The organism is Actinobacillus porcinus, assembly GCF_901764995.1.
Classification (GTDB): Bacteria; Pseudomonadota; Gammaproteobacteria; order Enterobacterales; family Pasteurellaceae; genus Exercitatus; species Exercitatus porcinus.
Map to the genome: position 1 here is coordinate 1 of NZ_CABFKI010000014.1, position 54,273 is coordinate 54,273.

General features: G+C 41.8%; 48 protein-coding genes and 1 other RNA gene. 17 read left to right on the plus strand and 32 right to left on the minus strand.

Annotation, left to right across the window (positions count from 1 at the left end; all coding sequences use genetic code 11):
* Nucleotides 1-176: 176 nt before the first annotated feature.
* The 3 genes from aceF to E7T07_RS09440 all read left to right on the plus strand — a co-directional run bounded on the left by aceF (nt 177) and on the right by E7T07_RS09440 (nt 4,327).
* Nucleotides 177-2,060, plus strand: a complete 1,884-nt coding sequence (aceF, locus tag E7T07_RS09430; protein ID WP_135710896.1) for a pyruvate dehydrogenase complex dihydrolipoyllysine-residue acetyltransferase — start codon at nt 177-179, stop codon at nt 2,058-2,060.
* 53 nt (nt 2,061-2,113) lie between these two features.
* Nucleotides 2,114-3,538, plus strand: coding sequence for a dihydrolipoyl dehydrogenase (gene lpdA, locus E7T07_RS09435; RefSeq protein ID WP_115638438.1), 1,425 nt, complete (start codon nt 2,114-2,116; stop codon nt 3,536-3,538).
* Between the two features lie 246 nt (nt 3,539-3,784).
* A complete protein-coding gene (locus tag E7T07_RS09440; protein WP_135710897.1) occupies nt 3,785-4,327 on the plus strand; it encodes an NlpC/P60 family protein in 543 nt (180 codons plus the stop codon).
* Nucleotides 4,328-4,478: 151 nt separating this feature from the next.
* On the opposite strand, the gene pmbA is transcribed toward E7T07_RS09440, so the two are convergent.
* On the minus strand, nt 4,479-5,837 hold the full coding sequence (gene pmbA, locus E7T07_RS09445) for a metalloprotease PmbA (protein ID WP_135710898.1): 1,359 nt from the start codon (nt 5,835-5,837) through the stop codon (nt 4,479-4,481).
* A gap of 118 nt (nt 5,838-5,955) precedes the next feature.
* On the opposite strand from pmbA, the gene yjgA reads away from it, so the two are divergent.
* Nucleotides 5,956-6,501, plus strand: a complete 546-nt coding sequence (gene yjgA, locus E7T07_RS09450; RefSeq protein WP_135710899.1) for a ribosome biogenesis factor YjgA — start codon at nt 5,956-5,958, stop codon at nt 6,499-6,501.
* A gap of 218 nt (nt 6,502-6,719) precedes the next feature.
* Here yjgA and E7T07_RS09455 read toward each other — a convergent pair whose 3' ends face one another.
* From E7T07_RS09455 to sodC, 8 genes are all read right to left on the minus strand, one after another.
* Nucleotides 6,720-7,400 (minus strand): M15 family metallopeptidase, encoded by a 681-nt coding sequence (locus E7T07_RS09455; protein ID WP_135710900.1) that lies wholly within the window; start codon nt 7,398-7,400, stop codon nt 6,720-6,722.
* Between the two features lies 1 nt (nt 7,401).
* A complete protein-coding gene (gene dapE, locus E7T07_RS09460; protein ID WP_135710901.1) occupies nt 7,402-8,532 on the minus strand; it encodes a succinyl-diaminopimelate desuccinylase in 1,131 nt (376 codons plus the stop codon).
* Complete coding sequence (locus tag E7T07_RS09465; protein ID WP_135710902.1) at nt 8,529-8,858, minus strand: hypothetical protein; 330 nt, start codon at nt 8,856-8,858, stop codon at nt 8,529-8,531. Before E7T07_RS09465 ends, dapE begins: the two co-directional genes overlap by 4 nt.
* Nucleotides 8,836-9,183 (minus strand): ArsC family reductase, encoded by a 348-nt coding sequence (locus tag E7T07_RS09470; protein ID WP_115637434.1) that lies wholly within the window; start codon nt 9,181-9,183, stop codon nt 8,836-8,838. The genes E7T07_RS09465 and E7T07_RS09470 overlap by 23 nt, the downstream gene beginning before the upstream one ends.
* Before the next feature lie 49 nt (nt 9,184-9,232).
* Nucleotides 9,233-10,507: a threonine synthase gene (gene thrC, locus E7T07_RS09475; protein ID WP_135710903.1), complete on the minus strand. Its 1,275-nt coding sequence runs from the start codon at nt 10,505-10,507 to the stop codon at nt 9,233-9,235.
* A 70-nt stretch (nt 10,508-10,577) separates the two neighbouring features.
* Nucleotides 10,578-11,525 (minus strand): homoserine kinase, encoded by a 948-nt coding sequence (gene thrB / locus E7T07_RS09480; protein ID WP_135710904.1) that lies wholly within the window; start codon nt 11,523-11,525, stop codon nt 10,578-10,580.
* The gene (gene thrA, locus E7T07_RS09485) at nt 11,525-13,981 is read right to left on the minus strand and encodes a bifunctional aspartate kinase/homoserine dehydrogenase I (RefSeq protein WP_135710905.1); all 2,457 of its coding nucleotides are present in this window, start codon (nt 13,979-13,981) and stop codon (nt 11,525-11,527) included. Before thrA ends, thrB begins: the two co-directional genes overlap by 1 nt.
* 291 nt (nt 13,982-14,272) lie before the next feature.
* A complete protein-coding gene (gene sodC / locus E7T07_RS09490; RefSeq protein ID WP_135710906.1) occupies nt 14,273-14,821 on the minus strand; it encodes a superoxide dismutase family protein in 549 nt (182 codons plus the stop codon).
* A 94-nt stretch (nt 14,822-14,915) separates the two neighbouring features.
* Here sodC and E7T07_RS09495 point away from each other — a divergent pair, with 94 nt between their 5' ends.
* On the plus strand, nt 14,916-15,614 hold the full coding sequence (locus tag E7T07_RS09495) for a YggS family pyridoxal phosphate-dependent enzyme (protein ID WP_135710907.1): 699 nt from the start codon (nt 14,916-14,918) through the stop codon (nt 15,612-15,614).
* 150 nt (nt 15,615-15,764) lie between these two features.
* Here the strand turns inward: E7T07_RS09495 and murA are convergent, their stop codons facing one another.
* From murA to E7T07_RS09540, 9 genes are all read right to left on the minus strand, one after another.
* On the minus strand, nt 15,765-17,042 hold the full coding sequence (gene murA / locus E7T07_RS09500) for a UDP-N-acetylglucosamine 1-carboxyvinyltransferase (RefSeq protein ID WP_135710908.1): 1,278 nt from the start codon (nt 17,040-17,042) through the stop codon (nt 15,765-15,767).
* A gap of 23 nt (nt 17,043-17,065) precedes the next feature.
* Nucleotides 17,066-17,323 carry a BolA family protein gene (locus E7T07_RS09505; RefSeq protein WP_135710909.1) on the minus strand — a complete coding sequence of 86 codons (258 nt, stop codon included), beginning with the start codon at nt 17,321-17,323 and terminating at the stop codon, nt 17,066-17,068.
* Between the two features lie 11 nt (nt 17,324-17,334).
* The gene (locus E7T07_RS09510; protein ID WP_135710910.1) at nt 17,335-17,703 is read right to left on the minus strand and encodes an STAS domain-containing protein; all 369 of its coding nucleotides are present in this window, start codon (nt 17,701-17,703) and stop codon (nt 17,335-17,337) included.
* A 6-nt stretch (nt 17,704-17,709) separates the two neighbouring features.
* Nucleotides 17,710-18,345, minus strand: coding sequence for a phospholipid-binding protein MlaC (mlaC, locus tag E7T07_RS09515; RefSeq protein WP_135710911.1), 636 nt, complete (start codon nt 18,343-18,345; stop codon nt 17,710-17,712).
* Between the two features lie 27 nt (nt 18,346-18,372).
* Nucleotides 18,373-18,864, minus strand: coding sequence for an outer membrane lipid asymmetry maintenance protein MlaD (gene mlaD, locus E7T07_RS09520; protein ID WP_135710912.1), 492 nt, complete (start codon nt 18,862-18,864; stop codon nt 18,373-18,375).
* A 35-nt stretch (nt 18,865-18,899) separates the two neighbouring features.
* Entirely contained in the window at nt 18,900-19,679 is a 780-nt protein-coding gene (mlaE, locus tag E7T07_RS09525) for a lipid asymmetry maintenance ABC transporter permease subunit MlaE (RefSeq protein WP_135710913.1), read from the minus strand.
* Nucleotides 19,676-20,473 (minus strand): phospholipid ABC transporter ATP-binding protein MlaF, encoded by a 798-nt coding sequence (mlaF, locus tag E7T07_RS09530; RefSeq protein ID WP_135710940.1) that lies wholly within the window; start codon nt 20,471-20,473, stop codon nt 19,676-19,678. Before mlaF ends, mlaE begins: the two co-directional genes overlap by 4 nt.
* A gap of 81 nt (nt 20,474-20,554) precedes the next feature.
* Nucleotides 20,555-22,261 (minus strand): 2-succinyl-5-enolpyruvyl-6-hydroxy-3-cyclohexene-1-carboxylic-acid synthase, encoded by a 1,707-nt coding sequence (gene menD / locus E7T07_RS09535; protein WP_135710914.1) that lies wholly within the window; start codon nt 22,259-22,261, stop codon nt 20,555-20,557.
* A 58-nt stretch (nt 22,262-22,319) separates the two neighbouring features.
* Nucleotides 22,320-23,591 carry an isochorismate synthase gene (locus E7T07_RS09540; protein ID WP_246046219.1) on the minus strand — a complete coding sequence of 424 codons (1,272 nt, stop codon included), beginning with the start codon at nt 23,589-23,591 and terminating at the stop codon, nt 22,320-22,322.
* A 165-nt stretch (nt 23,592-23,756) separates the two neighbouring features.
* Between E7T07_RS09540 and E7T07_RS09545 the strand changes: the two genes are divergently transcribed.
* The 4 genes from E7T07_RS09545 to E7T07_RS09560 are packed head-to-tail and all read left to right on the plus strand — an operon-like array spanning nt 23,757 to nt 26,728.
* A complete protein-coding gene (locus tag E7T07_RS09545) occupies nt 23,757-24,974 on the plus strand; it encodes a pyridoxal phosphate-dependent aminotransferase (RefSeq protein ID WP_135710915.1) in 1,218 nt (405 codons plus the stop codon).
* A gap of 52 nt (nt 24,975-25,026) precedes the next feature.
* Nucleotides 25,027-25,701, plus strand: a complete 675-nt coding sequence (locus E7T07_RS09550) for a CsgG/HfaB family protein (protein ID WP_135710916.1) — start codon at nt 25,027-25,029, stop codon at nt 25,699-25,701.
* A gap of 9 nt (nt 25,702-25,710) precedes the next feature.
* On the plus strand, nt 25,711-26,055 hold the full coding sequence (locus E7T07_RS09555) for a DUF4810 domain-containing protein (RefSeq protein ID WP_135710917.1): 345 nt from the start codon (nt 25,711-25,713) through the stop codon (nt 26,053-26,055).
* A gap of 10 nt (nt 26,056-26,065) precedes the next feature.
* Nucleotides 26,066-26,728, plus strand: a complete 663-nt coding sequence (locus tag E7T07_RS09560; protein WP_135710918.1) for a DUF799 domain-containing protein — start codon at nt 26,066-26,068, stop codon at nt 26,726-26,728.
* A gap of 80 nt (nt 26,729-26,808) precedes the next feature.
* On the opposite strand, the gene proC is transcribed toward E7T07_RS09560, so the two are convergent.
* Nucleotides 26,809-27,624 carry a pyrroline-5-carboxylate reductase gene (proC, locus tag E7T07_RS09565; protein ID WP_135710919.1) on the minus strand — a complete coding sequence of 272 codons (816 nt, stop codon included), beginning with the start codon at nt 27,622-27,624 and terminating at the stop codon, nt 26,809-26,811.
* Nucleotides 27,625-27,686: 62 nt separating this feature from the next.
* Here proC and rdgC point away from each other — a divergent pair, with 62 nt between their 5' ends.
* Together rdgC and E7T07_RS09575 are read left to right on the plus strand one after the other, a co-directional pair.
* A complete protein-coding gene (gene rdgC, locus E7T07_RS09570) occupies nt 27,687-28,589 on the plus strand; it encodes a recombination-associated protein RdgC (RefSeq protein WP_135710920.1) in 903 nt (300 codons plus the stop codon).
* Between the two features lie 178 nt (nt 28,590-28,767).
* Nucleotides 28,768-29,088, plus strand: a complete 321-nt coding sequence (locus E7T07_RS09575) for a helix-turn-helix domain-containing protein (RefSeq protein WP_135710921.1) — start codon at nt 28,768-28,770, stop codon at nt 29,086-29,088.
* A gap of 47 nt (nt 29,089-29,135) precedes the next feature.
* Here the strand turns inward: E7T07_RS09575 and hda are convergent, their stop codons facing one another.
* The 5 genes from hda to E7T07_RS09600 form a co-directional block, all read right to left on the minus strand.
* Entirely contained in the window at nt 29,136-29,825 is a 690-nt protein-coding gene (gene hda, locus E7T07_RS09580; protein ID WP_135710922.1) for a DnaA inactivator Hda, read from the minus strand.
* The gene (dnaE, locus tag E7T07_RS09585; RefSeq protein ID WP_135710923.1) at nt 29,826-33,302 is read right to left on the minus strand and encodes a DNA polymerase III subunit alpha; all 3,477 of its coding nucleotides are present in this window, start codon (nt 33,300-33,302) and stop codon (nt 29,826-29,828) included.
* A gap of 165 nt (nt 33,303-33,467) precedes the next feature.
* The gene (paeA, locus tag E7T07_RS09590; RefSeq protein WP_135710924.1) at nt 33,468-34,757 is read right to left on the minus strand and encodes a polyamine export protein PaeA; all 1,290 of its coding nucleotides are present in this window, start codon (nt 34,755-34,757) and stop codon (nt 33,468-33,470) included.
* A gap of 2 nt (nt 34,758-34,759) precedes the next feature.
* Nucleotides 34,760-35,284 carry a DUF1523 family protein gene (locus E7T07_RS09595; protein ID WP_135710925.1) on the minus strand — a complete coding sequence of 175 codons (525 nt, stop codon included), beginning with the start codon at nt 35,282-35,284 and terminating at the stop codon, nt 34,760-34,762.
* A gap of 40 nt (nt 35,285-35,324) precedes the next feature.
* Nucleotides 35,325-36,107 carry a TatD family hydrolase gene (locus tag E7T07_RS09600; RefSeq protein ID WP_135710926.1) on the minus strand — a complete coding sequence of 261 codons (783 nt, stop codon included), beginning with the start codon at nt 36,105-36,107 and terminating at the stop codon, nt 35,325-35,327.
* Nucleotides 36,108-36,352: 245 nt separating this feature from the next.
* On the opposite strand from E7T07_RS09600, the gene E7T07_RS09605 reads away from it, so the two are divergent.
* Nucleotides 36,353-37,771, plus strand: a complete 1,419-nt coding sequence (locus E7T07_RS09605; RefSeq protein WP_135710927.1) for an SLC13 family permease — start codon at nt 36,353-36,355, stop codon at nt 37,769-37,771.
* A 39-nt stretch (nt 37,772-37,810) separates the two neighbouring features.
* Here the strand turns inward: E7T07_RS09605 and prlC are convergent, their stop codons facing one another.
* Nucleotides 37,811-39,850: an oligopeptidase A gene (prlC, locus tag E7T07_RS09610; RefSeq protein WP_135710928.1), complete on the minus strand. Its 2,040-nt coding sequence runs from the start codon at nt 39,848-39,850 to the stop codon at nt 37,811-37,813.
* A 111-nt stretch (nt 39,851-39,961) separates the two neighbouring features.
* On the opposite strand from prlC, the gene E7T07_RS09615 reads away from it, so the two are divergent.
* From E7T07_RS09615 to cydC, 4 genes are all read left to right on the plus strand, one after another.
* The gene (locus E7T07_RS09615; protein WP_135710929.1) at nt 39,962-40,810 is read left to right on the plus strand and encodes a co-chaperone YbbN; all 849 of its coding nucleotides are present in this window, start codon (nt 39,962-39,964) and stop codon (nt 40,808-40,810) included.
* 60 nt (nt 40,811-40,870) lie between these two features.
* Nucleotides 40,871-41,824 (plus strand): thioredoxin-disulfide reductase, encoded by a 954-nt coding sequence (gene trxB / locus E7T07_RS09620; protein ID WP_135710930.1) that lies wholly within the window; start codon nt 40,871-40,873, stop codon nt 41,822-41,824.
* 231 nt (nt 41,825-42,055) lie between these two features.
* Entirely contained in the window at nt 42,056-43,819 is a 1,764-nt protein-coding gene (gene cydD, locus E7T07_RS09625; protein WP_135710931.1) for a heme ABC transporter permease/ATP-binding protein CydD, read from the plus strand.
* A gap of 290 nt (nt 43,820-44,109) precedes the next feature.
* Nucleotides 44,110-45,840 carry a heme ABC transporter ATP-binding protein/permease CydC gene (gene cydC, locus E7T07_RS09630; protein ID WP_135710932.1) on the plus strand — a complete coding sequence of 577 codons (1,731 nt, stop codon included), beginning with the start codon at nt 44,110-44,112 and terminating at the stop codon, nt 45,838-45,840.
* 28 nt (nt 45,841-45,868) lie between these two features.
* On the opposite strand, the gene ffs is transcribed toward cydC, so the two are convergent.
* The 6 genes from ffs to yoaA form a co-directional block, all read right to left on the minus strand.
* An RNA gene (gene ffs, locus E7T07_RS09635) (signal recognition particle sRNA small type) lies at nt 45,869-45,967 on the minus strand.
* A 95-nt stretch (nt 45,968-46,062) separates the two neighbouring features.
* The gene (rnd, locus tag E7T07_RS09640) at nt 46,063-47,202 is read right to left on the minus strand and encodes a ribonuclease D (RefSeq protein WP_135710933.1); all 1,140 of its coding nucleotides are present in this window, start codon (nt 47,200-47,202) and stop codon (nt 46,063-46,065) included.
* 52 nt (nt 47,203-47,254) lie between these two features.
* Nucleotides 47,255-48,937, minus strand: coding sequence for a long-chain-fatty-acid--CoA ligase FadD (fadD, locus tag E7T07_RS09645; protein ID WP_135710934.1), 1,683 nt, complete (start codon nt 48,935-48,937; stop codon nt 47,255-47,257).
* 57 nt (nt 48,938-48,994) lie between these two features.
* Nucleotides 48,995-49,564: a Slp family lipoprotein gene (locus tag E7T07_RS09650; RefSeq protein ID WP_135710935.1), complete on the minus strand. Its 570-nt coding sequence runs from the start codon at nt 49,562-49,564 to the stop codon at nt 48,995-48,997.
* A 36-nt stretch (nt 49,565-49,600) separates the two neighbouring features.
* Complete coding sequence (gene tsaB, locus E7T07_RS09655; protein WP_135710936.1) at nt 49,601-50,314, minus strand: tRNA (adenosine(37)-N6)-threonylcarbamoyltransferase complex dimerization subunit type 1 TsaB; 714 nt, start codon at nt 50,312-50,314, stop codon at nt 49,601-49,603.
* Nucleotides 50,315-50,317: 3 nt separating this feature from the next.
* Nucleotides 50,318-52,243: a DNA repair helicase YoaA gene (yoaA, locus tag E7T07_RS09660; RefSeq protein ID WP_135710937.1), complete on the minus strand. Its 1,926-nt coding sequence runs from the start codon at nt 52,241-52,243 to the stop codon at nt 50,318-50,320.
* Nucleotides 52,244-52,303: 60 nt separating this feature from the next.
* On the opposite strand from yoaA, the gene E7T07_RS09665 reads away from it, so the two are divergent.
* Nucleotides 52,304-53,110 (plus strand): D-hexose-6-phosphate mutarotase, encoded by an 807-nt coding sequence (locus tag E7T07_RS09665; protein WP_135710938.1) that lies wholly within the window; start codon nt 52,304-52,306, stop codon nt 53,108-53,110.
* Between the two features lie 50 nt (nt 53,111-53,160).
* Here the strand turns inward: E7T07_RS09665 and E7T07_RS09670 are convergent, their stop codons facing one another.
* Nucleotides 53,161-54,114: an AEC family transporter gene (locus E7T07_RS09670; RefSeq protein ID WP_135710939.1), complete on the minus strand. Its 954-nt coding sequence runs from the start codon at nt 54,112-54,114 to the stop codon at nt 53,161-53,163.
* Between the last annotated feature and the right edge of the window lie 159 nt (nt 54,115-54,273).

Here is a 54,273-nt window from a genome sequence, read left to right on the forward strand (position 1 = left end):
TGGATAACGTTATGGTTTATGTTGCTAGTTTACTATAAATTTAATATACAAGGGACACACTGTGTGTGTCCACAAAGTCTAAATTCGATAAACGGACACACGCAGTGTGTCCCTACAGACGGTGAAAATGAGTTAATTTTTACAAAATCTCACCGTTTACAAGAAGGATTACCAAAATGTCAAAACAAATTAATGTACCGGATATCGGGGCTGATGAAGTCAGCGTAACAGAAATCATGGTTAAGGTTGGGGATACTGTTGCAGTTGACCAATCCATTATCAATGTTGAAGGTGACAAAGCCTCAATGGAAGTACCAAGCCCTGAAGCTGGCGTAGTAAAAGAAATTTTAGTAAAAGTCGGCGACAAAGTAACAACAGGTTCGCCAATGTTCGTACTTGAAGCAGCAGGTTCTGCACCTGTGGCAGAAGCGCCGGCTCAAGCAGCACCGGCACCAGTTGCAACAGCGTCAGCGATCGTGGAAGTCAACGTACCTGATATCGGTTCCGATGAAGTGAATGTCACCGAAATTATGGTTAAAGTGGGCGACAGCGTTGAAGTTGATCAGTCTATTATCAATGTTGAAGGCGACAAAGCTTCAATGGAAGTGCCTGCGCCAATCGCGGGTATCGTGAAAGAGATTTTAATTGCGGTAGGTGACAAAGTTTCAACGGGTAAATTGATTATGAAATTTGAAACAGGCGCACCAGCACCTGCGGTTCAAGCACCTGTTGAACAATCTGCACCGGCAACTACAAGTGCTGTCGTGAAAGATGTGAATGTTCCGGACATCGGTGGCGATGAAGTAAACGTTACTGAAATCATGGTTAAAGTGGGTGACACCGTTTCAGAAGAGCAATCTTTGATTACCGTTGAAGGCGATAAAGCGTCAATGGAAGTGCCTGCACCATTTGCGGGTGTAGTAAAAGAAATTTTAGTGAAATCAGGCGATAAGGTTTCAACCGGTTCATTAATTATGCGTTTTGAAGCACAAGGTTCTGCACCGGCTCAAGTTGCATCAGCACCTACTCAAGCACCTGTTTCAACACCGGCACCGACTCAAGCACCAGCGGCATCTGTGCCGGCTCAATCTTTAGCACCAGTCAATCAAGATACCGTAGCTGCAAGCAATAGTTATGCTCATGCAACGCCGGTTGTTCGCCGTTTAGCACGTGAATTTGGTGTTAACTTAGATAAAGTAAAAGGGACTGGTCGTAAAGGTCGTATCTTAAAAGAAGACGTTCAAGACTATGTGAAAAACGCTCTTAAAGCACTTGAGAGTGGCGCGGCAGCTACCGGTGCGGCAAATGGTGCAGGTTTAGGCTTATTACCATGGCCAAAAGTGGACTTCAGCAAATTTGGTGAAACGGAAGAAGTTGAATTAGGTCGTATCCAAAAAATCTCAGGGGCAAACTTACATCGTAACTGGGTGATGATTCCACATGTTACCCAATGGGATAAAGCGGATATTACTGAGCTTGAGCAATTCCGTAAAGAACAAAATGCCTTGCTTGAAAAAACGAAACAAGATGTGAAAGTCACACCACTTGTGTTTATTATGAAAGCGGTGGCAAAAGCCTTAGAACAATATCCACGTTTCAACAGCTCAATTTCAGAAGATGCGCAACGCTTGACCTTGAAAAAATACATCAACATTGGTGTAGCAGTTGATACGCCTAATGGTTTAGTGGTTCCTGTATTTAAAGATGTAAACAAAAAAGGCATTATTGAGCTTTCTCGTGAATTAGCGGAAGTATCGAAAAAAGCCCGAGCAGGTAAATTAACGGCGTCCGATATGCAAGGCGGTTGTTTCACCATTTCAAGCCTTGGTGGTATTGGTGGTACGCACTTTACCCCTATCGTAAACGCCCCTGAAGTAGCGATTCTTGGTGTGTCAAAATCAGAAATGACACCGGTATGGAATGGTAAAGAATTTACCCCACGTTTAATGTTGCCATTATCATTGTCTTATGACCACCGTGTCATTGATGGTGCAGATGGCGCTCGTTTCATTACATTCATTAATGGTGTATTATCTGACTTACGCCGTTTAGTTATGTAATTAATGGCAAAAGTGCGGTGAAAAATCCGCACATTTTGAGAAAAGGAAGAAAAATGAGCAAAGAAATTAAAACACAAGTTGTTGTACTTGGTGCAGGTCCGGCAGGTTATTCTGCCGCATTCCGTTGTGCAGACTTAGGCTTAGATACGGTTTTAGTGGAACGTTATTCAACATTAGGTGGTGTTTGCTTAAACGTAGGCTGTATTCCATCTAAAGCCTTGTTACACGTAGCGAAAGTCATTGAAGACGCAAAACACGTTGAACATCACGGTGTTGTTTTTGGCGAGCCAACCATTGATTTAGACCAAATTCGTGCGGGTAAAGATGGCGTAGTAAGCCGTTTAACCGGCGGTTTAGCCGGTATGGCAAAAATGCGTAAAGTCAATGTAGTTGAAGGTTTAGCGAAGTTTGCCGATAGCCATACCTTAGTGGCAACCGATCGCGAAGGTAATGCAACAACGATTAAATTTGACAACGCTATTATCGCGGCAGGTTCTCGCCCAATCCAATTACCATTTATTCCACACGAAGATCCACGTGTTTGGGATTCAACGGATGCCCTTGCTTTACGTGAAATTCCAAAAAGACTACTTGTTATGGGTGGTGGTATTATCGGTTTAGAAATGGGAACGGTATACAGCGCGTTAGGTTCACAAATCGATGTGGTTGAAATGTTTGATCAGGTGATCCCTGCCGCAGATAAAGACATCGTTAAAATCTACACCAAACGTATTGAGAAAAAATTCAACCTACTTTTAGAAACCAAAGTGACCGCCGTTGAAGCCAAAGAAGACGGTATTCATGTTTCTATGGAAGGCAAAGCGGCAAATGAAACGCGCGTTTATGACGCTGTGTTAGTAGCGATTGGTCGTACACCAAACGGCAAATTAATTGACGCAGAAAAAGCAGGTGTTGCTGTTGATGAGCGTGGTTTTATCCGTACCGATAAACAAATGCGTACTAATGTGCCACACATTTTTGCGATTGGTGATATTGTGGGTCAGCCAATGTTAGCGCACAAAGGTGTACATGAAGGTCACGTTGCGGCAGAAGTCATTGCCGGTAAAAAACATTACTTTGACCCGAAAGTAATCCCATCTATTGCTTACACTGAACCAGAAGTGGCTTGGGTCGGCAAAACTGAAAAAGAATGTAAAGCGGAAAACTTGAATTACGAAGTGGCAACATTCCCTTGGGCAGCCTCAGGTCGTGCGATTGCTTCAGATTGTGCAGATGGTATGACGAAACTTATCTTCGACAAAGATACCCACCGTATTCTTGGCGGTGCTATCGTGGGGACTAACGCGGGTGAATTGTTGGGTGAAATTGGTTTAGCCATTGAAATGGGTTGTGATGCAGAAGATATTGCGTTAACCATCCACGCTCACCCAACTTTACATGAGTCAGTAGGTTTAGCTGCTGAAGTCTTTGAAGGTTCGGTAACAGACTTACCAAATCCTAAAGCGAAGAAAAAATAATCGCTAAAATAAACTAAAATACAACCGCGCTTTTATACGATAAAAGTGCGGTTTTCTTTTTATTCATTTTGTGATTTTGCATAATTATGCAGAGCAACATCTCGCAAAGGGAAAAAATCTGCATAAAAATGTGATTTTCATCACAAAAAGTGCTTAAAAATGAAATTAAAGGTGGTTTTACCAGTATTTTTTTGATAGACTCTCGGTCGAGTTTATTTTTATCAAAATATTTTTATTTTTTATATTATGTTTAAGAAAGTTATTCTATTAACAAGTGTATTATTTTTAGCGGCTTGTTCTGCTTCACCGAAGCAAGCAGGTGGTGGTTCTGCGTCAGAAATGACGCAAAACGATGCTGAATTGACGACATTGATTGGAACATTAAAAACGAACCGCCCAAATTTCCCGTTAATCACTTCAGCCTCATCAAAAGCGGGTGTTCAAAATTTAGCGAAAGTGTATAACCAATGGGCTGGAACACGTTATCGTATGGGGGGAACCACTCGCCAAGGTATTGATTGTTCTGCCTTTATGCAAGAAACTTTTGCGGCAGCGTTTGGCATGTCTCTCCCGCGTTCAACCAGTGAACAACGTTATCTTGGTCGTCAAATCCAAAAACATCAATTACAACAAGGGGATCTCGTATTCTTCCGCAAGAATAGCCACGTAGGGGTGTATATTGGCAATAATAAATTTATGCACGCAAGCACTAGCCAAGGGGTAACCATTAGCTCGTTAGATGAAAACTATTGGGCAAGAACCTATACTCAATCTCGCCGTATTTTATAAAAAGCATAGAACATCAAAGGGAAGCAACGCAAGGCTTCCTTTTTTATTTGTCGTTTATCTCGCCCACTAAAAAATGAACGGACTTCATCCTGTCAATAACAAATAAAAAAGACCGCATTTAAGCGATCTTTTTATGAAGCACAAACCGTCTCTAATTCCCTGAAATTTTCATATTTTCAAGCAAAATAGACCCTGTTTGGATATTTGAACGATGTTCAATATCATCAGCCACTGCAACGATATTGCGCAACATGGTTTTCAAATCCCCTGCAATAGTAATTTCAGAAACCGGATATTGAATTTCACCATTTTCCACCCAAAAACCTGATGCCCCACGGCTGTAGTCACCCGTCACCATATTAATGCCCTGCCCCATTAAATCCGTGACCAACAACCCTGTTCCCATTTGGCGTAAAAGTGCGGTGAGTTTTCCTTGCAAATTCGGCTTAACTAACCAGTTATGAATACCGCCTGCATGACCAGTACTTTGCATACCTAGTTTTTTACCGCTGTAACTGGTGAGCAAATAGGTTTGCAATACACCCTCTCTAATAATTTCTTTATCTGAAGTTCGAACCCCTTCACTATCAAAGGGCGTTGATGCTAAACGCCCGATTAGATGTGGACGCTCATTAATTTCAAACCAATCAGGTAAAACTTGTTGGCCTAAATGATCTAGTAAAAAGCTATTTTTGCGATATAGACTGCCACCACTAATCGCCGCCGCCAAATGGCTAATAAGACCGGTTGCCACATCATTAAGAAAAATAACGGGGCTTTCTTGGGTTGGAATTTTTTGCGGTTTCAAACGAGCAATCGCTTTTTGAGACGCGTTACTCCCCACCCATTCAGGCGTTTCTAACTCAGGCAATTTGCGTGAAACCGTATATTCATAATCGCTTTCAAGTTGATCTTCAATACCACTTAACACGGAACAAGAAATGGAATAACGGCTCGATAAATAGCTTTGCAACATACCATAACTATTACCATAAACACGCACACCTTGATGAGAATTAAAACTGGCGCCATTGCTGTTTACGATACGCTTATCATAATCTAATGCTGCGCTTTCCGCTTGCAACGCCAAGTCAATTGCTTGATCCACGTCAATCTCTGCAGGGTGATATAACTCTAAATCAGGGGCATCAAATGCCATTAATTCTTTTGGTGCAAGCCCGGCACAATCATCCGCTGAAGTATATTTTGCAATGGCCAACGCTGATTCCACAGCATTTTTAATGGCTGCCGGACTTAAATCAGAGGTTGACGCATTGCCTTTTTGCTGCCCTAAATAAACGGAAATCCCCAATGCACCATCATTATTAAATTCCACGTTTTCCACTTCGCGCAAACGGGTTGAAACGGATAATCCGCTGACTTTTGTTACCGCCACTTCGGCTGTTGCACCTGCTTGAGTGGCAATTTCAACGGCATAGCTCACGGCTTCACGTAATTCTTGTTCTTGCGCTTTTAAAAGCGCGGTTGAATGTTGTTCTGTTTTGACCATTTTTCCTTTAAATCCATACGACTTGGTAGCTTCGCCTATTCGCCCTACCTGAAAATTTGTCGCATTGTAGCTTATTTGCTAAAATGGCGCAAAATTTGAATAAATAGGATTTGAAAGAATGAAAAAGCGTGGCAAAAAGCCTGAATTAGATTGGACTGATGACGAACAAGAAGAAATTATTTGGGTGAGCAAAAGCGAAATTAAACGCGATGCGGAAGAATTAAAAAAGTTGGGGTCAAAATTAGTGGAACTCACACAAACGAATTTGGATAAAATCCAACTGGATGAAACCTTGCTAGATGCCATCAATTTAGCACGCCGTTCTCGTTTAGAAGCCAAACGCCGCCAATTGCAATTTATCGGTAAATTACTTCGTTCGGCAACGGAAGAGGAAATTAACCATATTCGCGAAAGCCTAGATAAAATCGAAAACAAGCATAATCAGCAACAAGCCATGTTGCATAAACTGGAATTGTTACGCGATGAATTAGTGGAACAAGGTGATGATGCTTTAGCGAAATTATTGGACGAACACCCTGATGCCGATCGCCAACACTTGCGCAATTTAATTCGTTCCGCGCAAAAAGAAAAGGCGCAAAATAAACCGCCTAAGGCGTATCGTGACATTTATCAATATTTGAAAACATTGATTTTGCAAGATTAAAACAAAAGGCATAATAGACGAAAGTCAGATTTCTGACAAAGCTCATCGTTGAGAAATAACCTAGCACGAGCCGTGCTAGGTTCGTTAAGCCCAGCCCCGCTGGGGCTGAAAGGAAGAGCCGCAGAGCGGCTCAGATTAAGTAACCCTATACGGCTCGTATAGGGCTTGTCATCGGTCTGAAAAGTGCGGTGAAATTTCACCGCACTTTTCCTATGTATTTACAACACAAACCGCTGAAAAATCTCGCCTAAATGGGTAAGCAAACATGCTTTTCCGGCAATGTCTTCATTTTGCCAACTCTCAATTAAGATCGCCGGGGTAAATTGTTGCGCGGCAATTTCTGCCAAGGGAAGATAGCTGATATGCCAAGGCTCGCGCCCAACTTCAAGGGTTTTATGGGATTGCATAAACGGCAAGGCAAAATCAAATTTTTCCAAATTATCCGCCAGCCACGCGCTTAAATCCGCAAAATATCCCCCTTGTTCATATTCCCAAGGCTCCAATTGCAAGCCTTGATTTTGTGGCAATAAATCAGGATCGAAGAAGTCGACTTCTGTTCCCCAATGATGACGACTTGCCCCCGGCATCGCTGACCAACGTAATATCGCTTGCAATTTTTCCCAATCGGAAAGTGCGGTTAGATCTAAAGCCATTCCCTGATCATCATGTACTTTGCGTTCACCGTTAAATTTGCCGTTCCAAATCAACTGTTGACGCTGAAAATCGCGAAAACTGCTGGCAGGTTGCAAATTAAAGCCATTTTCCACCGCACTTTGCTGCAAGGACTGAAAGGCGTACACGGCTTGCGGCTGTAAAAAATGGTTCGGCGAATGAGGGCAAGGCAAATTCACAAGATGCGAACGTGATTTGCCCGTTAATTGTTCAAGGGTTAAGACCATATTAATCCAATAAGTTGACTAACATTTGTTTGTATACATCGCCAAGAGTGGCTAAATCGGTCACGCTGACACATTCATTTACTTTGTGGATCGTAGCGTTCAGCGGTCCTAATTCCACTACTTCACCGCCCATTAAAGCGATAAAACGGGCATCAGACGTGCCGCCTCCTGTGTCTAATTTTGGCGTAATGCCGACAATTTGCTCAAGACTATCCACCACTGCTTTCACTAATTTATTGGTTTTAGTTAAGAACGGTTTGCCCGACAAATTCCATTCAATACGGTAGGTTAAACCGTATTTTTGTAGCATTTCCGCGACTTTATTTTTGATAATTTCATCAGTCACTTCGGTGCAATAACGCAAATTAAATTGCACATAAAGTTCCCCCGGGATCACGTTATTTCTCCCGGTTCCGGCTTGAATATTGGCGATTTGTAAACTGGTGGGTGGAAAAAATTCATTGCCCTTATCCCATTGATATTGGGTCAATTCCATTAAAAATGGCGCCGCTTTATGTACAGGGTTTTCTGCCAAATGCGGATACGCCACGTGTCCTTGAATGCCTTGAATATAAAGATTACCTGTAATTGAGCCGCGGCGACCGTTTTTCACAATATCGCCAAGAGTTTGGCTGCTTGATGGCTCGCCGACCATGCAATAATCAATCAATTCGCCACGTGTCATTAAGGCATCCACCACTTTCGTTGTACCGTCTTTGGCGGCGGCTTCTTCATCAGAGGTAATCAAAAATGCAATGGTGCCTTGGTGATTAGGATTGGCTTTGACATATTCTTCCGCCGCCACAATCATCGCTGCAAGGGAGCCTTTCATATCTGCCGCCCCACGCCCATAAAGCATATCGCCAACAATTTCTGCGTTAAAAGGTGGAGATTGCCATTGGCTTTTATCCCCGGTTGGCACCACATCCGTATGCCCTGCAAATGCTACTAAAGGCTTGGTTGATCCGTGTTTGGCCCATAAATTGGTGGTTTCACCAAAATTCATCCATTCGATTTCAAAGCCTAAAGCAGCCAAACGTTCCGCGATCATTTGCTGACAACCTTGGTCATCAGGGGAAATAGACGGACGGCGAATTAAATTTTGTGCAAGATTGATAATTTCGTTTTTCATTGATTTTTCCGAGAGAAATAATGTGTGGTGATAAATTTTACAATAACCCCAATACCACTCACCACTGAGAGTATCACTAAGCCGAAACTGGTGAAACAAAGCCAAATAACACAAAAACTATGAAAGAAAATTCTCCATGGCGTAATGCTCTTATCACATTGCTCCGCTGTTAATGCCGCGTCACACCAACCATATTCAATATATTCATGAACATTTGGATAAGCAAAATCCAATGATAAATAGGCTAGGGGTAACGCAATGATGGCATTAATACAACATAACCAAAATAATGAACGAGTAATTTTACGCACCCAGCGTTTCTGCATAGTCTTTTTCATTAAACCCAATCAATGCGATGTGATTTTGCAAGATAATCGGTCGTTTGATGAGTGTTGGTTGCTCCGCTAAAACACGAAGTGCGGTCGGTTTGTCGAGTGTTTTTTTGATATTCTCATCAAGATTACGCCAGGTGGTGCTACGTTTATTCACCAAGTTTTCCCACCCAAATTGATTTTCAGCCTGAATTAAAAAATTCGGGTCTAAGCCATCCACGCGGTAATCGTGAAGTTTGTGTTCGATATGATGATCCGCAAGCCATTTAAGGGCTTTTTTCACCGTGTCGCAGTTTTTAATGCCATAAACGATGATCATAAAAATTCCTTAATAAAAAAGGTGGGGCAAGCCCACCCGTTATGGTTGATTATTTCAACAAATAAGCACGTAATTGTGCAAAATCCGCATCCATTTCGTCTGAAAGCAAGGGTAATTTATTGTGTTTATCCAAGGCTTCCGGCAATGGTAATTCCATATTTAAAATACGTTCAACGCTTTCTTTAAATTTCGCCGGATGTGCGGTGCAAAGGAATAAGCCTGTTTCACCTGCTTGCAATTGATCTTTTAACACTTGGTAAGCAATTGCACCGTGCGGTTCGCACAAATAGCCTTTGGCATACTGGGCTTTTAATGCCTCTTCTGTTTCGGCATCAGTTAATGCGCCCGCCCCTAATTCAGATAACGCCCAACCATTGCGTTTAAATAATTCTTCTACACGCGGCCAGTTGTTCGGACGGCTCACATCCATGGCGTTAGAAAGGGTGGCAACGGTGGCATTTGGCGACCATTCGCCTGATTTTAAATAACGCGGAACTGTGTCATTAGCGTTGGTTGAGGCGATAAAGCGTTTGATCGGCAAACCTAAGGTTTTAGCGATTAAACCTGCGGTTAGGTTACCAAAGTTACCGCTTGGTACCGAAACCACTAAATTTTGGCGTTCAGCGGGGCTAAGTTGTGCCGCTGCTTCAAAGTAGTAACAAATTTGTGCCAATAAACGGCTGATATTGATGGAGTTGGCAGAGTTTAAGCCGATAGCTTGGCGTAATTCTGCATCATCAAAGGCTTGTTTCACTAAGGCTTGGCAAGCATCAAAATCGGCATTAATCGCCACGGTGCGAATATTACCACCTAATGTACAAAATAATTTTTCTTGTAATGGGCTGATTTTGCCTTTTGGATACAAAATTACTACGTCAATATTTTCTAAGCCATAAAACGCATGTGCCACTGCCGCACCGGTATCGCCTGAAGTGGCGGTTAAAATGGTAATTTTACCGTCACCACGCACGGTAGCTAAGGCTTGTGCCATAAAACGGCCGCCGAAGTCTTTAAAGGCAAGGGTTGGACCGTGGAATAATTCTAACGCGTAAATACCCTCTTCCACTTTTTCTACCGGTGCAGGGAACGTAAAGGCATTTTTCACCATCGCATTTAATTTATCTGTTGGGATTTCATCGCCGATAATTGCCCCTAAGATTTTTTGGCTGCGCTCAACTAAAGGCAACGCCAATAATTCATCGATATTGTCCAATGTTGGAATGGTTTCAGGAAAAAATAAACCTTGGTCTTTGCCCAAACCTTGGCGTACCGCTTGGGCGAAATTGACTTGTTCTTCCGGGTGTTTAATGTTGTATAAATTCATGTTTGCCTTCTCATTTTAATGAAAAACAGACCGCACTTTAAACTAAAGTGCGGTTAAATTTCGGGGTATTTTACGCTAATTCCCGCGCGCCTGCATTATCCACTTTACAAATATGCACAAAACCTTCGTTATTTTGTAAATAATGATTTTCAAGATAATGTTCAATCTTCATGGCAGTTTGCAAGTCAGGAGCAATACTAAACATCGTTGGGCCTGAGCCTGAAATACCACTTGCTAATGCGCCTAAATCACGGGTCGCTTGTTTGACTTCCGCGAAGTTCGGTAACAGTTGCGCGCGATAAGGTTCCGCAATCACATCTTGCATCATCAACGCCGCCAAGGCTTCTTGATGGGTATGGCAAGCGTGCACGAAGCTACCTAAATGACGACCATGGGCTATCACATCTTGGCGAGTATAACTTTTCGGCAAAATAGCTCTAGCTTCTGCGGTTGAAACTTCAATACCAGGGTAAGCCAATACCCAATACCAATTATCAAAAAACGGTAAAGTTTGGCTAATATTACCAAGGCTTTCCACCATTAATTGCACACCGCCCAAATAACAAGGCGCAACGTTATCATAATGAATAGAACCTGAAATTCGCCCTTCCAATTCTCCCATCATTTCTAATAATTCCATTTTAGAAAAGGGTTCATCGTGATATTGGTTAAGAGCCACCAACGCTGCCACAATTGAGCAAGCACTTGAACCTAGCCCTGAACCAATTGGCATATTTTTTTCAAGGATTAAACGTAATGGTTTAATTTGGCCACAACGTAATTTCAAGCGTTCGCTAAATAACACATAGGCTTGATAGACAATATTCTTTTGTGGTTCTTTTGGCAATTTACGCACAAAATATCCAGCATTTTCAAGCTCAAAACCACTAGCGATTTCATCAATTTGTACCACATCGCCAAGTAAAGAACCATCAATAGGCGAAATCGCGGCACCGAGTGTGTCAAAGCCCACACTGATGTTAGCGCTTGATGCAGGCGCATAAATACGCAAACTCATTACGCGCCTCCTTGTAAAGTGCGGAGAATATCTGCAAAGATGCCTGCGGCAGTCACATCAGTCCCTGCGCCATAACCACGCAATAACAATGGAATTGGGCTGTAATAACGGGTTAAGAATGCAAGGGCATTTTCACCGTCTTTCACTTTGTAAAGTGGGTGATTTTCGTCTACGGCTTCAATGGCAACACGGCATTTGTTGCCATTAATTGAACCTACATAACGCAAGACTTTGCCTTCTGCTTTGGCGGCTTCCACACGTTTGTTAAACTCTGCATCGACTTCCGGTAGGATTTTTAAGAATTCTTCTTTGCTCATGCCTTCAGAGAAGCCTTTTGGCAATACGCCTTCCACCTCAATGTCTTCAAATTCCAATGGTAAGCCTGTTTCGCGCGCAAGAATTAAGAGCTTACGTGCCACATCTGCGCCGGATAAATCATCACGCGGGTCAGGTTCTGTAAAGCCTTTTTCTTTAGCAATAAATGTCGCTTGAGATAACGTTAATCCTTCTTCTAATTTACCGAAAATAAAGGATAAAGAACCCGATAGAATCCCTTCGAATTTTTCTACTTCATCGCCCGCCGCGAGTAAATTCTGCAAGTTTTCAATTACCGGTAAACCTGCGCCTACATTGGTCTCGTATAAGAATTTATGGCGACCTTGGCGCGCGGCTTGGCGCAATTCTTGGTAATAGGCGAAGCTGCCTGTGTTGGCTTTCTTATTCGGTGTCACAACATGGAAACCTTCACGCAATGCTCTTGCATAAAGATTTGATACAGATTGTGCCGCGGTACAATCCACAAAAACAGGGTTTACTACGTGGTGTAACTTAATGAACGACAACAACACATCAAAATCAGAGGGTTGAATTGCCTTTTCTAAATCTTCTTTCCAATTATCTAAGTTTAAGCCATTTTCATTAAGTAACATTTGATCCGCATTGGCTAAGGCGCAAACGCGAATTTCAATATCTTTTTTCGCTAAAAATTCTTTTTGGCGTTTAATTTGCTCGATTAAAGCCCCACCAACGCCCCCTACGCCAACAAGGAAGACGTCAATGGACTTTTTATTGTTAAATAGCCCTTGGTGTGTTGCTTTGACCGCTTCGATGGCTTTATTCATCGGGACAACCGCTGAAATTGAGCGTTCTGATGAACCTTGCGCAATCGCGACAATGCTGATGTTGGCTTGTGCTAATGAAGAGAAGAAACGTGCCGCAATCCCTTTGGCAGAACGCATACCATCCCCTACCACAGAAATAATGGAAAGTTCTCTTGTAACATCAATGGGATCTAAATCGCCCGTTTGTAGTTCATGAGCGAATTCTGAATTTAACACTTCCAAAGCAAGCTCGGTAGATTTTGCCGGTACACAGAAGCTAATGCTGTATTCCGATGAAGATTGCGTAATTAAAATCACCGAAATGCCGGCTTTTGACATGGTTGAGAACACGCGTGCCGCCATTCCCACCATACCTTGCATTCCCGCGCCTGAAACGTTAAACATTGAAACGTTATCTAAATTGGTAATGCCTTTTACCTGTAACTCTGCAGAGGCATTTTCATCACCATCAATCACAGAGCCTGCTGCACTTGGATTACCGGTATTTTTAATTAAGCACGGAATATTGGTTTGAACTAACGGCCCGATTGTACGCGGGTGAATCACTTTTGCGCCGAAATAGGACAATTCCATAGCTTCACGATAAGAAAGGTGTGGCAATAAACGGGCGTCAGAGACTAAACGCGGATCGCAAGTGAAAACGCCATCTACGTCCGTCCAAATTTCACACACACTAGCCCCCAAACATGCCGCTAAACAAGCAGCAGAATAATCAGAACCATTGCGACCTAATAACACTAACTCGCCTTTTTCGTTACCCGCAGTAAAGCCTGCCATCAAAACAACATTTTGTTTTGGAATTGAACCTGCATCCACGCGTTTAGTGGATTCGGCAATATCAACGCTGCTTTCTAAATAAGTGCCGTATGCCAATAATTTTTCCACTGGGTTAATAACCGTCACGGTATATCCGCAAGCTTCAAACCAAGCTTTCATCATTGCAATTGATAATTTTTCACCACGGCAATCAATGGTAGCTTTGACCGAGTCTGCCACTTTTCCTGCTGCACGAATTTCATCTAACAGCCCTGCAATTTGCGCAAATTCTGCGTCAATTAACGCTTTTGTGCCAGCCAAATCAAAGTTATTATTTTTTGCGTGTAATCCATTGATAATATTGTAGAAGATTTCTACAGCTTCATTGAAATGGGTATCGGTTGGTTGGTTTTGACTTGCTTTTTCAGAAAGCGCAACGAGGTGATTCGTGATTTTTGCGGGTGCTGAAAGCACACCTGCCGCTTGTTCTTCTAAATGAGCTTTTTCAATCAGCTCGGCTGCTTGTAAAAAGCGTTCTGGGTTGGCAAGAGATGTGCCTCCGAATTTAAGTACACGCATAATGTTTTCCTTCTTAATGTAATTTGTTGAATTTGCAAATTGATATAAAAAAACCCGCTAAATTGGCGGGTTCTTTGGTATTCTTTTGTTTGCACTAACCCGCCACAGACATCGTCATGGTAATAATAATGGTGGTGATTGAAGTGCGGTTAAATTTCATTGTTTTTTTACTTAAACTAAACTGAAACAGAATTGCTTCTATAAATACCTAGATTTTTGCGCCTTGTCAAATAGAAAATAAAAAAATAAGCATGAAGTTTGATTTTCATGCTTATTTTAATCAATTTTGTCTTATTTAATTACGCCACAAGCCATTCTTGCACCGCCACCACCTAATGGTTTTGGTTCATCAGAATGGTTGTCACCACCAGCATGAATCATAATTGAACGGCCTTTAATATCCGCTAATGATTTTAAGCGTGGTGCTAATACTGGATGAGTCGCATTGCCTTCTGCATCCACATAAAGCGCGGGTAAATCGCCTAAATGCGCTTCATCAGACCATGGGAAACCATGTGCTTTGGCTCCATTAGGATTCCAGTGACCACCTGCAGCTAAACCAGCGGTTAACTTGCCGTCTTTTTCTTTAGCATCACAGCTTGGGTTCTCATGAATATGGAAACCGTGAACACCTGCAGTTAAACCTTTTAATTCAGGAGTAAACACTAAACCATATTTTGATTCTGTGACAGACACAAAACCTACATCTTGATTACCTTTTACAGGATCTAATAATTGCACACTAATTTTTAAGCTTTCTGCTGCATTTGGCTTATCCATGTGTGCAACTGCTGTACCTGTTGCTACAACTAAAGCAAGTGCTAAAAGTGCTTTTTTCATAAGTTACCTATTTGTTTGTCTACTCGTCAAAGTATAATTGAGTTAAAATACATCCCTTTCGGGACAACTTAAATATAAAGATAAATTAACAATTATGCAAATAAAAGATAACTTAACCTCCATTCATCAACAAATTCAGACAGCTTGCCAAAAAGTAGGACGTCCACAAAGTGCAGTCAAATTATTAGCCGTTTCTAAAACCAAGCCTGTGGAAGCCATCCAAGAAGCCATTCAAGCGGGGCAAACTGCCTTTGGTGAAAATTATGTGCAAGAAGGTGTAGAAAAAATTCAATATTTTGCCGATAAACATCCTGAGTTAGAATGGCATTTTATTGGTCCGTTACAATCCAACAAAACGCGCTTGGTTGCCGAATACTTTGATTGGATGCAAACCATGGATCGCGCCAAAATTGCCGATCGCTTAAATGAACAACGCTCGCACTACAAAAAGCCCTTAAATGTGTTGATTCAAATTAATATTAGCGATGAAAGCAGTAAATCCGGTATTCAGCCTGCGGAAATGTTAGCGTTAGCTAAACACATCGAAAATCTACCGCACTTGCGTTTACGTGGGTTGATGGCAATTCCTGCCCCTACGGATGATATTGCAGAACAAGAAAAAGCCCTGAGTGCAATGCAAGTCTTATTTGAAGAACTCAAAGCAGCCTGCCCTGATCAACAAATTGATACACTTTCGATGGGAATGTCCGATGATATGCGCACCGCTATTGCTTGTGGTTCGACTATGGTGCGAATTGGCACAGCGATATTTGGGCAAAGAAATTATGCCTAAATTCTGAACAATGGTGAGATGCCGTAGTTGCACAAGACGGTCGTTGAGCCTGTCGAAACGTAAGTCTTGTGCAGTCACTGAAATGTCTTATGCAACATAATGCCATAAAAAATGGCGGAAATCATTCCGCCATTATCTCTCAAGACACAATTATTCTTCGCTAGTCTCTCTAAAACGCTCAATTTTTGCGCCAAGTCCACGTAGTTTTTCTTCCACATGTTCGTAACCGCGATCAATATGATAAATACGATCAACAACGGTTTCGCCACTCGCGATACAACCTGCTAACACTAAACTGATCGAAGCGCGTAAATCTGTCGCCATAACTTGTGCACCAGATAATTTTTCGACCCCATGAATTAAAGCGGTATTACCTTCAATTTCGCCTTTTGCCCCCATACGAATAAGTTCAGGGATATGCATAAAGCGATTTTCAAAAATGGTTTCGGTAATTTTACTTGTACCTTCCGCCACCACGTTAAGCAAGGTAAATTGCGCTTGCATATCCGTTGGGAAGCCTGGGTGTGGCATAGTGCGAATATTCACGGCTTTTGGACGTTTTCCATGGCTATCGAGCGTAATTGTATTTTCCGTTGTAGTCACATCCATGCCGGCTTCACGTAATTTCTCAAGAACCGCATCCATGGTGTCAGGTTTGGCATTTTTACACACAATTTTACCGCCTGAAATAGCCGCAGCAATTAAGAATGTTCCTGTTTCGATACGATCCGCTACCACCGCATGTTCACAGCCTGTCAAGCGTTCTACACCTTCAACAGTAATCATATCTGTACCTGCACCGGAAATTTTCGCGCCCATTTTATTTAAGAAATCAGCGGTATCTACGATTTCCGGTTCACGAGCGGCATTTTCAATCACCGTGGTTCCATTCGCCAAGGTTGCCGCCATCATCACAGATAAAGTCGCACCAACGCTCACTTTATCCATATACACGCGCGTTCCGGTTAAACGACCGTCAACGGTTGCTTTCACATAACCTTCGTCTAACTCAATTTTCGCGCCCATTTTTTCTAAGCCTGAAATATGCATATCCACAGGACGTGCGCCGATAGTACAACCACCGGGTAATGAAACCTGTCCTTCGTGGAAACGCGCTAACAAGGGTGCTAATGCCCAAATTGAGGCGCGCATAGTTTTAACGAGTTCATAAGGTGCGATATATTGATCAATTTTGCTTGCATCAATTAACACCGCTTTATGCTCATCTCGCTCAACATTTACGCCTAATTTACGTAAAATCTTAAAGGTCGTATCAACGTCTTTTAATTCAGGTACATTGGTTAACTTAACGGGTTCTTCCGCTAAAATTGCCGCAAATAGAATGGGAAGTGCGGCGTTTTTTGCCCCGGAAATTTGCACTTCACCACTTAAAGGCGTAGCTTGACCATAAACACGAAACTTTTCCATTTTTTATTCCCCTAGCCTTTTTATTAGTTCATTCCATTCAACATACGATCCATTTTCCATTTTTCCTTGGTATAGGTTTTAATGGTCAAGGCATGAATTTCACCGGTTTCAAAATAAGACATTAAAGGGGCATAAATTGTTTGTTGTTGTTTAACCCGTGATAATGCCGCAATGTCATCATTCACCACAATCACCCCAAAATGGGCATTTTCCCCTTGAGCATAAACCTCATCAAGTTGTAAAGAGTCTTTTAAAATACGTTCAATTTCTGTTGGTTCCATTTTGTGTTCCGTTAGTCAATAAAAGTTTTTAACCAGTTGTCCAAATCAAATAATTCCGCCAGTGTCATCAGTTCATCCGGCACATTTATTATTTTTTGCGATACCGCCATTTTTTGTATGTCATGCAGCAATTCGCTAAATAACGCAAAACCTGCTGAGTCCATACGTGTTAATGACGAAAGATCCCATTCAATAACATGAGTTGCCATTTGTGAAGTACTTAAAACAGCAAAACGTTGCTGCCTTTTCCATTCATTCCAAAGAGGCAACAACGTATTACGAGAAAGCTCTCCAGCAAGCCGGAGAGCGATTTTATCATTATTTTGTATTGCCGACCACGTCAGTTTTGCTGTGGTCTGAGCTTGTTTTTCTACTGTCATTTTAAATTATTTGATTACTACAGGCGCGGCAGCGGCTTTTTCTACTTGAGCAGTTAAGGCATCAATACCATCTTTACGTAAAATACCACTCCACTCTACTTTTTTACTGTCCACCATGCTCAAGCCATCAGCAGCGATCATATCGTAAACTTGCCATTTGCCTGTTTTGCTGTTTTTGCGCCATAACAAACTAATATTTAATGCTTCGTTACCTGAAGTCGGTAATAATTTCACTAGCACGCTTGCTTGATTGCCTTCCACTTGCTCTTTTTGAACTTGAATATCTTGATTCGCATACAAGGTTAAAGCTTGCGCATAAGCTTGTTCGATATATTTTTCAAAAGCAGCGAAGAATTTTTCACGCTGTTCTGGCGTGGTAGATTTAAAATAAGGCCCTAACACCAATGAACCCGCATAGTTCACATGAACGTAAGGCATCAAATCATTACGTACAATTGAACGCAAATGGTTCGGATCTGCTTTAATTTTCGTTTGATCTGCTTTAAGGTCAGAGAATAATTTATCTGAAGCTTGTTTGGTTAATTCGTAAGGGCTGTCCGCCGCCATTACTGTTTGCACCGCAAAAAGTGCGGTCACCAAAACAAGCATTTTTGAAAACCAGGTTTTAAATTGCATAGTCATAAACACTCCGATTAATAACTTTCCGAATTACTGAGCCGCAGGCTCTTCTTTTTTATTCTTATCGCCATATAAGAACTGACCGATAAGATCTTCTAATACCAATGCAGATTTGGTATCTGCGATTTTACTGCCTTCTTTTAACATTTCTGTTTCACCATCATCAAAACCAACACTTAAAGCGATATATTGTTCACCAAGTAATCCTGAGGTTTTGATCGAAAGAGAACTGTTATCTGGAATTTGATTAAATTCTTCATTTACCGAAATGGTCACTTTGGGCAAATACGTCTTTTCATCTAAGGCAATATGGGTTACTCGACCGATAACCACGCCTCCCACTTTTAATGGCGCGCGCACTTTAAGACCGCCGATATTATCAAAAGTTGCAGTGATGTGATAAGATTTTGCTTCATTAAAACCTTGCACATTTGCTACTTTCAAGCCCATAAACACAAGGGCAGCAATACCTAAAAGTAAAAATAAGCCCACCCAAAATTCGTATTTAATTGTTTGTCGCATAAAAATTTCCTAATTTTTTACCGCACTTTGATGGGTTACGCCCCAAACATCATCGCAGTTAACACAAAATCTAAACCCAATACCATCAATGAAGAATGTACAACGGTTTTTGTCGTTGCTTGACTAATTCCTTCCGAAGTGGGTACACAGTCATAGCCATTAAATAAGGCAATCCATACCACCGCAAATGCAAAGACCACACTTTTAATAAAACCATAAAGTAAATCTTTGCTATCTACCGCATTTTGCATGACCGACCAAAATGAACCGCTGTCGATGCCTTTCCAATCTACCCCCACAAGGGAACCACCTATCACGCCAACTGCGGTAAATAAAATGGCTAAAATAGGCATGGCAATCACACCGCCCCAGAAACGCGGTGCAATAACACGGCGCAGTGGATCCACTGCCATCATTTCTAAGCTAGAAAGTTGCTCTGTCGCTTTCATCAAGCCAATTTCCGCCGTTAATGCGGAACCTGCTCGGCCTGCAAATAAAAGTGCGGTCACAACTGGGCCTAATTCACGTAACAAAGAAAGTGCCACAAGTTGCCCAACATTGGCTTCAGCGGCAAAATCCACTAACACAACATACCCTTGCAAACCAAGCACCATACCGATAAAAAAACCTGAAAGTAAGATAATCAATAAAGATTGCACGCCTAAAACATGCAATTGTTTGATTAACAATGGCGTATGTTTACGGATTTCAGGTTTCCCCACTAACGCACCAAAGAGCATAAAACCGGAACGCCCGATGGCTCGCACTGATTCAATCACCGCCTGACCTAAGTGAGAGATAAATTGTACAATCATTGAAATAAATCCTCTAAATAGTCATTGGCCGGATAATGAAAACGCACAGGGCCATCTTCTTTACCTTGAATAAATTGCACCACCTGTGGATCAGTGCTTTGCAATAATGAAGCCGGTGTTCCTTCTGCAATCACGCGTTTATCCGCAATAATATAAGCATAATCTGCGATGCTTAATACTTCTTGTACATCGTGAGAAACTACAATAGATGTCAAATTCAAGGCTTCATTTAAGCGTTTAATCAAACTGATAATCACGCCCATGCTAATTGGATCCTGTCCTGTAAAAGGTTCATCATACATAATCAGTTCAGGATCAAGGGCAATTGTCCGTGCCAACGCAGCGCGGCGCGCCATTCCGCCCGATAATTCCGATGGCATCAAATTCGCTGCTCCCCGTAATCCCACAGATTCCAATTTCATTAAAACAATCTTACGAATTAAGGCTTCAGGCAAATTCGTGTGTTCGCGAATAGGGAAAGCTACGTTATCAAAGGTCGAGATATCCGTAAACAATGCCCCCGATTGGAATAACATGCCCATACGTTGACGAACATGATATAGCTCTCGATTAGACATCTGGCAAATATCTTTCCCGTCAAATAGAATTTCGCCTTGCTCAGGATGTAATTGCCCACCAATTAGCTTTAATAATGTGGTTTTACCAATTCCAGACGGCCCCATAATCGCGGTAATCTTGCCCTTTTCTACGCGCAAATTAAGATTGTCGTAAATGGTGCGCTCACCTCGCTTAAAGGTCAGATTTTTCACTTCGACCAGTGCTTTCTCTCGCATTGTTTGTTCCATTTTTTTACTCATAGGGTTGGTTGGACTAATGAATGCTAAAATCGTTCATTAATAACCACACTTTCTCATTTACGCGCCAATCACGGCTTGACTAATTTGTTCAATTAAGCCTTTATAAACATTTGCCCCATCACTTGGGCTAACTTTAATTTCAATAATGGTCGTTTCTTTACGAGCATAGGCAAGTTTTAATGCCTGCCCTAAATCAGCCCAAGTATAAGGTCGAGCATATTTCAGCTCAAACATCGCAGCGGCTTCTGAAAAATCTAAATGATGCGGCATACGATAATAAGCATTTTTGACATCTGCGCTCACCGGCAACATATCAAAAATCGCCCCACCGTTATTGTTCACCACAAATAACACCGTTGGCTGCGTTACTTTTCTCAATAACGCCAAGGAATTCAAATCATGCAACGCGGACGTATCACCGATCACGGCAGCGACCGGTTGATTTGAGCCAATGCCTACGCCGGCAATCGTGGCAATCAACCCATCAATACCGCTTGCACCGCGGTTCGTGTAAACAGGATAAGTTTCAGGCAACTTCGTTAATGCATCCACCAACCGAACAAATAAGCTATTACCCAAGAATAACGCGCAGTTTTTAGGCAATAAACGTCCGATATGATGTGCTAAAGAAGCTTCATTTAATCCACCACCGACTTGCTGTTCAATAAAGGTGGCACAGAAATTGGAAAGCGCTAACGGTTCTAACAACCAAGGTTTTTGGCGTAATGGCGGGTGTGCGCGTAACCAATGGTGCGCTTTCGCGATAAAACGCGTTTGCGTATGATGGTAAGGATCGACTCGGGAATCACTTTCATCCACCACCCAATATTCGCCTTGGAAATCCTGCAAAAATTGATTGATGCGTTTACTCACAAAACGTGAACCCAGTTGAATCACCAAATCCGCTTGCAATAATTTTTCACGCACGGTTTTATTGGCAAGCCAAATATCCGCATAAGGCAAGTTTGGCTCAACCCCGGATTGAATATCCGTTAACATCACCCAGCCCATGGTTTCTGCCCAAGCCTTGATCCCCATTCCATGACCCTGTGGCAATTTTCCGACCACTAATACGCCACGTTTGGTTCGCCAACTGTCCCAATGCTCGTGAACCATCACTTCTTGTTGTGGCGTTTGATGTTTTATCCAAGGTTGATGTTGGCTTAACCAACGTTGAATTGGCGCAAGCCAAGGATGCGTATCGATATGCTCCACATCTGCATCATACAAAGGCTCCGCAAAAGGCGCATTAATATGAATCACCCCATTTTGCTCAGCTTGTTGATAACAAGCTTGCTCAATCGTTGAAATTAACCATTTTGCGGCGTAATCTTGCTGCGGTTTAGGTAAATTCAATGTCACGACAGGATAAACGCCGAACATATTTTCTTGCAGGATCGCCTGATTTGCCCCACATTCTAATAATTCCGCCGGACGATCAGCAGAAATCACAATTAAATTCACCGCACTTTGACGCGCTTCAATCACGGCAGGATATAAATTCGCCACCGCAGTCCCTGATGTCACAATAATCGCTACGGGGGACTGAGAGGATTTTGCTAAACCTAAAGCCAAAAAACCTAAACCACGTTCATCAAAATGCGTGTGGCATTGTACTTTTTGTTGAGATTGCAAACGCACAGCTTCGAGCGTTAACGGGGTCGAACGTGAACCGGGCGCAATACAAACATGCTTAACGCCATGACGTGTTAACGTTTCTAAAATCACTTTCGACCAACAACGGTTAAAGGTGCTGATTGACATATTGCTCTCCATTATTCCACTACTTAGGATTCCACTCATTAGGTTTACTTACCTAATTCTACTTTCCTGTGCCTAATAAAGTCACTAGCCCGGATGCCTTGCGCTCAATTTCCTGCCATTCTAATAAGGGAATTGAACCCGCAACAATGCCAGCGCCGGCAAAAATCCGAATATTATTTTGTTCAATAAACGCGCAACGAATGGTCACGCAAAATTCCCCATGGGATTGAGTCATCATTCCCAACGTTCCTGCGTACCAAGTGCGGTCAAAATTTTCTGTTTTTTGTAAAAATGCCAACGCATTTTGTTGCGGTAAACCAGACACCGCTGCCGTAGGATGAATGGCGTGTAAACAAGCGGCATCGGCAAAAGACGGCTTCAACTCTGCTTGAATACAGCGGCGCAAGTGTTGAACGCGGCGAAGCTGTTTAAGTTCCACATCCCCCACTTGAATATGACTCACGAATTCCTGCAAATTATCGCAAATATCTTTGACCACAAGCCAATTTTCATCATCATTTTTTTGATCATGCAACAACCAATCTGCTTGCGCTTGATTTTGTTGCACATCATCAGACATTAACGCCGTACCCGCTAAAGCTTCCGTTTTGACTTGAACACCACTGCGTTCAAATAAACGTTCAGGCGTTGACCCAACAAAAGTACTTTCCGGGGTTTCCGCATACAAAAAATGATAACAACCTGTATTTTGCTTTTCACTTTCCGCAAGAAAATCTTTAGCATTAATGGGTTGCGCACTTTCAAACAAACTTTCATTCGCCAACACGACTTTATTTAATTCGCCCTGCTCAATAGCCCTTAATGCCTGTTCAACCCAATGGCACCATACTTCTTGATTAGCCTTTTGAGAAACCAAACGCGCTTGAGAATTTAACGGCTCAAGTTCCGCAAAATGCGTTAATGTCTGAATAACATTTAATGCCTGCTGTTTTTCTTGCGCCAAGTCTGCTTGATTATCCATAAAAACAGAAATCACCACCTGATGTTTTTGTTGTTCAATCAACAAACGGGGCAACCAAAAATGCCCTTTTTTATCAAAGGTTAGCCCGCCAATTAAAGGCTGTTGAGTCTGTTCAATAAATTGTTGCGCCGAAATCTCATCCCCAAACGACCGCACTTTTCCCAATGCCGCTATTTTATTGTCACTATCACGGAAATTTAAATAATATTGCGGAAACAAATGCTGTGCTTTAAGCCATGCTAAAAGCGCACCAAATTCTGCCATTTCAAAACGAAATGCAGTAATCATCGGCGATTGTGTATCAATTTGGTGAGATTTCACTTTTTCAGCAAGTAACTCAAACATCATTTAGTTCATAAATTCCTGACAAAAATTGTTCTGCATTTTACCCCAATTCAAAAAAAATTTTTAGTAAATCTTTTATTCTGTTAAAAATAAGGGTAAAGTGCGGTTAATTTTTCGTAAATTGACGCTTCGTCTATTTATCTTTGGTCAAAAAACAAGGAAAGCAACATGAATTATTTTCCTAAATCCGATAAGTTAGAACACGTTTGCTATGACATTCGTGGTCCAGTCCATCAAGAAGCATTACGCCTTGAAGAAGAAGGCAATAAAATCCTGAAATTAAACATTGGTAACACTGCGCCTTTTGGTTTTGAAGCCCCCGATGAAATTATGGTAGATATTATTCGCAATATGGCAACCTCACAGGGCTATTGCGATTCAAAAGGTTTATATTCTGCTCGCAAAGCAGTGGTGCAATATTACCAATCTAAGGGCATTCATGGCTCAACGGTAAATGATGTATATATTGGCAATGGGGCATCAGAATTAATTACCATGTCCATGCAGGCATTGCTCAATAATGATGATGAAGTGTTAGTGCCCATGCCTGATTATCCACTTTGGACCGCCGCCGTCACCCTTTCTGGCGGAAAAGCCGTACATTATTTATGTGATGAAGCTTCTGACTGGTTCCCGTCTATTGAGGATATCAAAAGCAAAATTACCTCTCGCACCAAAGGGATTGTGATCATCAACCCAAACAACCCGACAGGTGCTGTTTACAGTAAAGATTTACTGGAACAAATCGCGGATATTGCCAGAGAACACGGTTTAATTATTTTTGCCGATGAAATTTACGACAAGATTTTATATGACGGTGCAGTTCACCATCACATCGCCGCCATTGCACCCGATCTTTTAACCGTCACCTTTAACGGTCTTTCCAAAGCCTATCGCATCTGCGGTTTCCGTCAAGGCTGGATGATCTTAAATGGGCCAAAAGACAAAGCACAAGGTTATATTGAAGGCTTAAATATGCTCGCGTCTATGCGTTTGTGTGCCAATGTGCCGATGCAACATGCCATTCAAACTGCCTTAGGTGGCTATCAAAGCATTAATGAACTCATTGTGCCGGGCGGTCGTCTCTATGAACAACGTCAACGTGCTTATGATTTACTTAACCAAATTCCGGGCATCAGTTGCATCAAACCCAAAGGCGCGCTTTATATGTTCCCGAAAATTGACATTGAAAAATTCGGTATTTATGACGATGAAAAATTAGTACTGGATTTATTGCGTCAAGAGAAGGTGTTATTGGTTCATGGGCGAGGATTTAACTGGCATGCCCCCGATCACTTCCGTTTAGTGTTCTTACCGCATATCAGCACCCTAGAAGATGCCTTAGGCAAATTCTCGCGGTTCTTGAGTAATTACAAACAAAAATAAAGGTTGTAATAGAAATATTTAGTTTTAAAGTAAACAACGTAAGGAGTAAAAAATGAAGAAGTTACTTATTGCAACATTATGTGCGACAGCAATCGGTTTAAGCGGTTGTGCAACCGAAAGTTCACATGTGGTAGCACCAACAGCGACACAAGCGGCAGCGACTGCGAGCACATATAAAGGCGTCAAATCTGTGATTTCCGTTGGAAAATTCGATAACAAATCGAGCTTCCAAAACGGCGTATTTTCAGATAGCCAAGATCAGTTAGGCAATCAATCTAAAACCATCTTAGTGGCGCATCTGCAACAAACCGGACGTTTTTCAGTTGTTGATCGTACCAATATGACTGAAATTGCTTCTGAAGCCAAAATTAAAGGGAAAAAACAAACGCTAAAAGGTGCTAGCTATGTGATTACAGGTGATGTCACTGAATTTGGACGTAAAACTGTTGGCGATAACCAATTATTTGGTATTTTAGGTCGTGGTAAATCACAAATTGCTTATGCTAAAGTGACCTTAAATGTTGTCAATGTGAATACATCTGAAGTCGTTTATTCGGTTCAAGGTGCTGGCGAATACAACCTATCCAATCGCGAAGTTTTAGGCTTTGGTGGAACTGCCGGCTATGATGCTACATTGAATGGAAAAGTATTAGATTTAGCAATTCGTGAAGCAGTAAACAATCTCGTTAATGGCATTGAAAATGGTAGCTGGACACCATCAAACTAAGGAGTAATCATGAAGAAAATTAAATTATTATCTTTATTGTTAGGTGCAACATTATTAGCCGCCTGTTCATCAAAACCGAATAATGACTTGTATTATTGGGGTAACTATTCTGATGTCGTTTATTCTTACTATAACGAAGAAGGGGATTACGGCAAACAAGAAGCCGCTTTAAATCAAATTATTAGTGATGCCAAAAATCAAAATAAAGTCGTTGCCCCAGGTGTCTATGGTCATTTAGGATTGGTTTTACTTAAACAAGGAAAACGCGCTGAAGCCAACGCGGCGTTGCAAGAAGAAAAACGTATTCACCCAGATAGTGCAACATTCGTAGATTACTTACAACGTAAAAAATAAGGAAAAAATGATGAAAAAATTATTGATTACTCTTGCAAGTTTAATGTTATTGGCGGGTTGTGCGCATAAACCTGCAACACCTTACGATTATACGGAATTTAAATTAAGTAAGCCGAAATCTATTTTAGTTGTTGCGCCAGTCAATAATTCAGTTGATGCAAAAGCGGATACGAGTGTACTTGCTCGCGCAAGTTATCCTTTAGGTGAAAAAGGGTACTATGTTTATCCAGTAGCATTAGTGGATGAAGTTTTTAAACAAAACGGTCTAACCGATGGAAATATGATCCGTAGTGCACAATTAAATAAAATCCACGAAATTTTTGGTGCTGACGCTATTTTATATATCAATGTCAATGAATATGGTACAAGCTATAAACTCTTCGATAGCGTAACTACTGTTGAATTAGAAGGTAAATTAGTTGATTTACGCAATGGTAAAACACTTTGGGAAGGCACTGGACGTTATTCTGAAGGAACAACAAATCAAAATGATGGCGCATTAACCGCATTATTGAAAGCAGCCATTAGCCAAATCATTGATACATCTAAAGATAAAGGTTATACCGTTGCCGCAGCAGCAATGAGCGATTTAGTTTACAATGGTAAAAATGGCGGTATCCTAATTGGACCTCATCACCCTAACTATGGAAAAGAACAAACTCAAGCGAAATAATTCTAAAAAATAGAAAGCAATTCGCATAATTTAAATGCAAGGATCCCGATAATATGGGATCTTTGCATTTCTGAGATAAGCTAAAACAATGCTTCCATTTCTTTTGATCTTGCCACACAAGCCTGCATAGCCTGTTCAACAGTTTCCATTAAATTTTTCTCATTGAATACCGCTAATGCTGCCGCTGTTGTGCCACCTTTTGAGGTCACATTTTCGCGCAAAGTTGCAAAATCTAATTGTGGATTTTCCACCACCATTTTAGCGGCACCTAAAGCAGATTGCTGAATAAGTTCGCGCGCTTGCTTTTCCGTTAACCCCATAGTTAACAAAGCATTTTGCATCGCTTCCATAAATAAGAAAAAATACGCAGGGCTTGAGCCTGAAGCCGCTGTCACGGTATGCATATCATGTTCAAGGTTAACCCAACAGGTTTTGCCCACTGCATTTAACAGACTTTCCGCAAACAATTTAAGCGAAGCCGGTACGGATGATTGAGCAAATAACCCGGCCATACCTTCTGACACCAATGACGGTGTATTGGGCATCACGCGTACAATATTTTGCGCTGTGGGTAAAAGTGCGGTTAATCGTTGGGTTGAAACGGCTGCCATAATGGAAATCACTAATTTATCGCTAAAATCCACCGCACTTAAGGTCGCGCAAGTTTCCGCCGCCCCTTGAGGTTTCACTGCTAAAACCACTACTTCCGCTTGCATCGCCCCTTGAGCGGCATCCGTTGTAGTATCAACGCCCTGCTCAGCAAATAATTTTCTTTTGCTTTCATTACGATCACAAACTGTAATCAAATGAGCAGCATAGCCTTTTTTCAACAAGCCGAACACAATTGCCTGCGCCATATTGCCACCACCGATAAAACAAATGGATTTCTGTTGCATATTTTTTCCTTGAAATGGATTAGAATAGAGCAACATTTTACGTTTAATCAAAAGGAATGCCAATGTACTGGTTTAAAAATACGCTCATTTATCGTTTAACCAAAGAGTTGGATTGGTCAGATTTACAAAATCAACTCGCTCAACATCAATATTTTCCTTGTAATCAATCAGATATGAGTAAATTTGGATGGACATCGCCTTTACGCGGTTCTGAGTTATTACATTTTTCTGTGGGCAAACAAATCCTACTGGTGGCACATAAAGAAGAAAAAATATTGCCGAGCCACGTGATCAAAGCCGAATTGGATGAACGCGTGCGCCAACTGGAAGAAAAAGAAGCGAGAAAATTAAAGAAAACTGAAAAACAAGCCTTAAAAGATGATGTGATTGCCATGTTATTGCCACGAGCGTTCAGTAAAAATCAGCAAACGGCGATTTGGATCAATACGGAAACCAACCTGATTTATGTGGATGCAGCCGCCAGCAAACGTGCCGAAGACGCCCTAGCATTGCTGCGTAAATCCTTAGGATCATTGCCAGTGGTTCCTCTTGCGTTTGCCGTTGAACCCGCCTTGGCAATGACCAATTGGATTGCACAAAATCATCTTCCGCAATATTTAACCGCACTTGAAGAAGGCGAACTCAAGGCAGCGGATGATAAAGGCATTATTCGTTGTAAAAACCAACCGTTGGAAAGCGAAGAAATTTTATCGCATTTAGAAAAAGGCAAGCTTATCACCAAGTTAGCATTAGATTGGGACGAACATTTAAGTTTTGTGTTCTGTGATGACGGTTCATTAAAACGCTTAAAATTTGCCGATCAAATTCGTGAAAAAAATGATGATATTCTCAAAGAAGATTTTGCCCAACGTTTTGATGCCGATTTTATTTTAATGACAGGTGAACTAGCAAAACTGACTGCATTTTTACTGGATGATTTGGGTGGGGAAAAAGAAAGATTGTAGATATAGGGAATACGCAAAATCCGTTAGCAGGCAAATGGTAAAGGTAAACGTGGTGGAGTGAGAGTAATTTACTTCAATTTACTTGAAGATGGGGTTGTCATTATGATGGATATTTACACCAAAAATGAAAAAGAGAACCTATCAAACCAAGATTTGAAACAATTAACAGGAGCTAAAAATGGATAATATTCATCAAAAAATTCAAGAAAAAACTAAACATTGGAATATAGAAGCTATTGTTCAGGCTGTGATTGAAGATGATCCTGAAATGGCAGAACACGCCGAAGATCTACGAGATACCCTAGAACTTGTCAAACAAGGTGACTTGACAGGCGCACGCTTAACGCAAATTGAAGTCTCACCGATAGTTGAAACTCGTCATGCCACCAAACTATCACAGCCTAAATTTGCGGAAAAGCTTGGCATTTCAGTTGCCATCCTCCGCTCGTGGGAACAAGGGCTATGCAAACCAGAGCTTATCAACGAATTACACGCTTAAGTTAAACCGCCCCATGGCGGTTTTATTTTGTCCCAACATCATATTACCTACAACTTCAATATTTCCTTCACAAACGGAATGGTTAATTTTCGTTGTGCTTGTAATGAAGCGTTATCCAATTGCGTTAAGGTGTTGAATAAGGTGTGCATATCGCGATCTAAGCGTTTTAGTAGAAAATTAGCGGTTTCATCGGGTAATTCAATACCGCGCTCGCGGGCATTTTGTTGGAGTGCGGTGATTTTTTGTTGTTCGTCTAAGGCGTAAAGTTGGTAAATTTCGCCCCAACGTAAACGTGTAGCCAAATCGGGCAGATTCACCTGAATGGCATTGGGGGATTGATCGGCACTCAGCACAAGCAAACAATTGCCGCGTTCTTTAATGCGGTTGAATAGATCAAACAAGGCTAATTCCCATTCACTATCGCCAAGTACGCATTGAAGGTTGTCCAAACACACCAATTCATTTTGCTCTAAATTATCCAGCACCGCGGGCGAAAAATAGGCGGATTTATCCAATGGCACATAAAGTGCGGTGCGATTTTCGGCAAAATAGTGATTGGTTAGCGCGCGTAATAAATGGCTTTTGCCACAACCTTGTGCGCCCCAAATATAGAAAAACGGCTGTTTTAGTTCAGTAAAATTTTGACGTAATGAATTGAGCAGCAAGAGATTATTACCGCCATAAAAATTCGCTAAGGTTTCGTCATTTTGAGATTGAATCGGTAAAGAAAGCTGCATTTAACTGAACTCCAATTCCACCGCACTTTCCCCTAAGAAAGCCACGAGTTCCGTTAACAATTCGTCCGTTGGTTTAATGCACCATTGTACGCCCAATTTAATCAGCGCACGGCCTTGCGGACTGTCGTAATAAATATTAATCGGCAATGCACCACCGCTATGCGGCTCAATAATGCCTTTAAATTGCTTGATAAAGTGCGGTGTAATTTGCGCTTGTTTTAGGCTGATGGCAAGACTTTTGGCGTATTGCGTACGTGCTTCATCAAGCGTAATGAGTTCGCGTGCAGACATTCGTAAGCCTTGGCTAAAATCATCAAAACTCACTTGCCCTTTGGCAATAACAATGCTGTCTTTTTGTAATTTGTCGCCAAATTGCTCAAGGGCTTCGCCAAATAGAGTGATGTCCAATTTTCCTGAACGATCTTCCAAGGTGGCTATACCTAAGCGATTACCTTTTTTGGTGACCGCAAAGCGCGAAGCAATGACTAATCCACTCACTGTGGTGGTTTCACCACGGCGGTTGGGCACCAAATCTTTTAAGCGCGTAGCACTGTAATGTGAGAGTTCTTTTAAATAAGGGCTGATGGGGTGATTGCTTAGGTATAAGCCTAAGGTTTCACGTTCGCCCTCTAATTGTTGTTTTTCTGTCCAACGTGGTGTGTTGGCATATTTGCGCTCCACTTCTTCGTGGCTTTCCGTCAATACCCCAAACATATCGCCTTGCCCCATTTCTTCATTTTTGGCAAATTGGCTGGAAGATTGCAACGCATCTTCAAGGTTTTTGGCAAGAGCGGCACGATGCGGACCGAGCTTATCAAAGGCGCCGGATTTAATGAGATTTTCAAAGGTTCGGCGGTTGATTTGTTTTAAATCTACCCGTGCGCAAAGATCAAATAAATCTTTGAAAATGCCCCCTTCTTGACGGGCTGTCACCAACGCATCAATTGGGCCTTCACCCACGCCTTTAATCGCGCCAATACCATAAACAATTTCCCCTTGTTCATTAACGCTAAAAGGACGTTTCCCTGTATTAATATCAGGCGGCGTGACTTTTAATCCCATGCGCAGACATTCATCATATAAACCCACGATTTTCTCCACATTATCCATCTCGGAGGTCATCACCGCTGCCATAAACTCGGCAGGAAAGTGAGTTTTCAGCCAAAGGGTTTGATAAGAGACAAGAGCGTAAGCGGCGGAGTGAGATTTATTAAATCCGTAGCCCGCAAATTTTTCCACCAAGTCAAAAATTTTCATGGCAAGATCGCCATCAATACCTTTTTTGATCGCCCCTTCTTCAAACACAGAACGCTGTTTTGCCATTTCTTCAGGTTTTTTCTTACCCATTGCACGGCGCAACAAATCCGCGCCCCCCAGCGTGTAACCGGCCAGTTCTTGTGCAATTTGCATGACCTGTTCTTGATAAACGATAACCCCATAGGTTGGCTCTAAAATCGGTTTTAAGCACGCGTGTTGATATTGCGAATCAGGATAGGCCACTTCTTCGCGTCCGTGTTTACGGTCAATGAAGTTTTGCACCATCCCCGATTCCAACGGGCCGGGACGGAATAATGCCACCAAAGCGATAATATCTTCAAAACAGTCAGGTTGCAGACGCTTAATCAAATCTTTCATACCGCGAGATTCCAGCTGGAACACCGCGGTCGTTTCTGCATTTAATAAGGTTTGGAATGAATCAGGATCATCTAAAGGAATACTTTCAATACGCACTTCAGGTTTCCCTTCGCGAGCCATGCGCGCATTAATCATTTCCAATGCCCATTTAATAATAGTTAAGGTACGTAATCCCAAAAAGTCAAATTTAACCAACCCCGCATATTCCACATCATTTTTGTCAAAATGTGTCACAGGGTGTTTACCTTCGCTATCGCAATATAAAGGCGAAAAATCGGTAATCAACGTTGGCGAAATCACCACGCCACCCGCGTGTTTCCCTGCATTACGCGTAACCCCTTCCAGTTTACGCGCCATATCAATCAAGGCTTTGACTTCTTCATCGCTGTCGTAAGCTTCTTGTAGCTTTGGTTCCATCTCAAAGGCTTTCGCCAAGGTCATCCCCGGATCAGGCGGCACCAGTTTTGAAATACGATCCACAAAGCCGTAAGGATGTCCCAATACACGCCCCACATCACGAATTACCGCTTTTGCCGCCATCGTACCAAAGGTAATAATTTGTGATACCGCGCCGCGCCCATAGGTTTCCGCCACGTGTTCAATCACGCGGTCACGCCCTTCCATACAAAAGTCCACGTCAAAGTCAGGCATTGAGACACGTTCCGGGTTCAAGAAACGCTCAAAAAGCAAATCAAATTCAAGGGGATCTAAGTCGGTAATTTTTAAGGCATAAGCCACTAACGAACCTGCGCCAGAACCGCGCCCCGGACCAACAGGCACACCATTATCTTTCGACCATTGAATAAATTCCATCACGATCAAGAAATAACCCGGGAAGCCCATTTGGTTAATCACGCCCAATTCCGTTTCCAAACGCTCATCATAAATCTCACGTTTTTCCGACCGCACTTTAGGGTCTGGGAATAAAAACGCCAAACGTTCTTCCAACCCTTCACGGGCTTTTTCAACCAAATAATCTTCCGTAGAAAGATCGCCGGTCGGGAACTTCGGCAAGAAATAAGTACCTAGACGAATGGTTACATTACAACGCTGAGCAATGAGCACCGTATTTTCCAACGCGCTCGGAATATCGGCAAACAAGTCACACATTTCCTGCTCGCTACGAAAATATTGTTGATCCGTATAAAGTTGCGGACGCTTTGGATCATCTAAGGTATAGCCATCATGAATGGCAACCCGAATTTCGTGCGCCTCAAAATCATCGGATTTTAAGAACATCACATCATTGGTAGCCACAACAGGAATCCCATATTGACGAGCAATTTTTAACGCGCCTTGAATATAGGTTTCTTCGTCTTTATGCCCCACGCGCGTCAACGCTAAATAGAAATGATCCGCAAAATATTCTTGATAAAAACGCACCGCACTTTCTACATCCGCCCAATGCTCTTTCAGAATTTTCTGTCCAACATCACCTTTACGCCCGCCTGAGAGAATAATCACGCCTTCGCGATGTTCAATTAACCAGTCTTGGTCAATATAAGGCAAATCATCATAACCGCGCTGATAAGCCTTTGAAAGTAAAAGGGTAATATTTTTATAGCCGGCATCATTTTTTGCCAATAACGTCAGTTCAAAGCGATCATCGCCCAACAGCTCACTTTTAACCAACACATCCGCGCCAATAATCGGCTTTACACCGGCCCCTAAGGTTTCCCCATAGAATTTCACCAAGCCACAAAAGTTGGTGAAATCCGTCAACCCCATCGCCACCATATTTTCTTGCACGCAAGCCTTCACCAACGGTTTCACCTTAGCAATACCGTCAATCATGGAAAAATCGCTATGCGTACGTAAATGTACAAAACGAGGTTGGGTCATTGGAAATCCTTTTTTGAGATAAATTACAGGACAAAAGTGCGGTCTATTTTAGTGGAATTTTGGAATTTGCTCAAATTGAATAGCGAACCTGTGTAGTCACGGTATCGAAGTTTCAAGCACATCAAAACGTTAACGTACCTACACAGGATGAGCATAATTAATGGCTTAATCGTTACGCAAGGACACCATTAATTGATCGATTTTAAAATTATCGGTATCAATAATCTCAAATTTGTATTTATCGTAAAGCACAAAATCGGTTTTTTTCGGGATTTTGCGTAGCATGTACATCATAAATCCAGCGATGGTTTCATAGTTTTCCCAATCAGGAAAGGCTTCAATATCCAAAGCACGCATCACATCTTCAAGGGGTGTTGCCCCATCAATGAGCCAGGAAGTTTCATCGCGGCGAACAATTTGCTCTTCTTCGCTCGAAACCAGCTCGCCCATGACAATGCTCATCACATCGTTTAAGGTCACAATCCCCACCACCAACGCATACTCATTCACGATAACCGCAAAATCCTCCCCTGCGGATTTAAATAATTCCAGCACTTCGTACAGCGACAAGGTATCAGGAATAAACAAAGGCTTGCGCAACAAGCGTGTATCCGTTAAAGAGACTTTGTTCTCGCCTTTTAGATACATGGTCAACAATTCATGGGATTCCACATAACCTAAAATTTTATCCAAGCTACCGTCACAAATAGGTAATTTAGAATGGCTGTCGGAACCGAGAGTTTCTAGGACTTTTTCACGATCAAAAGTGCGGTCTAAAAACACAATATTTTCGCGAGTCGTCATGGTAGAGGTCACCGTGCGCTCTTGCATATCAAAAATATTTTCAATCAAATAATGCTCTTGCGCTTTAAGCACCCCCGACTCAGCCCCGGCTTCCACCACGGCCACAATATCTTCAGGCGTCATACTGTCTTCTCGCACCGTAGAAATGCGCAATAAGCGAAAAATACCATTGGCGATGCTGTCAAACACCCAAACTAATGGACTTAGCAAGAAAATACAGACTTGCATAATCTTCACGGTTTTCAGCGCCGTTGCTTCCGGATAGCTCATGGCAATGCGTTTCGGGATTAAATCCGCGATTAAAATAAAGGAAAAGGTCACGAGCGCAAAAGATGTCCAAGAGGCAACGCCGGCTAAAATGGGGGCGGGCACATAAGCGCGCAGTCCTTCTTCAACATAAGGCGTTAGCGCACTTTCCCCTAACATCCCCGCAAGTACGGCAACCATATTCAATCCAATTTGAACCACCGTAATAAAACGCCCCGGTCGTTCTTGCAAGCGTAAAATCTGCTCAGCTGTTTGATTGCCTTCATTGACCATTGCCTGCAACTTCAGCTTACGCGCGCCCGCTAAGGAAATTTCTGCGGAAGAAACCAACGCACTTATCGCAATTAAAATTAAAATAATCAAAACCGGTTCAAGCCAGCCCATATTTACGCCTCGCTATCAAACCAACCGCGGATAAACTGAATGCTGAAAAACAGGGTTAATACACCCAATGCATAGAAAATCCAGCTTAAAATCGGATGAGAACCCTGATCTTCTGTGACTTCTTCCATTGAAATCACATTACGGAATTCATTAAACATCACCATATTCCAACCGTAATATTTGATTTCCACCCTTTTTTGTTTTTGTTCAAAGCCTGATGCTCGCGCTTGCTGAACGGCGGAATCAAATTTGAAATAAAACGGAAACGCCCAACGTGTATCTTCATTACGATAAACCGTTGGTTGTGTCTCACCTGTACGTTGCGTATAAATATAATACACATCACGTGTAGGCCCATCTTCAGGGTTCGCTTTTGTAATCGGGCCGTCTTTATCCACACGTTTGACTTCAACACCTGTCACGTGTGTGGTTTCATAATGGGGAAAAACAAAGTTAATCCCCGCAAACAATACCGCGTGAAATAACACCACCACGATAATCAAAAAATATTTAATAAATTTACGCATTTTGTATCCTTATGCACCTAAATTGATTAAAAAGTGCGGTCTATTTTACTTGAATTTTAAACAATCGCTCAAAGTTTTCTGTGGTAATTTTGGCAAACTCTTGTGGGGTCACCCCTTTCAAGGTTGCCACATATTCACAGACTTCGCGCGTATAAGCCGGTTGATTTTCCTTGCCACGGAACGGCACCGGTGCCAGATAAGGACTATCCGTTTCCACCAATAAACGATCTAACGGTACTTGACGAATCACATCGCGCAAATCTTCCGCATTTTTAAAGGTCACAATACCTGAGCAAGAAATGTAAAAACCCAGTTCTAAGGCTTTTTCGGCAAATGCCATGGTTTCTGTAAAACAATGAATAACGCCACCGCACTTTTCCGCTTGATTTTCCCGCAACAACGCAATGGTATCCTCCCCCGCTTCTCGCGTATGAATAATCACTGGCTTATTCAATTGATTCGCCGCTTGAATTTGTTGGGAAAATACGCTTTGTTGCAACGCCTTATTTTCCGCACTGTAATAATAATCCAAGCCAATTTCGCCAATCGCCACCACTTTGGGGTGTGCAGCTAACGTCAATAAACGCTGATGATCATAGGGTTCATCTTCTAAATCCAAAGGATGAACACCGCAAGCTAAAGACACATTATCCAGATGTGCCAACATATCGCGTTGTTTTTCAAAACGGCTTAATGTCACACCAATATTCAACAAATGACGCACGCCACGCAAACGGGCTTTTTCCACCACATCATCTACATTTTCGTGTAATTTCTCATAATCCAAGGCATCTAAATGGCAATGACTATCTACAATAAACATCTTCTTTCCTAGCAAGTTCTTTAGTTGACGTGATTGTAAAGAGAAAGAAGAGAGAAGACAAAGGTTTTCTACAAATTGCGCTTTTGTTCAGTGTCATGTGGGGAATATAAAAAACGAAGAAATCCATCTATTCACAGACAAACACCCCCTAAAAATTTAAATTTTTTGAGTCAGATCACAGAATTACTCAATACTTTTTGATAGCATTATTTCAGACAACATTCTTGTTATTGGAGTATTAAATCATGTTAGAAACGCGAAGTTTATTAACGGGAAGTTTTGAGTTAATTAAAAAGAAAAATGTTCTCGCTTTTTTCTTTTCTATCCTTTTTTCAATCGGAATGACGCTATTTTTATCCGATCCTAGCTTCACCAAAATTCAAAATTCCGTTCTTTTCTTACTCTTTTTAGCCATCAGCTTATGGGTAACGGAAGCAATCCCGCCATTTTCTGTGAGCATTTTAATCGTGGGTTTTCTCGTTTTAGTCATGGGAAAAAGTGAAGCCCACGATGCTATTCAGTATTTACAAACGTGGTCGGATAGCGTGATTTGGTTATTTTTAGGTGGTTTCTTTTTAGCAGAAGCCATGAAAAAAACAAAGCTCGATCTGATGCTATTAAAAGCTGTTTTGCCTAAATTCGGAAACAACCCTGTCCATGTTTTATGGGGATTAATGCTCGTTACCGCACTTATGTCCATGCTGATGAGTAATACCGCTACCACGGCCATGATGATCGCCACCATTAGCCCGTTATTTACCCGCTTAAATAAAGAATCCAACCTTGCCAAAGCCTTGTTATTGGGGATTCCTGCGGCAGCATCCGTAGGCGGTATTGGCACCATTATTGGTTCTGCCCCAAATGCCATTGCCGTTGGCGCATTAGAAAAACTGGGCTACCCGATTTCCTTTTTAGAATGGATGATTGCAGGCACACCATTAGCGTTAGTTTTGTTGTTAATATTTTGGTACGTATTAGTCAAAAAATATCATATTAAACAAGAAGATAATCTCAACTTTGATTTTCTGGCCCAAGCCCCATCCGCCCACACTAACCGCGTAGAAAGTTTACATAAAGCGATCGTTCTCATTATTTTAGCCATAACTTTATTTTGTTGGTTAACGTCCAAATGGATTGGTATTCCTGTTGCTGCCGCATCAGGTATTCCTATTGTAGGCTTGACCATGTTAGGGGTATTAGATGCTAAAGATATCCGCCAATTACCTTGGGATACCTTAATGCTTGTGGCGGGCGGTTTGGCATTAGGCTTAGCTATTGAAGAACAACAAATCGCCACGCACTTTGTGGAAAAAATCAGTCATATCCAATTAACCTTTATGTGTTTGCTGTTTGTATTTGCCTTCATAACCGTTATCTTATCTAACTTTATGAGTAACACCGCCGCTACAACCATTCTGATTCCAATGGGGGTATCTTTACTCACCATGGTCGGCGGTGATGTCAATCCAATGGTTTTACCATTAGTGATTGGTTTAAGCGCATCCTGTGCTTTATTCTTGCCTGTTTCGACCCCACCAAACGCCATCGCTTTCAGTACAGGGCTTATTCAACAATCTGAATTCCGTTTAGGTGGCGTTGTCATCGGATTATTAGGGCCAATTTTAAGTATCGCATGGATTTTAGTGGTCATTCATTTCTTTTAATCGAAAAAAAGTGGGCTTATTCGCCCACTTTGTTCATGCTTAATTCACAATCCCTTTATGACGCAACAAGGCATCTAAAGTCGGTTTACGTCCACGGAAACGTTCAAATAACACCATGGGTTCTTCGCTACCGCCACGGGTTAAGATCTCATCCAAGAATGATTTGCCTGTGACTGGATTGAAAATGCCTTCTTCTTCAAAACGCGAGAAAGCGTCTGCTGAAAGTACTTCTGCCCATAAATAGCTGTAGTAACCTGCCGCGTAGCCACCTGCGAAAATATGGCTAAAACTATGTGGCGTTCTTGCCCAATCCACACCTTTGATAACGGCAACGTCTTTTTTCACTGCTTTCAAGGTGTCTAAAATTTGATTTTGTTGGGTTGGGTCATAATAATGATGCAAACGGAAATCAAACAAACCAAATTCTAATTGACGCAAAATAAACATCGCCGCTTGGAAATTTTTCGCTTTCATTAACTGAGCTAATTTTTCTTTTGGTAACGGCTCACCTGTTTCAAAATGCCCTGAAATAAAGGCAAGTGCGTCTTCTTCCCAACACCAGTTTTCCATAAATTGGCTTGGCAATTCTACCGCATCCCAAGGCACACCGTTAATGCCTGAAACATCACCCACATCCACTTTAGTTAACATATGATGAATACCGTGACCAAATTCATGGAAAAGCGTGGTCACTTCATAATGCGTAAACAACGCAGGTTTATCACCCACCGGCGCATTAAAGTTACAAGTTAAATAAGCCACCGGTTTTTGGATATTGCCTTGTGCTTTTCGCTTACGCCCAACACAATCATCCATCCACGCGCCACCACGTTTATTTTCACGGGCATATAAATCCAAATAAAAACTACCACGCACTTCGTTCGTTTCATCGATTAAATCAAAGAAACGGACATCTTTGTGATACGTATCCACATTAAAACGCTCTACCGCGCGAATATTAAAAATACGTTTAACTAACTCAAAAAGCCCTGACAATACGCGTTCTTCAGGGAAATAAGGGCGCAATTCTTCGTCATTGATTGCATACAAAGCTTGTTTTTGTTTTTCGCTGTAAAAGGTGATGTCCCAAGGCTCAAGTGCGGTCACATTAAACTGTATTTGACAAAAATCCTCTAATTCCGCTAATTCTTTTTCACCTTGCGCTTTTGAACGCGCCGCAAGATTTTCTAAGAAATCTAACACTTGTGTTGGATTTTCTGCCATTTTAGTGGCGAGTGAATAATCGGTATAACGTTCAAAGCCGAGTAATTTTGCGAGTTCAACACGTAAACTGAGAATTTCTTCCATAATTGCCGTGTTATCCCATTTCCCTGCATTCGGACCTTGTTCTGATGCGCGTGTGGCAAAAGCACGGTACATTTCTTCACGCAATTCACGATTTTCACAATACGTCATCACGGGAATATAGCTTGGATATTCAAGGGTAAAACGAAAACCCTCTACGCCTTTACTTTCTGCAGATTGTTTTGCCGCTTGTAGCGCACTTTCAGGCAAACCTTTTAACGCATTTTCATCGGTGATAATTTTTTCCCACCCCATGGTGGCATCAAGCACATTGTTACTAAATTGCGAACTGAGTTCAGATAAACGCGCCATAATTTCGCCATAGCGTTTTTGTTGTTCTTCAGGCAATGAAATCCCTGAAAGCTCGAAATCACGCAAACTATTTTCAATGGCCTTTTTCTGTGCCACGCTGTAATTCTCATATTCAGGGCTATTTTTTAACGCCAATGTTGCCTGATACAAACCTTGATGTTGCCCAACCCAAGTGCCATATTCCGATAACATAGGCAAGCACGCTTGATGGGCTTCCCGTAGCTCCGGACTGTTTTTTACTGAATTTAAATGGCTCACCGGTGACCACGCTTTATGCAAACGGTCATTGACTTCAGAAAGCGGTTCACAAAAATTTTCCCAGGTAAAGTGCGGTTGATTTACCACGCGTTCTGTGGTTTCGCGACATTCTTTAATAAGCTGCTCAATGGCAGGTTGAATATGCTCCGGTTTAATTTTTGAAAATGCCGGAAGAATCGTATTTTCAAGCAATGGATTTGTCATAATTGTTCCTTTTTGGTATAAAGTCTGCATTAAAGTTGGGTTGGATTGTAACAAAAACAAGGGTAAGATGATACGAGTTACCCTTAACCTTTTTATCTATCAGAGAAACTTATGCAAAACTATCTTATTGAAGTCAACGAACAAAATCTTACGGAAACATTACAGATCTCACAACACACTCCATTGGTCTTAGTTTTTTATGCACCAAGTCACGAATCTTCTGTGAATTTCACCGCACTTTTAACCCATTACGCGGAAAAATACCAAGGGCAATTTGTGTTAGGCAAAGTCAATTGTGAAACCGAACGTGGCATTGCGATGCAATTTCGTATTCAAGCCTTGCCAACCACCTATTTATTTAAAGATGCCCAAGCCTTAGACGCCTTCCAAAGCGAATTGCCCGAAGAGCAATTGCAACAGCGTTTAAGCTTAATTTTACCGAAGGAAGAAGAGATAAAATTCAATCTTGCCTTAGAATTTTTGCAAGCAGAAGACTATGAACAAGCCTTACCGTTATTGAAAGACTCGTGGGAATTGTCCGATCATAAAAATAGCGATATTGCGTTGCTCTACGCAGAAACCTATATTGCCATGAAAAAAACAGAACCGGCGAAAGAGATTCTAAATAAAATTCCTTTGCAGGATCGCGATAGCCGCTGGCAAGGGTTACAGGCACAAATTGAGTTATTAATCAAAGCCGCAGACACCCCTGAAATTCAGCAATTACAGGCGGATTATGCTAAAAATCCTACGCCGGAAATTGCCTTAAAATTAGCCTTGCAATTACACCAAGCTAATCGTAACGAAGAAGCCTTGGAATTACTGCTAGGCATTTTACGCCAAGATCTCAGCGCGCAAAATGGCGAAGTAAAACAGCAATTTTTATCGATTTTAAGTGCCTTGGGTAGCGATCCGTTGGCTAATAAGTATCGCCGATTATTATATTCACTACTTTATTAATCAAAACTCGCTTATAATCAACCGCACTTTATTGTTAACGAATACATAAAAGGATCAAAAATGTCAGACATTAAACACAGCAAATTATTAATTTTAGGTTCAGGCCCTGCCGGTTATACCGCCGCTATTTATGCCGCTCGCGCCAATTTAAAACCGGTTTTGGTGACAGGTTTGCAACAAGGCGGTCAATTAACGACAACCACCGAAATTGAAAACTGGCCGGGGGATTTTGGCGATACAACCGGCCCTGAATTAATGCAACGTATGTTGCAACACGCAGAAAAATTTGACACCGAAATCATCTTCGATCATATCCATCGTGTCGATTTATCATCACGTCCATTCAAACTTTATGGCGATATGCAAACCTTTTCTTGCGATGCATTAATTATTGCTACAGGTGCATCCGCACGTTACTTGGGCTTAGATTCCGAAGAAGCTTATAAAGGTCGCGGTGTCTCTGCCTGCGCAACCTGTGATGGTTTCTTCTATCGCAATAAACCGGTTGCGGTCATTGGCGGCGGCAATACCGCGGTTGAAGAAGCACTTTATTTAGCGAATATTGCCAGCGAAGTGCATTTAATCCACCGCCGCGACAGTTTCCGCGCGGAAAAAATCTTGCTTGGTCGTTTAGCGAAAAAAGTGGAAGAAGGCAAAATCATTCTTCATACCGACCGCACTTTAGATGAAGTGTTAGGCGATAACATGGGTGTCACCGGCGTTCGTTTGAAAGACACGAAATCAGACGCTACCGAAGACGTGAAAATTGACGGTTTATTTGTGGCAATCGGCCATGCACCAAATACAGAAATCTTCAAAGATCAACTTGAACTCAACAATGGCTACATTGTGGTGAAATCAGGTTTAGACGGCAATGCAACCGCAACCTCTGTAGAAGGCGTTTTCGCGGCAGGTGACGTCATGGATCACAACTACCGCCAAGCCATCACATCCGCAGGCACAGGCTGTATGGCCGCCTTAGATGCTGAACGTTTTTTAGATGCGCAGGAATAAAACACATAAAGACAATATGTGACAAGCAACGGACAGGCATAAAGCCTGTCCCTACAATATTTCGGTATTATGCGGCAATAAAACCAATAGCGCATAACTATCTGTAGGGGCAAATCACATTTGCCCCAAAAGCTTATTGGGATATTAGGGCGAAAAATATTTCGCCCCTACAAGCTCTCTCACAATAAATACAATTGCCGCCGAATACCACCTAAATCAAGCCCGTTAAACATGAAAAAACAACGCCAAAAACACCTATTCAAATGGCTTCGAGCGCAACAAAAACTCATCAAAAAAGAATTGAGTCTCAATGTTGGATTAGCCACGCTATCTTCACTTATTTTAATTGTGCAAACGTGGCTGCTTGCGGATTTATTAAATCAATTTGTAATGCTACAAACGCCAAGAAACACGTTATTGCCTGAAATTATCGGCTTATTCATTTGTTTTACGTTACGTGCTGTTATGCTTTATGCGCGGGAAAAAATCGGTTTTAAGTGCGGTCAAAAATTACGCCAATCTATCCGTCAGCAAATTCTCAATAAAATTCATGCGGTAGGTCCTGCCACTATTCAAGGAAAACCCGCGGGAAGCTGGGCGACCTTAATGTTGGAACAGGTGGAAAATCTGCATAACTTTTACAGCCGTTTTTTACCGCAACAGATGCTATCTGCGATTGTGCCGGTGATTATCTTAATTGCAGTGTTCCCCCTTAACTGGGCAGCCGGGCTAATTATGCTTTGCACCGCCCCCCTTGTGCCGATTTTTATGATCTTAGCGGGCATTGCCGCGGCAGATAAAAGCCAACAAAATATGACCGCACTGGCGCAACTCAGCGGGCAATTTTTAGATCGTTTGCGTGGATTAGAAACCTTGCGTCTTTTTAACCGCACTTCAGAACAAACCCAACACATTGAAAAATCTACAGAAAATTTCCGTGAAACTACCATGGATGTGCTAAAAATGGCGTTCTTATCTTCCGCGGTATTAGAATTTTTTACCTCTATTTCCATTGCCATTATGGCGGTTTATTTCGGGTTTAGTTATTTAGGACAGCTCGAATTCGGGCAATTTGGCACTGGAATGACGCTCTTTGTAGGCTTTTTCTGCTTGATCCTTGCCCCTGAATTCTATCAACCGTTGCGCGATTTAGGTACCTATTACCACGATCGTGCCGCGGCCATTGGTGCGGCTGACGCTATTGAAGAATTTTTAGCTTATGATTATCAAATTGCACAATCACAAGTAACAGCCCAAATTCCTGCACAAAGTGCGGTAGAAATTAAGGCAAAAAATCTTGTGGTGCTTTCGCCTGAGGGAAAACCTTTAACACAAGCCTTGACGTTCCATATTCCCGAACAAAATCACACCGCACTGGTGGGACAAAGTGGCGCAGGAAAAACTTCGTTGATGAATGTATTGCTGGGCTTCTTACCTTATCAAGGTAGCTTAAAAATCAACGGCGTTGAACTCAATCAAACGGATTTAAGCCAATGGCGCAAACAAATCGCTTGGGTTGGGCAAAATCCTTTATTGCTCCAAGGCTCCATTAAAGAAAATCTCTTATTAGGCGATATTCAAGCCACCGATGCGCAAATCAACACCGCGCTGACACAAGCTAACGCCAAAGAATTTACCGATAAAATGGGATTAGAAGCCCAAATTCGCGATGGCGGCATAGGGGTTTCTGTGGGGCAAGCGCAACGCTTAGCCATAGCGCGTGCATTATTGCGTCAGGGAAATTTATTACTGTTAGACGAACCGACTGCAAGTCTTGATGCCAAATCCGAAAATCAAGTGCTAACGGCACTCAACCAAGTCAGCCGGCAGCAAACCACCTTGATGATCACCCACCGCATTGAAGATCTAAAACAATGCGACCAAATTTTGGTCATGCAAGCAGGACAAATTGTGCAGCAAGGTAAATTTGAAGAATTAAAAGAACAAGGCTATTTTGCAGAATTACTGGCGCAACGTGGGCAGGATATTAAGTAATATTTAAATGTATTAATAAATTACAAATCACATAATAACAACGCCTGATGAATATTTCCCCGTCTGAGTCGCCCGAGCGTTTTGAAATTTTTAGCAAAATTCAGTATGTTTGAGCGAAGCGAGTTCTGGAATTTTGCGTTAAAAAAATTTCAAATAAGCGAGGAAAAGCAGCGAAGTCGGGGTGTATTTCTTTGGTTACTTTCTTTGTACAAGCAAAGAAAGTAACTCGCCACAGGCGAAAATAATTCACTCAATAGTTAAAATGAAATACGGTAAAAGGATAAATATAAATGCGCTCACTACTCCCCTACATCCAACAATTCAAACACGCTAAAACCTCCATTATCATTGGGACAATTCTGATGATTACAGGCTTAGCAGCAAGTATTGGTTTGTTGACATTATCAGGTTGGTTTTTAGCCGCTACCGCCATTGCGGGTGCCGGTTCGCTGTTTAACTTTTTTTATCCGTCCGCCAGTGTACGTGGTTTAGCCATTGGGCGCACGGTGGCACGTTATTTTGAAAAAGTAGTGACGCACGATGCTACCTTTAAGGTACTGGCTAAATTACGCGTACAAATTTTCAGCAAAATCATCCCGTTATCACCCTCTGTTCTTAACCGCTATCGCAACAGCGATTTGCTCAATCGCTTGGTGGCGGATGTGGATACCTTAGACAGCCTTTATTTACGCCTTATTGCGCCTTTTATCAGTGCCGTGGTGGTGATTACCTTAATGACGTTAACCCTGAGCTTATTTAGTGTGCCGTTAGCGTTATTTATTGGCGCAACCTTATTCCTTTTATTATTCACTATCCCAACGGTTTTCTATCGCCTTGGCAATAAATTTGGCTCGCAGTTAACCCGGTCTCGTGCCCTTTATCGCGAGCAATTCGTTGAATTTATCCAAGCACAAGCGGAATTATTGCTCTTTAACGCAGAAGATAAGTTAAAGCAAAAACTCCGGCAAACAGAAAAACAATGGCAAGAGTTACAACAACGTGAAAGCAATTTAAGCGGATTTTCCACCGCACTCATGATGTTTGCCAACGGTTTATTAGTAGTGATAACCCTGTGGCTCGCGGCCAATATGGATTTTGGCGCTGACGAATACCGCTTTGCATTTATTGCTTTATTTACGATGTCAGCATTGGCGGCCTTTGAGATTTTAATGCCTATCGGTTCGGCATTTTTGCATATTGGGCAAGTGATCGCATCCGCAGAACGAGTCACGGATATTATTGAACAAACGCCATTGGTGCAATTTAACGGCACTGAAAGTGCGGTCAATTTTTCCGAAGTTTTGATTGAGACAAAAAATCTATCCTTCCACTATCCTGAACGCCATGAAATGGCGTTAAACCAGCTCAATGCGCAAATTAAACATCGGACTAAAGTGGCAATTTTAGGCAAAACAGGCAGCGGTAAATCCACATTATTGCAGCTTTTGGTGCGAAACTATGATCCAACGCAAGGTGAGATTTTGCTTGGCGGAAAAGCTATTTCTGCTTATAGGGAAAAAACATTGCGTGAGCAAATGTGCTTTTTGACCCAACGCGTACATATATTTAGCGACACATTGCGTCAAAACTTACAAATTGCAAACAATGCCGTATTATCTGATGAAAAAATGGTGGCGGTATTAAATGCCGTTGGCTTAGAAAAACTATTGGATGATCCACAAGGTTTGGAGCAATGGCTTGGCGATGGCGGTCGTCCACTTTCGGGCGGTGAACAACGCCGTTTAGGATTGGCGCGCGTTTTATTAAGTGATGCACCGATTTTGTTGTTGGATGAGCCTACGGAAGGATTAGATCGCGAAACGGAACGGCTTGTGCTTGAGTTAATTTTACAACATGCCAAAGAAAAAACGATGATTATGGTCACCCATCGTTTAACCGCAATTGAACAGTTTGATCAAATTTTGGTGATCGACAATGGTGAACTGGTAGAAAGTGGGGCTTTTGCTCAATTAATGCAACAGAAAACAGGCTTTTTGAAAGGATTAATGGAACGAATTTAGCAATAAGACAAGCAGAAAAAGGGCGGGAACCTTCCCAGCGAATTCTCGGCACACGGAAATTCTGACTTTGGCTGCTTTCTTCCGAACCTGACCGAGTAAACCAGACACCATTGCGAGAGACCGAAAAGGTTCCCATTGAACTCGCTCTTCGCGAGTGGGCGTATTATGCAATAAGCCCCGAAGGATTGCAAACGATTTTATCCAAGGCTCGGGGATTTTTCCTTAAGCCTCAATCATTGACAGCAGCTGTTTACCAAAAGGTTCACGCCAATCGCGCATTAATTCGGGCAGATTTTGGGAATCTTTATTTTTCAACCATACCCATTTCATTAAACGCTCTAAATCTCGTTTGCCGGCAATCACTTCTGGAGCAAGATCCGTTGGCGCAATTTCTTTGAGCTTTTGCTGCCATGCTTTGATGGTTTTCTTATAACGCGGATCTTCGTTTAAACGTTGAATTTTAGGTGGATATTCCTTTTCATCAATGCGTTTACTTTGCTCAATCAGCTGCAATAATTTCTTACCATGAATACGCACTTCATTAGGATCTAATCCTAACTTCAACAATTCAGACGTATGCTTAGGTTGAATTTTGGCAACTTCATAAAGATTTTCGGCACGAATAACGAAATTCAATGCTAAATCGCGGCGGATAGCTTCTTCATGTCGCCATTTAGCCAATAATTTCAATCGATTTAATTCATCCCTTTCCATACGCCAAGCGTTAGGGATAGTTAAATACGCCTTTTCCGGATTTTTAGGCTTTTGCTGCTTTTCCACCAACAAATCACAGTCAAATTGCACCGCACTTTGCCAAGGCGTTTGCGCCAAATCTTGTGCCATTTTTTGATACAAAGGAAGCAAATACCAGACATCCGCAGCGGCATAGGTTAACTGTTTATCCGAAAGCGGACGCGCCAACCAATCCGTTCGCGCCGCTCCCTTATCCAATTCCAGTTGAAAATAATGTTGAATTAAGGTGGCTAAACCTGCCGAAGTGGTAAAGCCAAGAAAACTTGCCATCACTTGCGTATCCACCATAGGGGTGGGAAATTGTTGAAAATGATGAAAAAACACGTCTAAATCTTCATAGCAAGCGTGTAACACTTTGATCACCTTGTTATCCGCCAGCAAATCCACAAAAGGCGAAAAATCCGTCACTTCAGTGGGATCGATTAAACTTACATTGTCTCCGTCATAAAGTTGGATTAGCCCTAATTTAGGGTAATAACTGCGAATTCGCACAAATTCAGTATCCAGCGCAACAACCGCTTTTTGAACAGCCTGTTGGCAAGCGGATTTTAAGCTCTCGTTGTCCGTAATCAAATTAAAGCGCGGTGGATTTTTGAGTTCTTTTATCATAGGAATACGAATAGAAAAAAGAGTGGGCTATATCGCCCACTTTTGATTAAAACTAAGAATATTTTGCCAGCTCTTCATCCCGTAACACGCGGCGTAAAATTTTGCCCACATTGGATTTAGGCAACTCATCACGAAATTCAATATCTCGTGGAATTTTATAGCCTGTCAGATGCTGGCGACAATGGTTACGCAATTCTTCTCGGGTTAGACTATCGTCTTTTTTCACCACAAAAATTTTAATGGTTTCCCCGGAAACTTCATTCGGCACACCAATTGCCACCACTTCAGCGACTTTATAATTCAGCATAACCACATCTTCGATTTCATTCGGGTAAACGTTAAAACCTGACACCAAAATCATATCTTTTTTACGATCCACAATGCGCATAATGCCTTTATCATTCATTTTCACAATGTCGCCCGTGGCAAGCCAACCATCGCGTAAAATCTCTGCAGTTGCTTCAGGGCGTTGCCAGTAACCTTTCATCACTTGCTCGCCTTTTACCCAAAGCTCACCGGCTTCGCCCAGTTCAGCTTCTGTACCGTCATCTTTCACAATGCGAATATCCGTATTGGGCACTGGCGAACCAATGGAACCGTCATGGATAAGACTATTGACATTCGATGCAGCCACCAAAGGGGAACATTCCGTTAAACCATAGCCTTCAATAATATTGCAGCCTGTTAATTCGTGCCAACGTGTTGCCACCGATTGCTGAATCGCCATTCCGCCACCCACGGATAGTTTTAACGCAGAAAAATCTACTTCTTTGAAATTTTCATTATTTAACAAGGCGTTATACAAGGTATTCACACCGGTAATCGCAACGAATTTATGGCGTTTTAATTCCTTGATAAAGCCATTAATATCTCGTGGATTGGTGATTAAAACCGCGGTAATGCCCAGTTCTACAAATAAAAGCGCATTCACACTTAACGCAAAAACATGATACAACGGCAACGGTAAAATCGCTTTGCGTTCACGGCGATGGTCACCGATAAACGGCTCTGCGATCCATTTAGCTTGTAAAATATTGGTAATCAAATTGCCGTGGCTTAACATTGCCCCTTTTGCCACACCAGTGGTTCCCCCTGTATATTGCAAAAAGGCGAGATCGTCACGACAAAGTTCCGGGCGTACAAATTGACGATATTTACCGATGCTCAGTACTTCACGGAAGGTCACAGCGTGCGGTAATTTATACTTCGGCACCAGTTTTTTCACATATTTCACTACAAAATTCACGAGCGTTCGCTTACCAAAAGAAAGCTGGTCGCCCATTCGAGTGAGAATAACGTGTTTCACATCCGTATTAAAAACCACTTTTTCTAAAGTTGAAGCAAAATTAGAAACCACCACAATGGCTTTTGCGCCACTGTCTTGCAATTGATGTTCCAGCTCTCGCGGTGTATAAAGTGGGTTTACATTGACCACAATTAAGCCGGCTCGCAATACACCAAACATCGCAATAGGATATTGCAATAAATTGGGCATCATCAATGCCACACGCTCGCCACGCTTTAATTTCAGTTCATTTTGAAGATAAGCCGCAAAAGCTCGGCTGCGTTCTTCTAACTTACGGAATGTCAGCACCTGCCCCATATTAATGTACGCGGGGCGATCAGGATGTTCCCTTACGGCTTTGTCAAACATATCGAGAAGATTATTATACTTATGTGTATCAATCTCTCTTGCCGCCCCTTCGGGATAATTTTGATGCCAGATTTTTTCCATGAATGCCTTCCTATATGATCGAATAAGACCACAATTAAATTGTGCGTTACTATATCATTAATACAATACCGTACGCAATTTAGGTTCAGGGTATCCCAAGCTGAATCGCCCAAAAATTCGCGGATAGCCCCAACCAAACCTGCCATAGTAATAACCATCCCAGTCCCGATCATAATAGTCATCATAATCATATTCTTGGCGTTGCTTCCATTGTTTGTAAGCAGTTGCTTGGATAAGGGGGAATTCATAATCCGCCTGATCAATTTTACCCATTTCTTTGCCAACTAACGTGCCGGCCACCGTAATATATTGATCTTTTAGGCCCGCAGGATCTACAAAGCCCGTTAAATTAACAATAAATCGTCCGTCTGTTTGGGCGTCAATAATCGGTTTTGCCGAAAAACTTGCTACAGGCAAACTCATTACTTCCACTTGAGTTTGTGTTTTCAAGGCAGTTGCTGAAATCACTTTTCCCGCTAAACGGACTTTTTTACATTTGCAAAGATAATCATCCGCTTCAATTTTCTTTAGCGATTGAATGGTAAACTCATCCTTTTCCAAGCCTTTTGGCGGATTAACGCACGCGGTCAATAAAAGCGCGGTTAAAAATAACCATATTTTTTTCATTGTTCCCCCTGAGTGACGATTATCACAAATTCTTCGCTATTCGCGACCCGGTAATTTTTTCCAAGTCACTTCATTGCGCAAATAAACAGGCTCAATATCCACTGCACTGATCACTTGTTTTTGATACCACATCGGCAGTGCCAAACTCAACATATATCGTGCTGATGGCAACGTAATTGAGGTATGTTGACCCAGGAATTGTAACGCGTCATAAGCTGCCCAACCTGTTCCAACCGTTGCCCATTCACCTTGTAATGCGGTAAGCTGTTCCAATAAACGCGTTGGCGCGCCCACTTGTTCTGCAATAATCTCATTCCATTGCAAAAACTCCCCAAATTCAGACCGCACTTTTTCGGCTTTTAACTGGGAAAAATAGATTTCATTCATACGCGCATCAATCGCGGTAATCACTTGTGTGGCTTGAAATTGCTCATAGGCAGCTTGTGCCATCGCAGTTAAATTTGAAATACCAACCACAGGCAAATCGGCGCCTAATGCCAATCCTTGTGCAATACCGGCACCCACTCTGACCCCGGTAAAACTACCAGGGCCACGACCAAAGACTAAGGCATCAACTTGCTTTAGATGGAGCCCTGATTGCGACAAAATTTCGTCCACCATCGGCAAAATGCGTTTAGTATGACTACGCTCTGCGGTTTCTGTAATATCAGTTTTCTCGCCCTTGTGCAATAACGCAACAGAACAGGCTTCCGTTGAAGTATCAATAGCTAATAAGGTTAAATTGTTCATAATTTAATTCTGTAAATGTTGTAAAAATTCAATCACTTTACCTAAATCTCTGGTACGTTTTGCATTAGGTAAACTTTTTAAAAAGGTTTCGCCATAAGCACGATTGACTAGACGACTGTCGCAAATAATCACCGCACCTTTATCGGTGACATCACGAATTAATCGCCCTACGCCTTGTTTTAAGGCAATCACGGCTTCAGGAATTTGAATATCGTTAAAAGGCTCGCCGCCTTGTAATTTACAATCTTCAATACGGGCTTTTAATAAGGGTTCATCCGGGGATGAGAAGGGTAATTTATCAATAATCACCAACGAAAGCGCGTCACCACGCACATCCACCCCTTCCCAAAAGCTCGAAGTTGCCACCAAAACGCTATGTTCTTCGTGAACAAACTGTTCAAGCAACTTGCCTTTGGATGTTTCCCCCTGCAATAAAATCGACAACTGACTATGTTCACGGAAATACTCCGCCAATCCGCGCATCATAAGATAAGACGTACACAACACAAAACAACGTCCTTTGTTCGCTTCAATAATTGGAAGCAACATCTCCGCGAGCTTTGTTAAGGTATGTGTTTGATTGCTGCTCGGCAAATATCGTGGCACACAAAGCAAGGCTTGCTCAGGGTAATTAAAGGGACTTTGTAACACTTTTTGTTCCGCATTTTCAATGCCTAAACGTTCACAAAAATGCCTAAAACTTCCCCCTACTTCCAAGGTTGCCGAAGTAAAAATCCAAGCGGCTTCCTTCGCATGCATTTGCTCACCAAATTTATCCGACACCGTCAGCGGCGTAATATTTAAGCCAAACTGGCGATTAAAGGTTTCATACCAATAGCAATAACCTGTGATGGATGTATCCGCCAAGCGTACCAGCTGATTTTTTGCCGTAGCAATGCGTTCAAAAATACTATCCAGAGTTTGCGAACGCCCTAAAGCTAATTTAATCACATCGGACATAAAATCTAATTTTTCTTTTAAGATTTCATACCCTTTTTTCACCGCACTTTGTGCCAATAATTCACGCCAATTTCCACGTTGACTTCCTTCGCCTAATAATAAACGGAAATCTTGCACCATTTTTTGCAGATGATCCGCCGCAATTCCCAATTGCTGCATGTCTTTTAATTCGGTGCGATACACAATATTAATATCTTTGCAAATATCAAACAGCTGGCGTGATGTGAGTGATTGCCCAAAATATTGGCTGGCAATATCCGGAAGTTGGTGCGCTTCATCAAAAATAATGACTTCCGCTTGTGGAATAAGTTCGCCAAACCCGCTTTCTTTCACCGCCATATCTGCGCAAAATAAATGGTGATTGACCACCACAAGATCCGCCGCTAGCGCACGCTTACGTGCCAACGCTACGTAACAATCCGCATAATTAGGGCAATCGGAACCTAAGCAACTGTCTGTAGTGCTGGTCAGTTGTGGTAAAATAGGACTGTCTTCTGCCAAGTCCGTACATTCAGACAAATCCCCTGATTGGGTGCTGTTATTCCATTTGCGGACTTTGGCTAAATCAGCCAACACCGATTTATCACCGAGTACGCCTTGCGCAATCACCTGATCTAATCGCTCTAAACACAGATAATTCGCCCGTCCTTTCAACAAGGCAATCTTACCTGAATAGCCCAAGGCTTTTTTTATCGCAGGTAAATCTCGATTAAAAAGCTGATCTTGTAAATTCTTAGATCCTGTAGAAACAATGGTTTTTTTCTTCGCCAACAAAGCAGGGGCTAAATAGGCAAAGGTTTTTCCTGTACCTGTCCCTGCTTCAACCACAAGTGCGGTCTTATTTTTAATGGTTTTTCCAACAGCTTTTGCCATATCAAGTTGCTCCGCACGCGGACGAAAGCCCTTAATATGTTGGCTTAATTCACCTGTTTCTGAAAAAGTTTTTATTATTTGCGGTTGATCACACATTTAAATATTAAAATCATTTATAGTGCATACATTGTATCAAACTTTAGGAAGGAAAATCTTATGGAAACAAAATTAATCAAGCAACTAGCCCCTGAGTTAGCCTTATTTCAATATAATGAAATTCCTGTGTTGGAACTTAATCATCCCATTGGTACCGCTAAAATTTCATTACAAGGCGCGCAATTATTAAGCTGGAAACCAATACATACCGCTCAGGATGTTATTTGGCTCAGTGACATTGAACCCTTTAACAAAGGAGAAGCTATTCGAGGCGGGATTCCTATTTGCTACCCATGGTTTGGCAAAGCTGGAACACCAATGCATGGTTACGCACGTTTACAACTCTGGCAGTTAGTCAGTTTTGATATTCAACCCAATGAAGCTCATCTTAATTTTCTTTTAGAAACAGAAAATACCGAAGATATTGCTCATATTGAAATGACCTTCAGCGATGAATTTCATATTGAATTTACCAATTATTGTATTGAAAAAGAACCACAATTAGCTTTGCATACCTACTTCAATATCGGAGATATCACAAAAACAGAAATACAACAACTGCCAACAACGGCATTTAATGTCTTGGCACAACAGCAAGAAACGGTCTCTGATACTCGTGTGATTACAGAAAATGTAGAATGTATCTACCAAGCCAATGACTGTAATATCATTGTTGATAAGGTGAACAATCGCACCATTGAAATTATTCATGAAAATGCTTCTGAAATTGTCCTATGGAACCCTTGGCATAAGGAAACCAGCAATATGAGCAAAGATGGGCATAAAACGATGATCTGTGTGGAAACCGCACGAATTAGCGAACGCCTAAATGAAAATGTGGTTGGTTTAAGAATTCGAGTAAAATAAAGATAAACCGCACTTTAGATTAACAAAGTGCGGTTCATTTTTTATTTATTCTAAATCCACCCTAACTGCATCAGTATCATTAACCCTAAGGAAGAAAGTGGCATTGCCCCAATCGTAGTGATGCCTATAATATTCGCAACTGTTGTGCCATTGCCGCCCATCGCTTTTACCATCGCATAGGCTGCGGTTGCTAATGGGGTTGTTGTCATTAAGAAAATAATGGCTAATTCCATACCCGACATACCTATGAGTTTCGCTAATAACACCATGAATAATGGGGCAATAACAAGCCTTGCCACAACACTCCAGGTTACCACTCGAGAATAATTCTCTCTATAATTCAGTTGAATACTAGCGCCAATACAAAGCAAAGCTAATGGCAAGGTAATATTCGCCAAATACTGACCTGTAACACGAACGGGTTTAGGTAATGAAACTTCAACATAATTCATCACTAAGCCTAAAATAATCGCAATAATTAATGGATTTTTAAGAATATTGAGAAGCAATCTGGCTATATTAACTTTGTCAGAAGATAAAGATCTTGTAATCGTGATCACGCCATAAACATTAAATAAAATAACCACAATAGCAGAATAAATAGATGCCGGCACATAGGCTACGTCACCATATGCATTAATACAAAGCGCTAATCCCAAAATCGCATTATTTCCACGAAATACGGCTTGCACAAAAGTACAACGTTCTCGCTTTTCAATAATAAATTTTGCAGCAAGCCATTCACCAACGAGAAATAAAATCGTTGTTCCAACTATTGCAATAAAGATCAGATCAAATTGGTTTGAATATTCAATTTTTCCATTATAAATATTGAAGAAAAGCAAAAGCGGTAAGGTTAAATGAAAAATAAGCTTCATGGATTTTTCAGAAAATGCATCGTCTAATATGCGACATTTTCCTAGCAGTTTTCCTAAACAAAGCAAGATAATAATAGGTAAGGTTGTATTTATTGAGAAAATAAATGATGATAAAAAATTTGTCATTGAAGTTATTAAAAAATGATTTAAGTTCTACTGACTTCAATTGTATCAGCTTTTACCATAAGCAAAAAGCCCGAGCATTTCTGCTCGGGCTTCTCTCTATACCTACCTGGCGGTGACCTACTCTCACATGGGAAATTCCCACACTACCATCGGCGTTAC

Coding starts and splice junctions, on each gene's coding strand:
- aceF (WP_135710896.1), top strand. CDS start 177: ATGTCAAAACAAATTAATGTACCGGATATCGGGGCTGATGAAGTCAGC.
- lpdA (WP_115638438.1), top strand. CDS start 2,114: ATGAGCAAAGAAATTAAAACACAAGTTGTTGTACTTGGTGCAGGTCCG.
- E7T07_RS09440 (WP_135710897.1), top strand. CDS start 3,785: ATGTTTAAGAAAGTTATTCTATTAACAAGTGTATTATTTTTAGCGGCT.
- pmbA (WP_135710898.1), bottom strand. CDS start 5,837: ATGGTCAAAACAGAACAACATTCAACCGCGCTTTTAAAAGCGCAAGAA.
- yjgA (WP_135710899.1), top strand. CDS start 5,956: ATGAAAAAGCGTGGCAAAAAGCCTGAATTAGATTGGACTGATGACGAA.
- E7T07_RS09455 (WP_135710900.1), bottom strand. CDS start 7,400: ATGGTCTTAACCCTTGAACAATTAACGGGCAAATCACGTTCGCATCTT.
- dapE (WP_135710901.1), bottom strand. CDS start 8,532: ATGAAAAACGAAATTATCAATCTTGCACAAAATTTAATTCGCCGTCCG.
- E7T07_RS09465 (WP_135710902.1), bottom strand. CDS start 8,858: ATGCAGAAACGCTGGGTGCGTAAAATTACTCGTTCATTATTTTGGTTA.
- E7T07_RS09470 (WP_115637434.1), bottom strand. CDS start 9,183: ATGATCATCGTTTATGGCATTAAAAACTGCGACACGGTGAAAAAAGCC.
- thrC (WP_135710903.1), bottom strand. CDS start 10,507: ATGAATTTATACAACATTAAACACCCGGAAGAACAAGTCAATTTCGCC.
- thrB (WP_135710904.1), bottom strand. CDS start 11,525: ATGAGTTTGCGTATTTATGCGCCTGCATCAAGCGCTAACATCAGTGTG.
- thrA (WP_135710905.1), bottom strand. CDS start 13,981: ATGCGTGTACTTAAATTCGGAGGCACATCTCTTGCCAACCCAGAACGC.
- sodC (WP_135710906.1), bottom strand. CDS start 14,821: ATGAAAAAAGCACTTTTAGCACTTGCTTTAGTTGTAGCAACAGGTACA.
- E7T07_RS09495 (WP_135710907.1), top strand. CDS start 14,916: ATGCAAATAAAAGATAACTTAACCTCCATTCATCAACAAATTCAGACA.
- murA (WP_135710908.1), bottom strand. CDS start 17,042: ATGGAAAAGTTTCGTGTTTATGGTCAAGCTACGCCTTTAAGTGGTGAA.
- E7T07_RS09505 (WP_135710909.1), bottom strand. CDS start 17,323: ATGGAACCAACAGAAATTGAACGTATTTTAAAAGACTCTTTACAACTT.
- E7T07_RS09510 (WP_135710910.1), bottom strand. CDS start 17,703: ATGACAGTAGAAAAACAAGCTCAGACCACAGCAAAACTGACGTGGTCG.
- mlaC (WP_135710911.1), bottom strand. CDS start 18,345: ATGACTATGCAATTTAAAACCTGGTTTTCAAAAATGCTTGTTTTGGTG.
- mlaD (WP_135710912.1), bottom strand. CDS start 18,864: ATGCGACAAACAATTAAATACGAATTTTGGGTGGGCTTATTTTTACTT.
- mlaE (WP_135710913.1), bottom strand. CDS start 19,679: ATGATTGTACAATTTATCTCTCACTTAGGTCAGGCGGTGATTGAATCA.
- mlaF (WP_135710940.1), bottom strand. CDS start 20,473: ATGCGAGAGAAAGCACTGGTCGAAGTGAAAAATCTGACCTTTAAGCGA.
- menD (WP_135710914.1), bottom strand. CDS start 22,261: ATGTCAATCAGCACCTTTAACCGTTGTTGGTCGAAAGTGATTTTAGAA.
- E7T07_RS09540 (WP_246046219.1), bottom strand. CDS start 23,591: ATGATGTTTGAGTTACTTGCTGAAAAAGTGAAATCTCACCAAATTGAT.
- E7T07_RS09545 (WP_135710915.1), top strand. CDS start 23,757: ATGAATTATTTTCCTAAATCCGATAAGTTAGAACACGTTTGCTATGAC.
- E7T07_RS09550 (WP_135710916.1), top strand. CDS start 25,027: ATGAAGAAGTTACTTATTGCAACATTATGTGCGACAGCAATCGGTTTA.
- E7T07_RS09555 (WP_135710917.1), top strand. CDS start 25,711: ATGAAGAAAATTAAATTATTATCTTTATTGTTAGGTGCAACATTATTA.
- E7T07_RS09560 (WP_135710918.1), top strand. CDS start 26,066: ATGAAAAAATTATTGATTACTCTTGCAAGTTTAATGTTATTGGCGGGT.
- proC (WP_135710919.1), bottom strand. CDS start 27,624: ATGCAACAGAAATCCATTTGTTTTATCGGTGGTGGCAATATGGCGCAG.
- rdgC (WP_135710920.1), top strand. CDS start 27,687: ATGTACTGGTTTAAAAATACGCTCATTTATCGTTTAACCAAAGAGTTG.
- E7T07_RS09575 (WP_135710921.1), top strand. CDS start 28,768: ATGGATAATATTCATCAAAAAATTCAAGAAAAAACTAAACATTGGAAT.
- hda (WP_135710922.1), bottom strand. CDS start 29,825: ATGCAGCTTTCTTTACCGATTCAATCTCAAAATGACGAAACCTTAGCG.
- dnaE (WP_135710923.1), bottom strand. CDS start 33,302: ATGACCCAACCTCGTTTTGTACATTTACGTACGCATAGCGATTTTTCC.
- paeA (WP_135710924.1), bottom strand. CDS start 34,757: ATGGGCTGGCTTGAACCGGTTTTGATTATTTTAATTTTAATTGCGATA.
- E7T07_RS09595 (WP_135710925.1), bottom strand. CDS start 35,284: ATGCGTAAATTTATTAAATATTTTTTGATTATCGTGGTGGTGTTATTT.
- E7T07_RS09600 (WP_135710926.1), bottom strand. CDS start 36,107: ATGTTTATTGTAGATAGTCATTGCCATTTAGATGCCTTGGATTATGAG.
- E7T07_RS09605 (WP_135710927.1), top strand. CDS start 36,353: ATGTTAGAAACGCGAAGTTTATTAACGGGAAGTTTTGAGTTAATTAAA.
- prlC (WP_135710928.1), bottom strand. CDS start 39,850: ATGACAAATCCATTGCTTGAAAATACGATTCTTCCGGCATTTTCAAAA.
- E7T07_RS09615 (WP_135710929.1), top strand. CDS start 39,962: ATGCAAAACTATCTTATTGAAGTCAACGAACAAAATCTTACGGAAACA.
- trxB (WP_135710930.1), top strand. CDS start 40,871: ATGTCAGACATTAAACACAGCAAATTATTAATTTTAGGTTCAGGCCCT.
- cydD (WP_135710931.1), top strand. CDS start 42,056: ATGAAAAAACAACGCCAAAAACACCTATTCAAATGGCTTCGAGCGCAA.
- cydC (WP_135710932.1), top strand. CDS start 44,110: ATGCGCTCACTACTCCCCTACATCCAACAATTCAAACACGCTAAAACC.
- rnd (WP_135710933.1), bottom strand. CDS start 47,202: ATGATAAAAGAACTCAAAAATCCACCGCGCTTTAATTTGATTACGGAC.
- fadD (WP_135710934.1), bottom strand. CDS start 48,937: ATGGAAAAAATCTGGCATCAAAATTATCCCGAAGGGGCGGCAAGAGAG.
- E7T07_RS09650 (WP_135710935.1), bottom strand. CDS start 49,564: ATGAAAAAAATATGGTTATTTTTAACCGCGCTTTTATTGACCGCGTGC.
- tsaB (WP_135710936.1), bottom strand. CDS start 50,314: ATGAACAATTTAACCTTATTAGCTATTGATACTTCAACGGAAGCCTGT.
- yoaA (WP_135710937.1), bottom strand. CDS start 52,243: ATGTGTGATCAACCGCAAATAATAAAAACTTTTTCAGAAACAGGTGAA.
- E7T07_RS09665 (WP_135710938.1), top strand. CDS start 52,304: ATGGAAACAAAATTAATCAAGCAACTAGCCCCTGAGTTAGCCTTATTT.
- E7T07_RS09670 (WP_135710939.1), bottom strand. CDS start 54,114: ATGACAAATTTTTTATCATCATTTATTTTCTCAATAAATACAACCTTA.